The sequence below is a fragment of the Arthrobacter gallicola genome, from assembly GCF_014836775.1.
Taxonomy (GTDB): Bacteria; Actinomycetota; Actinomycetes; order Actinomycetales; family Micrococcaceae; genus Arthrobacter_B; species Arthrobacter_B gallicola.
In genome coordinates, this window is sequence record NZ_JACSQD010000005.1 from 231561 (window position 1) to 289231 (window position 57671).

The 57671-nt window shown below is 63.1% G+C and carries 43 protein-coding genes and 1 pseudogene (1 of these 44 only partly in view); 17 read left to right on the top strand and 27 right to left on the bottom strand.

The features are described 5' to 3' along the window. The first annotated feature begins 90 nt into the window (after positions 1-90). Positions 91-606, top strand: coding sequence for a hypothetical protein (locus H9639_RS12205; protein WP_191808340.1), 516 nt, complete (start codon positions 91-93; stop codon positions 604-606). A 280-nt stretch (positions 607-886) separates the two neighbouring features. After that, positions 887-1222, top strand: coding sequence for an Hpt domain-containing protein (locus H9639_RS12210; protein WP_191808341.1), 336 nt, complete (start codon positions 887-889; stop codon positions 1220-1222). 20 nt (positions 1223-1242) lie between these two features. Here the strand turns inward: H9639_RS12210 and H9639_RS12215 are convergent, their stop codons facing one another. Next, the gene (locus H9639_RS12215) at positions 1243-2043 is read right to left on the bottom strand and encodes a response regulator transcription factor (RefSeq protein WP_191808342.1); all 801 of its coding nucleotides are present in this window, start codon (positions 2041-2043) and stop codon (positions 1243-1245) included. A 124-nt stretch (positions 2044-2167) separates the two neighbouring features. On the opposite strand from H9639_RS12215, the gene H9639_RS12220 reads away from it, so the two are divergent. The 3 genes from H9639_RS12220 (at position 2168) to H9639_RS12230 (ending at position 4949) form a co-directional block, all read left to right on the top strand. After that, positions 2168-3865 (top strand): sensor histidine kinase, encoded by a 1698-nt coding sequence (locus H9639_RS12220; protein WP_191808343.1) that lies wholly within the window; start codon positions 2168-2170, stop codon positions 3863-3865. A 77-nt stretch (positions 3866-3942) separates the two neighbouring features. Beyond that, positions 3943-4518: an arsenate reductase/protein-tyrosine-phosphatase family protein gene (locus H9639_RS12225; protein ID WP_191808344.1), complete on the top strand. Its 576-nt coding sequence runs from the start codon at positions 3943-3945 to the stop codon at positions 4516-4518. A gap of 98 nt (positions 4519-4616) precedes the next feature. Then, positions 4617-4949 (top strand): VanZ family protein, encoded by a 333-nt coding sequence (locus tag H9639_RS12230; RefSeq protein WP_404799756.1) that lies wholly within the window; start codon positions 4617-4619, stop codon positions 4947-4949. A gap of 72 nt (positions 4950-5021) precedes the next feature. Here H9639_RS12230 and H9639_RS12235 read toward each other — a convergent pair whose 3' ends face one another. The 5 genes from H9639_RS12235 to H9639_RS12255 form a co-directional block, all read right to left on the bottom strand. Continuing rightward, a complete protein-coding gene (locus H9639_RS12235) occupies positions 5022-5984 on the bottom strand; it encodes an acyltransferase family protein (RefSeq protein WP_191808345.1) in 963 nt (320 codons plus the stop codon). Positions 5985-6080: 96 nt separating this feature from the next. Beyond that, positions 6081-6677 (bottom strand): hypothetical protein, encoded by a 597-nt coding sequence (locus H9639_RS12240; protein WP_191808346.1) that lies wholly within the window; start codon positions 6675-6677, stop codon positions 6081-6083. A 647-nt stretch (positions 6678-7324) separates the two neighbouring features. After that, the gene (locus tag H9639_RS17055) at positions 7325-8443 is read right to left on the bottom strand and encodes a glycosyltransferase (protein WP_404799757.1); all 1119 of its coding nucleotides are present in this window, start codon (positions 8441-8443) and stop codon (positions 7325-7327) included. Then, positions 8418-9503 (bottom strand): glycosyltransferase, encoded by a 1086-nt coding sequence (locus H9639_RS12250; RefSeq protein ID WP_191808348.1) that lies wholly within the window; start codon positions 9501-9503, stop codon positions 8418-8420. The genes H9639_RS17055 and H9639_RS12250 overlap by 26 nt, the downstream gene beginning before the upstream one ends. Positions 9504-9505: 2 nt before the next feature. Beyond that, positions 9506-10558, bottom strand: a complete 1053-nt coding sequence (locus H9639_RS12255; RefSeq protein WP_191808349.1) for a hypothetical protein — start codon at positions 10556-10558, stop codon at positions 9506-9508. 386 nt (positions 10559-10944) lie between these two features. Here H9639_RS12255 and H9639_RS12260 point away from each other — a divergent pair, with 386 nt between their 5' ends. The 4 genes from H9639_RS12260 to H9639_RS12275 all read left to right on the top strand — a co-directional run bounded on the left by H9639_RS12260 (position 10945) and on the right by H9639_RS12275 (position 16608). After that, positions 10945-12408, top strand: a complete 1464-nt coding sequence (locus tag H9639_RS12260; RefSeq protein WP_191808350.1) for a polysaccharide biosynthesis tyrosine autokinase — start codon at positions 10945-10947, stop codon at positions 12406-12408. A 90-nt stretch (positions 12409-12498) separates the two neighbouring features. Then, positions 12499-13860 (top strand): sugar transferase, encoded by a 1362-nt coding sequence (locus H9639_RS12265; RefSeq protein WP_191808432.1) that lies wholly within the window; start codon positions 12499-12501, stop codon positions 13858-13860. A gap of 334 nt (positions 13861-14194) precedes the next feature. After that, complete coding sequence (locus tag H9639_RS12270; RefSeq protein ID WP_191808351.1) at positions 14195-15802, top strand: DUF4012 domain-containing protein; 1608 nt, start codon at positions 14195-14197, stop codon at positions 15800-15802. A 224-nt stretch (positions 15803-16026) separates the two neighbouring features. After that, positions 16027-16608, top strand: coding sequence for an LPXTG cell wall anchor domain-containing protein (locus H9639_RS12275; RefSeq protein ID WP_191808352.1), 582 nt, complete (start codon positions 16027-16029; stop codon positions 16606-16608). A 731-nt stretch (positions 16609-17339) separates the two neighbouring features. On the opposite strand, the pseudogene H9639_RS12280 reads toward H9639_RS12275, so the two are convergent. Beyond that, a pseudogene (locus H9639_RS12280) lies at positions 17340-17438 on the bottom strand (iron-sulfur cluster assembly scaffold protein); the annotation flags it as partial. Positions 17439-17683: 245 nt separating this feature from the next. On the opposite strand from H9639_RS12280, the gene H9639_RS12285 reads away from it, so the two are divergent. Further along, positions 17684-18271: an LPXTG cell wall anchor domain-containing protein gene (locus H9639_RS12285; protein WP_191808353.1), complete on the top strand. Its 588-nt coding sequence runs from the start codon at positions 17684-17686 to the stop codon at positions 18269-18271. Positions 18272-18325: 54 nt separating this feature from the next. Here H9639_RS12285 and sufU read toward each other — a convergent pair whose 3' ends face one another. Then, positions 18326-18799, bottom strand: coding sequence for a Fe-S cluster assembly sulfur transfer protein SufU (gene sufU / locus H9639_RS12290; RefSeq protein WP_191808354.1), 474 nt, complete (start codon positions 18797-18799; stop codon positions 18326-18328). 2 nt (positions 18800-18801) lie between these two features. Continuing rightward, positions 18802-20118: a cysteine desulfurase gene (locus H9639_RS12295; protein WP_191808355.1), complete on the bottom strand. Its 1317-nt coding sequence runs from the start codon at positions 20116-20118 to the stop codon at positions 18802-18804. 201 nt (positions 20119-20319) lie between these two features. On the opposite strand from H9639_RS12295, the gene H9639_RS17060 reads away from it, so the two are divergent. The 3 genes from H9639_RS17060 (at position 20320) to H9639_RS12305 (ending at position 23412) form a co-directional block, all read left to right on the top strand. Continuing rightward, positions 20320-20448: a hypothetical protein gene (locus H9639_RS17060; protein WP_263598552.1), complete on the top strand. Its 129-nt coding sequence runs from the start codon at positions 20320-20322 to the stop codon at positions 20446-20448. Between the two features lie 169 nt (positions 20449-20617). Then, positions 20618-22864 (top strand): LamG domain-containing protein, encoded by a 2247-nt coding sequence (locus tag H9639_RS17065; RefSeq protein ID WP_191808356.1) that lies wholly within the window; start codon positions 20618-20620, stop codon positions 22862-22864. 122 nt (positions 22865-22986) lie between these two features. Then, entirely contained in the window at positions 22987-23412 is a 426-nt protein-coding gene (locus H9639_RS12305) for a VanZ family protein (RefSeq protein WP_191808357.1), read from the top strand. Here H9639_RS12305 and H9639_RS12310 read toward each other — a convergent pair. Further along, on the bottom strand, positions 23409-23855 hold the full coding sequence (locus H9639_RS12310) for an adenylyltransferase/cytidyltransferase family protein (RefSeq protein ID WP_191808358.1): 447 nt from the start codon (positions 23853-23855) through the stop codon (positions 23409-23411). The two genes, H9639_RS12305 and H9639_RS12310, sit on opposite strands and share 4 nt — an antisense overlap. Before the next feature lie 243 nt (positions 23856-24098). On the opposite strand from H9639_RS12310, the gene H9639_RS17190 reads away from it, so the two are divergent. The 3 genes from H9639_RS17190 to H9639_RS12325 all read left to right on the top strand — a co-directional run bounded on the left by H9639_RS17190 (position 24099) and on the right by H9639_RS12325 (position 29562). Next, complete coding sequence (locus H9639_RS17190; protein ID WP_191808359.1) at positions 24099-27182, top strand: CBM96 family carbohydrate-binding protein; 3084 nt, start codon at positions 24099-24101, stop codon at positions 27180-27182. A 94-nt stretch (positions 27183-27276) separates the two neighbouring features. Then, positions 27277-28029: a hypothetical protein gene (locus H9639_RS12320; protein ID WP_191808360.1), complete on the top strand. Its 753-nt coding sequence runs from the start codon at positions 27277-27279 to the stop codon at positions 28027-28029. Between the two features lie 60 nt (positions 28030-28089). After that, the gene (locus H9639_RS12325) at positions 28090-29562 is read left to right on the top strand and encodes a polysaccharide biosynthesis tyrosine autokinase (RefSeq protein ID WP_191808361.1); all 1473 of its coding nucleotides are present in this window, start codon (positions 28090-28092) and stop codon (positions 29560-29562) included. A gap of 113 nt (positions 29563-29675) precedes the next feature. Here H9639_RS12325 and H9639_RS12330 read toward each other — a convergent pair whose 3' ends face one another. Genes H9639_RS12330 through H9639_RS12350 form a run of 5 tightly spaced genes read right to left on the bottom strand, consistent with a single transcriptional unit; the run spans position 29676 to position 35200 of the window. Further along, positions 29676-30908 (bottom strand): MATE family efflux transporter, encoded by a 1233-nt coding sequence (locus tag H9639_RS12330; protein ID WP_191808362.1) that lies wholly within the window; start codon positions 30906-30908, stop codon positions 29676-29678. Then, positions 30909-31694 (bottom strand): CDP-alcohol phosphatidyltransferase family protein, encoded by a 786-nt coding sequence (locus H9639_RS12335; protein ID WP_191808363.1) that lies wholly within the window; start codon positions 31692-31694, stop codon positions 30909-30911. After that, a complete protein-coding gene (locus tag H9639_RS12340) occupies positions 31691-33142 on the bottom strand; it encodes a hypothetical protein (protein ID WP_191808364.1) in 1452 nt (483 codons plus the stop codon). The genes H9639_RS12335 and H9639_RS12340 overlap by 4 nt, the downstream gene beginning before the upstream one ends. After that, positions 33139-34335, bottom strand: a complete 1197-nt coding sequence (locus H9639_RS12345) for a glycosyltransferase (protein ID WP_191808365.1) — start codon at positions 34333-34335, stop codon at positions 33139-33141. Before H9639_RS12345 ends, H9639_RS12340 begins: the two co-directional genes overlap by 4 nt. Then, positions 34328-35200, bottom strand: a complete 873-nt coding sequence (locus H9639_RS12350) for a glycosyltransferase family 2 protein (RefSeq protein ID WP_191808366.1) — start codon at positions 35198-35200, stop codon at positions 34328-34330. Before H9639_RS12350 ends, H9639_RS12345 begins: the two co-directional genes overlap by 8 nt. An 80-nt stretch (positions 35201-35280) precedes the next feature. On the opposite strand from H9639_RS12350, the gene H9639_RS12355 reads away from it, so the two are divergent. Then, positions 35281-36075 (top strand): SGNH/GDSL hydrolase family protein, encoded by a 795-nt coding sequence (locus H9639_RS12355; RefSeq protein ID WP_191808367.1) that lies wholly within the window; start codon positions 35281-35283, stop codon positions 36073-36075. A gap of 11 nt (positions 36076-36086) precedes the next feature. Here the strand turns inward: H9639_RS12355 and H9639_RS12360 are convergent, their stop codons facing one another. The 12 genes from H9639_RS12360 to H9639_RS12415 all read right to left on the bottom strand — a co-directional run. Then, positions 36087-36755, bottom strand: coding sequence for an LbetaH domain-containing protein (locus H9639_RS12360; protein ID WP_318242076.1), 669 nt, complete (start codon positions 36753-36755; stop codon positions 36087-36089). After that, positions 36742-38040 (bottom strand): glycosyltransferase family 4 protein, encoded by a 1299-nt coding sequence (locus tag H9639_RS12365; RefSeq protein WP_191808368.1) that lies wholly within the window; start codon positions 38038-38040, stop codon positions 36742-36744. Before H9639_RS12365 ends, H9639_RS12360 begins: the two co-directional genes overlap by 14 nt. Beyond that, positions 38021-39013 (bottom strand): NAD-dependent epimerase/dehydratase family protein, encoded by a 993-nt coding sequence (locus H9639_RS12370; protein WP_191808369.1) that lies wholly within the window; start codon positions 39011-39013, stop codon positions 38021-38023. The genes H9639_RS12365 and H9639_RS12370 overlap by 20 nt, the downstream gene beginning before the upstream one ends. 53 nt (positions 39014-39066) lie before the next feature. Beyond that, complete coding sequence (locus H9639_RS12375; protein ID WP_225219518.1) at positions 39067-40674, bottom strand: sugar transferase; 1608 nt, start codon at positions 40672-40674, stop codon at positions 39067-39069. Positions 40675-41235: 561 nt separating this feature from the next. Then, positions 41236-43983 carry a LuxR C-terminal-related transcriptional regulator gene (locus H9639_RS17195; RefSeq protein ID WP_191808370.1) on the bottom strand — a complete coding sequence of 916 codons (2748 nt, stop codon included), beginning with the start codon at positions 43981-43983 and terminating at the stop codon, positions 41236-41238. Next, complete coding sequence (locus H9639_RS12385; protein ID WP_191808371.1) at positions 43980-46805, bottom strand: LuxR C-terminal-related transcriptional regulator; 2826 nt, start codon at positions 46803-46805, stop codon at positions 43980-43982. Before H9639_RS12385 ends, H9639_RS17195 begins: the two co-directional genes overlap by 4 nt. Before the next feature lie 181 nt (positions 46806-46986). Next, complete coding sequence (locus H9639_RS12390) at positions 46987-49689, bottom strand: helix-turn-helix transcriptional regulator (RefSeq protein WP_191808372.1); 2703 nt, start codon at positions 49687-49689, stop codon at positions 46987-46989. A 215-nt stretch (positions 49690-49904) separates the two neighbouring features. After that, the gene (locus H9639_RS12395) at positions 49905-52589 is read right to left on the bottom strand and encodes a helix-turn-helix transcriptional regulator (protein ID WP_191808373.1); all 2685 of its coding nucleotides are present in this window, start codon (positions 52587-52589) and stop codon (positions 49905-49907) included. Between the two features lie 20 nt (positions 52590-52609). Further along, a complete protein-coding gene (locus H9639_RS12400) occupies positions 52610-55261 on the bottom strand; it encodes a helix-turn-helix transcriptional regulator (protein ID WP_191808374.1) in 2652 nt (883 codons plus the stop codon). Positions 55262-55712: 451 nt separating this feature from the next. Beyond that, on the bottom strand, positions 55713-56297 hold the full coding sequence (pth, locus tag H9639_RS12405) for an aminoacyl-tRNA hydrolase (RefSeq protein ID WP_191808375.1): 585 nt from the start codon (positions 56295-56297) through the stop codon (positions 55713-55715). Between the two features lie 89 nt (positions 56298-56386). Next, positions 56387-56986: a 50S ribosomal protein L25/general stress protein Ctc gene (locus H9639_RS12410; RefSeq protein ID WP_191808376.1), complete on the bottom strand. Its 600-nt coding sequence runs from the start codon at positions 56984-56986 to the stop codon at positions 56387-56389. Positions 56987-57215: 229 nt separating this feature from the next. Then, positions 57216-57671: the 3' end of a ribose-phosphate diphosphokinase gene (locus H9639_RS12415; RefSeq protein WP_191746045.1), read on the bottom strand. 528 nt of this gene lie beyond the right edge of the window; the window shows 456 of its 984 coding nt (coding positions 529-984); its start codon lies beyond the right edge, outside the window; the stop codon is at positions 57216-57218.

Sequence of the window (57671 nt, forward strand, 5' to 3'; positions counted from 1 at the left end):
ACCCCCGCGCGTCCCCCCGGGGCCCCCCGGCAACCCACCTGGGGGGCCGGCGTCGCCCCTTTTTTGCCCGCACATGGCAGGATCAAATCCATGCTTGACTACCAAGAGTGCATCAGCACGTACACGGATATTGCCGTTCAACATCTCTCCATGGATCAGGGAAGTATCGCGCAGGACATCGCCGTCGATGTGTGTGGCCAGATTAATAGCGATGAACAGCTCGGCATATTACTCGCGGTATACGGTTTATTTACTGCTCTTCTTGGAACCGTCTTCAATCTTCTGTTCGTAAAATTCGGGGTGAAGATGGCTGGGGACGCTAACGCTGAGCGGCCTATCAGGATCGTAAACAGCGGCCTCGTGGTGATAGGTCTCGTCTTCACGCTCTTCGGTGTCTGGATTTTGGGCTTCTGGTACGTCCGTCTAGCCCTAGTGGGTGTGATAGCTATGGTCATGTTCTCGGCAGCGTGGATACCCATCGTTTACCGGTTGATACCAGCAGTCTGGTCCAAGCTGAAACGGCCCAGGGCTGGACTAGGCAAAGCGAATAAGGACGCTCCTGCTGCCGATTCTGGCGGGGAGTCCGTTGACAACATCCCCAAATGACCCCACGGGGTACACCATCTGCTCACCCAGCTGAGCCGGTGGCAGAATTGCCGTGATCTTGAGCCTGCGCCGGGTCCGTTCCTGAGGTTGCACTGTCAGAGTCTGCTGTAACGCCAGACCGACAATCCCACAAAGGTGGCCCGTTATTCAGGAGGAACCGTTTGTTCCCGCTTCAGAGTTCTGCGCCCGTCAGGAGGGCCAACCGCGCCCTCGGCGCAGCTCCTCTCACAGTGACCATGGCATGATCGCCATGGAGAGCCGCGCAGTGTCCAGGAGTCTTGTGTCCACAAGAGCGCTGCGGGACCTCAGCGACCAGCTGGGGCTTGGAACATGCCAGCAATTCGTCGGGAACTACATCACCATGTGGGAATCCCGGTATTCGAGGCTGGTTGCGGCGCTGCACAGCGAGGACTTCCCCGATGTGATGGACGTGGTGCTGAGCATCAAGATTTCCAGCCAGATGGCCGGGGCGGAGCGGCTGGCCGGACTAGCTGCGGAGGCCCAGCAACTGGCTCACAGCCGCGACCATGCCGGCCTGATGTCCCTGCTGGAGCCGCTGCAGCGGTGCGGGGAGGACACTATCCGTCAGCTCCACGACACACTGCCCCGGCTGTAGGTTCCGGTGTGCGGGGCTGGCTACTCGACCGGAGCCAGCCGGTACCCGACACCGCGGACGGTCTCGAGCCAGCGGGGAGCGCGGGAGTCGTCGCCGAGCTTGCGGCGGAGGTTGCCAACGTGCACCTCGATGGTGCGTTCGTCGGAGTCGCTGATGTAGGAACCGGTGTCGTAGTCCTCGCCGCGCAGCCGCCGCACCAGGTCGGTTTTGCTCCGGACCCGGCGTCCGCTTTCCAACAGCGCCTGCAAAAGATCGAACTCCGTGCGGGTTAGTTCCACGTCCTGTCCGCCCACCACGGTGGTCCGGGTGGCGGCGTCGAGCTGCAGCCCGTTGTGGTGGAACACGCCGGCTTCGTTCCCCGTGGCCTGCGGCGCTGCGGCGGCCGGAGCGGGTGCCGGCGCTTTAACCGCGGCGCCGGGGGCGGTGGCGGGTTCAGCGGCGTCGGTGTCCTTGCGCGGCCGGCGCATCATCGCCGAGATGCGGGCACGGAGCTCACGCGGGCGGAACGGTTTGGTGATGTAATCGTCGGCGCCGGCTTCCAGCCCCATCAGGGTGTCCAGCTCCTCGGCGCGGGCCGTGAGCATCACGATGTAGGCGTCGCTGAACAGGCGCAGCTGCCGGATGACCTCGAACCCGTCGATATCGGGCAGGCCCAGGTCCAGGGTGACGACGGCGGGATTGTGGCTGCGGACCGCTTCCACCCCTTCGGTGCCGGTGGGACTGGCGTGTACCTCAAAACCGGACTGCTGGAGTACCGCGTGCAGGAGGTCGCGAATGTCTTTGTCGTCTTCGATAATGACGGCTACGCGCTGTGTGTCCATACTTTTAGTGGTTTTCCTGTCCTGCGAGACCTTCTGTACCCGCTCCCCTTATTCGGCATCCTACAGGCTGGGCAGATAAACTGCGGACTTCATTGACTCCAAGAATGTGAAGGTTGCCGCGCCAATGTCCAGATTCAAGGACGGAACGTTGTTCTCGCTGGCAAAACGCAGAGACTTCTATTTGTTCCCCTTGCGGCACCGGGTGGCGCTGAGCCAGTCTCCCCTTGTTGTCGCCGTCGCACTCCTGCTGCCGATCGTTTACGTGGTCAAGCCTGCCGCCTACTTAAATCCCGAGTTCCTTGCCGGGCTGGGCATGGTTGCGGTGTTGTCGGTGCTGACCGTGGCGGTGCCGTGGGACCGCTGTTTCAATCTGGCGTTTTTACTGATTCCGATTCTTGATTTTGTTGCCATCGCGGCCCTTTACCGGGGAGTGCAGCCGAGCGTCCCGGGAATGACAGCGCTGGCGGCGTTCCCCGTCCTGTGGCTGGCGTGGTCCGGCGTCGCGCCGCGCCGGGCGGCCCTGATAGCTTTCTCCGGCGCGCTGCTGGTCGCCTGTGCACCCCTGCTGGGAGACACGGACATACTGCCCGAAGACGTCCTCCGGCAGGCGCTGGTGCCACTGGTGCTGCTGCTGGTGTACCTCGCGGCTGCCCTCACGGTGCAGGACGCCGCCGGGCATCAGCTGGCGCTTGAGGAGAAGGACCGGGAGCTGAAGCGCAGCCTGCAGGACAGCCGGCGCCGGGCGCAGCTCCTGGACGGGGTGCTGGATACGATCGACGTCGGCGTGGTGGTGCTGGCGCGGGACGGCCACATCATGCTGATGAACAACCGGCAGCTGGCCACCCACCAGCTCGCTGTGCCGGCGGAAGCGGAAGGGTATCTGGAGCCGGACATGCTAGTTTACGAGCTGGACGGGATCACCCCGGTACCTGCTGAGGACCGTCCGATAGCCCGTTCCATGCGGCGGGAAACCTTCTCCGACTACATCCTCTGGGTGGGCCGCGGACCGGAACAGCGTGCCATGTCCGTCTCGGCCCGGCCGCTGCTGGACGAGCAGGGTGAATTCAACGGTTCCGTGCTGGCGTTCAGCGATGTCACGGACATGCTCCGGGCCCTGCGCGCCAAGGATGACTTTGTGGCCAGTGTCTCCCACGAACTGCGCACTCCCCTGACCTCCATCATCGGCTACCTGGACCTGGCGCTGATGGAGGCGGAGGACCAGCAGCTCCAGGGACCGCTGGTGACCTCCCTGAACGTGGTGCAGCGGAACGCGGAGCGCCTGCTGGTCCTGGTGGCTGACCTGTTAACCACGGCCCTGGATACGGTCCATCTGGAGCGGACTGAGCTCTCCATTCGTGAGCTGGCCCTGGCCGCGGCGGATTCGGCCAAGCGCCGCACTGACGCGGCGGACATCCGGATCCGCGTTGACGCCCCGGAGGAGGTGTGCGCGTGCGTGGACTCGGTCAGGATTCAGCAGGTGCTGGACAATCTGCTCTCCAATGCCGTGAAGTACTCCCCCGGCGGCGGGACCGTCACCATCCGCACCTGGGAGGAAAACGGCTCAGCTGTCCTAGAAGTGGCGGATGAGGGCATCGGTATGTCCGACGCCGAGCAGGCGGACGTATTCAAGCGCTTTTTCCGGGCCGACGCCGTCAAGAAGGCTGCGATTCCCGGCGCCGGCCTGGGCATGGGGATCGCCCGGGACATCGTGGAGGCACACGGCGGCAGGATCAGTCTGAAATCCGCTCCGGGCGCCGGCACCACGTTCCGGGTGGAGCTGCCACGTGCGCCTATACCCGCCGGGGACGTTCCGGCAGGGTAATCTCATTCCCAGTGCGTGCGGCGGTGCCCAGCTTTGCCGCGCCCGAACCGCTTCACCCTGATCCGAAACCAGAGGTTATGACTTCTTCAGCGCCTTTCCGCATTCTGACCGTTTGCACCGGCAACATTTGCCGCTCCCCCATGGCCGAGCGTCTGCTCCAGGCGGGATTCGATGCGCTGGCTCCGGGTGAGTTCGAGGTTGCCAGTGCCGGCACCGGGGCCCTGGTCGGTTCGGCCATTGAACCGCATGTGGCCGGGTTCATTAACGTTTTTGGCGGCAGTTCCGCGGATTTTGTCTCCCGCCAGCTCACCCCGGAGATCCTGCAGGGCCAGGATCTGGTGCTCGCTCTGACCCGTGAGCACCGCAGCAAGATCGTGGAGATGTCTCCGGGTCTGCTGCGCCGGACCTTTACCGTGCGTGAGCTGGCCCGTCTGCTGCCCGAAGTTGATGCTGATCCCGATGCTCCGGCTGCCGAGCGCTGGAAGGATGCCCTGTCCCGGGCCCTGCGCCTGCGCTCGGTCCACCCGGGCGGCCCGGGCGAGGACGACGTCGTGGATCCTTTCCGCCGGTCCGATGAGGTTTACCAGCAAATGGTCCAGGAGCTCTCCCCTGCCCTCAAAAGCATTCTGGCCTGGGAGTATCAGTACCGGTGAGTCCGGTGAGCCGACCCGTCCGCCGACGGCGCTTCCTGGCCTCGCTTTTTCTCGCCTATCTGGTGGCCCTGGCGTTTATAGCGTTTTGGCCGTCCCCTGTGGATGCTGGCTCCAGCGGTGCGACCCTGCGCTCGGTTCTTGCCTGGCTCCATTCCCACGGCATCCCAGGCTGGTTCAACTACAACTTTGTTGAGTTCACGGCCAACATTCTGCTTTTTGTGCCGTTCGGTTTCCTGGGAGCGGCCTATCTTAGACGGCAGAAACCATGCTACGTGCTCATACTCTTAGCATTTATAGCATCGTGTGCCATCGAAACATATCAGTGTTGTTTTCTCGAGGAGCGCTTCGCTTCCGTAGCGGACATACTTGCAAACACTATTGGAGCCACGATCGGTTGCCTCTTCTCATCGGCGACACGGTGGCTCCGTTAACGCCCCAGACTGGAATGGGCTGCCCTCCGTCCAACGGCTCTCGAGCCCGGTCTCACCGAGCGCCCCGAAGGACTACGCCGGCAGCCTCTGCCTGTATGCCCGGGAAAAAGAAATCCCAAAGAATAGACTGAATGGAAGTCCACGTTCATTTAGACGCTCGCAGACATAAGAGGAAGCTAGGGCAGTACCTATGCAGAGTATTGTGATCATAAACGGATGAATATCGGATCCGAACGCGACGCACACATGCGCCAGTACAAGAACAACCGGCCAATGAACTAAGTAATAAACTATAGAATTTCTACCGATGGCCCTCACCGCACTGAGTCGCCCTTCCAAAAAAACCGAAACACGCAGAACAATCGACGCCAGACTGGCCACGGCTGGTAGAAACAAAACATCATAGCGGATGTCACCGAAGACAAGTACCGACGGGACGAGCAACGCAGCGAACACCAAACTGACAAAAGTAACGGCTCTTTTCTCGATAAACATTTTAAGTTCTTCGATCTTTCCGCTATACAACCATCCCAGTGTGAAGAAGAAATAAAGATAAGCAAAACGCTCCAACTGCTCAAATCCGGCCCACTGCCCCGCAAGCAGAACCGCGGAAGCGAGGACAATGTGCAACGTTTTCGTACATCTCCGCAGACAGAACATGACTATATAAAAAACAAAAAGATCTCTAAGAAACCACAAATGATCGATCGGAGATATTGCTAAGAGCCGTGCAATCTCACCGGCGCGAGGGTGTTCCGCCGCCACGACTGAAACCAGGAGCAACATAATGCCTGACCATACAATATACGGCCACAGAATTTTAGATAACTTACCCGCGAAATATCTATTCCAGGGTTTGGCGAGTCCATGACCGAGAAGAAGCCCTGACAAAAATACCATCAAAGGCATACGAGCGGGGGCAACGATATTGTTTATCGCAACTACCGTATCGGGGAGACCAAACTGTTTATCCACCTCGGTCACGGCATGAAAGATGATCACCAACAATATGGCGATTCCCCGTGCTGTATCCATCCATGCGAATCGAGGTATCTGTTCACGTGCTTCTAAGTAACGAATAATCGCTTCCTATCTCACTCTTTCGCACTAATTTAGCAAAAGCAACCGATTCTATAAACTCAGAACGTCTCGCTCATTACGCTTGGCATTGGCCAAACCTGCGATACAAAACCCGATTGTCAACAGATACATACCAGATATTGTAACCATCACGAATGTGATGCCCAAGGACCTTCCGACAAAATAGATTAAAGGTGAGCCAAGCACTAACCCCAGAACCATTCCCCAGACCCCGTACTTCAGTCTGTCCAACGGCGCGAGGACTGCAACCGGCAAGCACTGCGCCGCGAAGGCCAGTCCCACGAGCAAAGCAAGAGCAACTGTTTGTGCGGCGCTGACCTCCACTAGGCCAACAGACATCATTCGAACGGCTAGAGGGCCCAAAGGAAGCATCAGGAGAGTCAGCCCACACGCTGAAATGATCACACTCCGAAACATACCCGTTGCTGTTGCAACCCTGCCAACCCCACGGCTCAGGTCGCCGGCCATCTTTCCGGTGATCAGCTGGGTTAGCGGGAGCGCGACCGTCGTCAGCTGTTTCTGAACTTTATCTATCACCGCAAATGCTACAAAAGTAGGTCCGCCAATTAAAGCGCTCAGTGGAAGGCCCACAGACGACATCGCGACGAAAAGTGTATTGGTTGTCAAGCTCTTAGTCTGACTGCGAATCGACCCTAGCACTGCCATGCCGGATACTTTCCATCCAGAGCCGCGACTTCGGAACCGAACGCTCACAAGAGTAAGCCAAACAGAAATGGTCAAACCAACAACCAAGCCAACCGCAAACCACTCTCCGCTGCCACTCACACCTACTAAGCCAAGGCCGAAGAGAACGCCCCCAGACCTAGCCGCTGCATCCCTCCAAAAAAGTCCCCGCGGATCATCGATCCCAAGAAAGTACCAACTCGAGGCACATCCCAAAAGCGTGCTGGCCAAAACCGTCCACACAAACAACGAGCTTTGGGGAAAAATGACTACGGAAAAAACGATAATTGTCGACATTACGACGGTAGAGACAAGGAGTCTCGCCCAGAGGGACAACATGAATTGTTTCTGTTGCTCTTCGGCTGAAGCGCCAGCGATAGTCGCCGGGCCATCAACCGGCCAACCCAGACTAACCAGGACCGCGCCGCAGAGTCCTATGGCTTGACCCAAAGCTATTTGTGCCCAACCCTCCGCGCCAACGAAATGTATAAGGTATGGTACCGAGGCGATCGAGACCAGTCCATTCAAAATGGTTGGTGCAAGATACCACCCTTTAGCACGAATGGAGTGAGCTATCTTCAACTTAGTCTTCATTTGTTCAGGGGGTTATCGGGGGTTTTTGGAAGTCCGTTTAGTCCCCTGTAAAGAAGGGTATAAGTCGCTGCCACCTTTTCGAGATCGAACTCGGCCAGCGCCCGTTCCCTACTATCCGCAGACAGAACCTCACGCTCCTTGCTCGACAAGGAAGCGAAAGCATTCATCGCGTCGGCCATTTGCATAGCTGATCGTGGTTCGACCACCCATCTGCTGTCCCCAGGAAACTTATGAGCGTCTCCTACATCAGTCGTGATAACAGGAATACCATGCATACACGCTTCTGATCCGACCATAGGAAAGGTTTCAGTCCCAATACTTGATATAACAAGCACAGACGATCGTGAAAAGAGCGCTCTCGTGTCTTTCGTTGGCCCCACCAATTCCACCGACCCTGCGTTCACCATATCACCCAAGTTAGCGCCAACGAACGAAACGAAGTCTGGATTGTCCATGTCTACACCATGGCCCGCACATAGAAGCCTCGACGATGGATAGGTTTTCAGGTGTTCGCTGAATGCGGATATAAGAACATCGTGGCCCTTAACTTCGTGGAATCTAGCCAAAGATAAAAATGTCAACGGCTCCTGCTGATAATTCACCGGCTCAACCCGTGGAGTCCCATTGTTGACTACTACACTGTTGCACCTGTATCCCACTCGCCTCATGAATTCGACTGACCTAGTACTCGTTGCGATCGCAGCCGTAAAACGGAAGGAGAGAAGCGCAACCACCCTTGATAACAACCGGGTCTGAGACGGGTCGTACTTGCCTATATCTGATATGTGAACAGAGGTGTAGCGTCGAAATTTGCGTCCAGGGCAAATCAACGAGACGAAGTCAGACTGTAGCAAGTGTGAATGAACAACGTCTGGCTGGAGTGCGCGAACAACTCTATTGAGACCGATTATCATCCTTGGAACCGACCTTAGGCTCTTCGGAATATTCAAGTGTGTGACGGATACAGCTGACTTAGCAACATCCTCAGAGAATACTCCAGGTTGCTGCAACACAACCACGTGGTGCTCATCGTCTTTCCACTGCTCCAGCAACCCTTTCAGTAAGGTTTCTGCCCCGCCTATATCAAGACTATTTATTACGTGAAGAATACGAATTTGCTGCTCCCAACACTATAGGTTCGTATATTTCCATCAGCCGCGCCCTTTGGACAGCGATAGTGTTATCCCTAAGGAAGTCATCCCAAAGACCGAGAACATCAGCTCTACTGTCCTGGCTCCGTAGTTGTAACACCTTCAACGCCATTTCTTCCGGAGTTTCACTCCGTAGGTTCTTGTGAACACCAGCGAAGGGGTCAATATCACGCACAAGGCTAGGGACGCGCGCTTGATTTGCTTCTAAAAGGACCATAGGGAATCCATCCCAAGCCGACGTATGAATGTGTGTGTCCGAAGATCGCAGTACGGACCATGCTTTAGATCGTGTCAACCAGCCAGTAACCTCAACGCCAGCATCGATAAGCTGACGTTTATATGATTCTTCACCGTCTCCCACCCAGGTAAATACGATACTCGGATCTACGCTCTTCACCGCCGCGACAACCTTCAGGAAAAACATTGGATCCCTTGCTGCTGTTAAACGACCTACGCTGACGACTCGGTGCTCAGCAGGGTCACGTTCGTCTGGAAGAAAATGAGCAGGAATCTCTTCCAGGACGTTCGGCACGTAGCTCACTACGGAGCGGCGGCTCAGCTTTTTTGACAGTTCGGCCTCACGCGGCGAACATGCAGCGTAGTTTGAGGTATTGAATGACAACGCGGCTTCGACGCTACGGTAAAGAGATCTGTTGAAAGCGGAAATGTCCCGGCGTTCGAACGAGTACCCGTGGGGCGTATATACGATCTGAACCTTTTTAGTGGCACGAACCGAAATCCGAGTGAAAAGGCCACCAAAACTAGAATGCGCATGAACTATCTCGGGCTGAACTTGTTTAAAGGTCTGCCGGATCTTCTTCCTCGCAGCGACTGGGGTCCTTGGCAGGTCATCGACACTCGAAAACTCCGCCAACTCGCCTCCATCAGCGAAGTCACCGACCCTAACAGACCGAAGTAGGTGGTGTTCCACTCCGGGTGTGGCTTTCGCATACTGCGCCAGGGCAGTAGCAACTCCGCCCCCAAAACTCTCCACAACGTGAAGAACTTTGATACGTGACTCCATGATTATCGGTTCTCTTTCGATGTTGACTCAGGTGTCATTTCCTTGACTCCTAATTGGATCATAAGAAACAAAGGTATGAACGGCGTCAGGTGCTTAAGCGCCGACCCATAATCGGGCTCAAAGAAGGCTTGCGTCATAACGAATGCCGATAAAAACACTATCGCACGCGTTATTCGTAGACCATGGGTGCGGTTGATAACGTTCTTAAGTCGCTGCACGCCTAGATAGAATCCACCCCATATGCTAGCGAGTAAAGCGAAGATGACAATGTAGTAACCAGAAAAAAGCAGCAATAGCGGTATTGGTACTACTAAGACGATAAACGTCCATATATTATTGAGCGGCCCTGAAAAGATGCTTTCGGATGGAATGAACCTCGGAATTAGCGTGTTTACGTCACCAACGACAGCCCTACGAACATTCACTACTTGGCGAAAGTGATCGGCCGGAACGTCTAGAATAAAGGACAAAAGCAATGATCCAACGGCGATGCCACAAATCGTGACGAGAAGTAGCCTTTTAATCGATATGTTCTTGCGCAGGATAAATGCAAGTAGAACAAAAAATGTCAATACGAAAAACCAGTAACTCCTGAAATATGTTGCATAAAGCGCCATTGGGAGACAAATCAAAAGAAGACTCAATTTACCAGGCTTCAGGACCACTAGAGCCAAAACTATCGGGACGAGAAAAACTTCCTTCGAGTAGCTGCCCATGTACACAGCACTAAGAAGAACACCCGATAGGCTCGTGACCATTATCCCAAAGCTGGTTCCCAATGCACGCGCTTCTTTGATCAAAAGCAGGTAGGGCATACAAGCGAGAACAAAGCCAAACAATCCCGCCAGCGTTGCATTTTCGGCCAAACCCATCCACCGATAAAAATTTGCCACTTGCGTATAGGAACTGTCGCCCTCCGCAGACCATAGACCTCTCGCGAGTTCCTGAATGGTTCCTTCGTCACCCATGAAACGAGCGGGCAATATCTTATCTCTGAATATCACGAGCAGGAGGCCCAGCAATCCCGCAACTAGCATGCCGGAGTCGAGAAGCATAACTTGGCGTCTCACGCTCAGCGGGTGACGCGTCTCGTACCCACTGTGTTCCACCCAAACTCCTATTCACGCAAGACCATAACCAACGTTCGCACTCCAATCGTTTAGTGTATAGGCTTGGTGTCCAGTGCTAAGAATCTGCGTAGGTACCCACATTCACATCCTGGAGTGGTGCGCAGCTGCGACAGCATCTGGTGTTATGTGCTTTGCGTCCATGGTGGACGTCTATTTGATCGCCGGCTGCACAGCAGCCCGTACTATATCCCCCGCCAGCTTCGGATTCAGACCGCCATCATTTGACGTTATAGTTGCTGCCTGACACTAAGTAGTTGCAGCGCTTTCTGGCCTTGCGTGAACGATGCACTGCTTCCACGAAGGGTAGGAACTTGGATCTTAGGGATTATAGAAGGATACTCCGGCGATACTGGGTCGGAGTACTTGCCTGCACATTAGCGGGGCTAGTTGTCGCTGGCGCCGGATCATTACTGCTGCGGCCGACGTATACGGCGTATACACAACTCTTTGTTGCGATTCAGAGCACCGGGAGCGTAGCGGAGTTGCAACAGGGTAACAGTTTCACTCAAGCTCGGGTCCAGTCGTACGTCCAGGCAGCGAAGACCCCTGCAGTTCTTCAGCCTGTCATAGACAGCCTCGCTTTGGACCTCACGCCGGCTCAGTTGGCTACCCAGGTAGCCGCACGGGCCGATATGAGCACCGTACTCATTACCATTTCTGTAGCGGACTCATCTCCCGTCCAAGCTGCCTCGGTTGCAGAAGCTGTTTCTGCTAGCCTCATTGCGTTGGTGGGTGAGCTAGAAAGTCCGGCTTCCGGCGGAAGTAGTCCAGTCAAGCTCTCCGTAGTCACGCCAGCGGTCGCCCCAGCCACTCCATCATCCCCGAATATCCGACTGAACCTCGCCATTGGGCTATTGGGAGGATTGGTTGCGGGAGTTTGTCTGGCGCTCTTGCGTTCTGCCATGGACACATATGTCCGAGGCGAGCAAGATTTGAGACTCGTTACTGAAGCTCCACTGTTGGGGGGAATCTCCTTCGACGCAGACGCAGCCAAAAAGCCTCTCCTGACGCAAGCAAGCCCCCAAAGCCCCCGTGCGGAGTCATTTCGTCAGATACGTACCAATCTTCAGTTCGCAAGCGTGAACAATAAATCCAAGACTGTCCTGGTGACTTCGTCTCTTCCGAGCGAAGGGAAGAGCACGACAGCTACAAACCTAGCCATTGCGTTGTCCCAGGCAGGACAACGTGTCGTCCTTGTGGACGCTGATTTACGACGCCCAATGGTGGCAAACTATCTGGGTCTCGAGTCTTCAGCCGGTCTAACGACTGCGCTAGTGGGCACCTCCCATGTCCAAGACCTTCTGCAACCGTGGGGCGAGGGTGAGCTTTACGTCTTGACTTCCGGACAGATACCGCCCAATCCCAGCGAGTTGCTGGGTTCTCCCGCCATGTCCGGTGTCATCTCACGCTTAGAAGAACTCTTTGATGCGGTCATCATTGATGCGCCGCCTCTGTTACCAGTTACGGATGCCACGGTGCTTGCCCAAAAAGCAGGTGGAGTGATCCTGGTAGCAGGCATGAACAAATTGAGGTCACAGGATCTTGAAAAAGCGCTTTCATCCCTTAGCCTTGTCGAGGCAAAACTGCTAGGCGTTGTTCTAAATCTATTGCCTACTAAAGGTCCAGACGCCTACTCATATACATATTACTCGCATGAAACTGCCCCTGCTGGACGAAAGCAACGAGCCCAATCGAGTCGGACCATGAATGCAAGCCATGTGAAGGGCGTTAGGCGGAGTCGGTCTTCATCGAATATTCAGGACTATGTTGGCTAGGACCGAAATGCGGTGGACGATTTGAACGAATGGCGTGTAAAGTATGCTCGCTGGTTGGCCGTTACAGATGCTTTAGGCGTTCTTTGGGCTATGACTGGCGCCCTGATTTTACGGTTCGGGACCAGCCGTGGACGCGAGATAATTTCAACTGACGGAGAACCTTATCTTGCGCTGACGTTCATTCTTGCTGCCGCTTGGTGGGTATCCTTGGGGGTGGTAGGTAGCCGGGATACCACCGTTCTTGGCACCGGCACCGAAGAATTCAAACGCGTTCTGAGTGCTTCTTTTTGGTTGTTCGGAGCTGTCGCGGTGGTTTCGTATGTCTATCAACTCGATATCGCTCGCGGATATATTGGCCTAGCTCTGCCTGCGGGAATAGTTTCTCTGTTCATCGCCCGCTGGTTGATCCGCTTATGGCTTCGAACCGAACGCCGTCATGGAAAGAGTAATTCCACTGTCCTCCTAGTCGGAGGAGTTCACGGGGTGGAACACTTGGCGAGGGCCTTAGTCGGGCATCCGATGGCTGGATACCGGCCTATCGCCACATACCTGCCCGGCGCGAAACCTGGCAGTTCGGTTGACCCGAATTTAGCACTCCCTAATGTAGGTGTGAGTATGGCATCTGAGTCGATCGTGGCAGCAGCTCAGCATCTACGCCCCGATGCTGTCGCGCTGTCAAGCGGAGTTCCCTTACCACCGAAAACCATCCGGGAACTGGGCTGGGCTTTAGCGGAGATGCAGATCAAGATGATATTAGCTCCCGCTCTGACTGACATCGCAGGACCACGGATACATACTCAGCCATTAGCCGGTCTGCCTCTAATTCATGTTTCAACTCCAAACCTTCGGACGAGTCAAAACGTCCTTAAGCGTATCTTTGATCTAGTCGGAGCTGGCGCCCTACTCCTCATGCTATCCCCCGTCCTATGTGTGGTCGCAGTCCTGGTTAGGCTAGACACGGTTGGACCTGTTCTGTTTCGTCAGGAGCGCGTTGGTTCGGGAGGTAAATACTTCAAAATGTACAAGTTCCGGACCATGGTGGTTGATGCGGAAGAACGTCTAGAGGACCTAAAATCCCAAAGTGAGGGTAATGGGGTTCTTTTCAAGTTGAAAGCAGATCCCCGAATAACACGGTCGGGACGATTCCTCCGTCGTTATAGCATTGATGAGCTGCCACAGCTTTTCAATGTACTCAACGGCAGCATGAGCTTGGTCGGTCCGCGCCCTCCACTCCGAACTGAGGTGGAGATGTATCAAAGTCATGTTCATCGTCGCCTCATGGTTCGACCCGGCTTGACCGGACTTTGGCAAGTAAGTGGACGTTCCCTCCTGTCGTGGGATGAAACGGTCCGGTTGGACCTCTACTATGTTGAGAATTGGTCCTTGCTTGGAGACGTTACGATACTCCTTAGAACATTTAAGGCAGTTCTGGCACGTCATGGTGCCTACTAAATGCGAAAGCATTTCTCATCCTGTGAAAGTGACCTAGGTGATGTATCAACGCATGGTTTGGCGCCGATTCAAAAAGATCCAGAAATGTGACGACTCTAACGAACGCCGAGTCGAAGTCCGTACGCGAAAAGAGTCCAGGACACGTAATCAGCGAGTCCGAACAACCCTGATTTTCGCTGCGGCCCTATTTACCGCCGGCATTTTTACTGCAGCTTTGATGCAGCAAGTCGCATCAGTCCGAGCTAACATGAATCACGCGGTGGAGCTACTACCCGTTCTTGTAACAGAATTGAAGACGCACGATTCCCCCGCGGCGGGAAGAACTTTTGCTGAGATGAGTCACTCGATTAGCTCAGCTAAAAAGACCGCCACCGGTCCGCTCTGGAAGATGGGAACATTCGTTCCCTTCTTCGGGCCTAATTTACACGCCGTCACTGAGGTGACGGTTTCTATGGACGATGTGGCTGTCCACGCAGGATCTCCGCTCCTGAACAAATTCGACGCGTTCAATTGGGATTCTTTGTCACCCACTGATGGGCGGATCGATACTTCGGCGCTCAAGGACGCTGAACCAGTAATTACAGCTGCGGCGAATGCAGTCCTCTTGTCCGCAGACAGGATGGCGGCTATCAATCTCCAAGGTTTACTCCCAGCGGTCTCCGACCCCGTAGCCTCGGCGACCACACAGCTGCGTGAACTCTCTACGGGGCTTGACATGGCTTCGGCGGCCGCACGTTTATTGCCAGAGATGCTCGGCGATGAATCCCCCCGAAAGTACTTGATACTCGTACAAAACAATGCCGAGTCCCGTGCCACGGGCGGCATACCGGGTGCACTGGCGGTATTAAACGTCACCAAGGGTACAATCGAGCTTGGAGAGCAGACTAGTGCCAGTGCGCTTGGAGAGTTTATTCCGCGCATCGCAGTGGATCAGGAACAAGAGGACCTGTTCACTACCCGCATTGGAAGGCAGATGCAGAATGTGAATCTGACACCGCACTTTCCCACTGCAGCCTTCTCAGCGAAACAAATGTGGGAAACAAGATACCCAGATGACTTGATTGACGGAGTCGTCGCCCTCGATCCCATGGTTTTATCATATATGCTCACGGCCATCGGCGCTGTTGAATTGAGTGACTCGCACTTGGATGACGTGCTATACCGAACTAATCTTCCAGTCTCTCTCAACAGTGACAACGTTGTTTCTACACTGCTTTCTGATGTTTACCGCGAGTTGGAAGATAATAACGCTCAGGACGCGTATTTTGCGGCAGTGGCTTCCGAGGTGTTTCGGTCATTCACTCAGGGGCACGGCGACGCTACCCATTTAGTCAACGCCCTTGTACACAGCACCAGTGAACAACGACTCTTTCTCTGGTCTAGCAGAGTGCAGGAGCAGGAAATTATAAGTCGCACTGCCTTGGCTGGCTCAGTGACAGGGGCACGGGCAGGAGGCGCCGCATTCGGCGTCTATTTCAATGACGGCACAGGCGCGAAAATGGACTACTACACGAGACGAACCGTACAGCTTCTGAAGTCTTGCCGGGCTGATGGGCTGGGACGTTACACAGTCCAGGTATCCATTGACAACGGCGCACCAAAGGATGCCGCAGACTCTCTCCCGGAGTACGTTACCGGCGGCGGTATTTTCGGTGTAAAGCCTGGGAATATCCGCACGAACTATGTCCTATACGGTCCTGAACAGTCGCTCGTTGAAGGGCTGACTGTGAATGGTCGTCCGGTTTCTTTCGGGTCAGGCCTACATGGGCAACGTCCGGTGGCTACTGTCACGATCGAATTGCAGCCCGGAGAGTCGACCGATCTAAACGTTACATTTTTCAAAGTTTCGCAGGATTCCGTCGCCCAAATTACTGTCACGCCAACGGCTGTTCCGCTCTCCGAGGTACTTTTGCAGTCCGTTGATGAGGCGCCGTGCAGTTAGGTTCCGCCGGTGTCAAAAAGCCAAACGCACTTGGAACTACTACCGTCGACTGTTATTGTTAGGTAGTTTCCGCATCTTAGGAGGCAGCCATCTTCGTGGTTCGATGCCTCCCACCGCCAGTTGTAAGCGAAAGATCGCAGATATAGGTTGGTTTAGACGTTCAAGGTGGGAACGGGATCAATCACTAGCTAGATGACGTTTATCAATCGCACGGGGAGTCTCACATGAAAAAAGCCGCATCCGCACTGGTCCTCACTGGTGCCCTTACTTTCCTCGGCGCCGGCGCCGCAACGGCTGTTGACGCCAACTACCCGGCTCCGCCCGCTGCAGTCACAGGAACCGTCAGCGCAGCTGTCGTCGCCCCGGGCGGAACGGTGACGTTCAGCGGCACCGGGTTCAACTCCGGAGAAATCATTGACGTCACGGTCGATTACGACAATGACCCCAACGTTGTTGCCGGCACCGGCGTCAACGGCCTCATCATCCTGAACCAGCGCGTGGCGGCCTACACTGACACGGCCGGTACGGACGGCACCTTCAGCACCCAGGTCACTCTAGGCGAAGAAGGCACCTACACGCTCACCGCTGTAGGGCGTGACAATGGCCGCACCGTGACGGCCACCGTCGTCGTCGACAAGAGTGCAGCAGCAGGTGCCGGAAACAATTCCGGCACTAATAATGCTGGCAAGAGCGAGCTCGCCGACACCGGTGCGGACAATGGCATGCTGCTCTGGGGCGCCGCAGGCGTCTTGGCCCTTGGGGCAGGAGCAGTCACGCTGGGCGTGGCACGCCGCAAGAAGGCCTAACGACCTCATCAAAGAGGGATGCGGTCGAGGTCCTGCCTCCACCGCATCCCTTTTGTGTTACCACTAGAACCAAGATCAGCGGTTCGGCGGCCACACAAGGAAAGCGCCACGTCATCAATCGCGGGGAACCTTACGTATTCAGGCATCGACTCCGACTCGGGCATGTATTTTGGGGCCCGGTATCTCAAAATTCCCCTTTGGGCTTGTGTACCCCTCGGCACCCGCCCTAGATTTTTCTGCTAGCGGGCCTGAAGAAGTATCGTGAAATATCGATTGTAAATAGGCCCGTCTGTACTGCTACGATGATCGCCTCACCCGCCTGAAGAGGGTTGATGAGGATAACAGTCTCAGCTTGATCACGGTTCCGGGGGAACAGTTTTGCTCGAAAGCACGTCATCATCTTTGGGATCCATCACGGATCTCACCGGTAATACCGCAATGCTCATTTGGGCGGCGCTTGGGGTTGCAGGCATGCTCGCGGGGTTTATTTCCGTAGCCGTTGCCCGGCGGCGCAGCATGCCGCACCATAACGGGAAGCACGTCAGTGAAGAACCGCTAACTGAAGCAAGTCCGCAACCGGAGCCTGCCCACATTGGATCAGCGCATCGGCCCGACGACGCTCAGCCCCAGCACTCCGCACGGCACGGGATCGGGGCGCACGTCTAGCCAATGGTCCAAGGCGGGATCACACACCCGCCCTCCCGCCCATGCCCGGCGGCGTCGTCGGAGTCCTATTCCGCAGCCTTCACCGCTTCTTCCAGCGCGACCCACGCCAGCATGGCGCACTTTACCCGCGCCGGATAGCGCGAAACACCGGAGAACGCAGCGGCGCAGCGAGCGGATCGTTTCATCGAATTTCTCCACCAGGCACAGCGCCGGCTACCGAGTCCTTCAAACGAGTATTTCCTTTTTGCGACTGAGTAATTTCGATGGCGCACCACGTGGACAGCCACTTTCTTCAGCGCCGCTTTACCGACGATTACTTATAGCGCTGAGCAGTTCCCCCTTGTAGCTTGCAGGCACGTAATGGCTATTGAGCCAGACCGACGTCTAGCAATCGCATGGGGAGTCTGACATGAAAAAAGCGGCATCCACCCTGGCCCTCGCCGGGGCTCTGACCCTTACCGGCGCAACCGCAGCAGTCGCGAACGAATACCCCGCTCCGCCGGCATCAGTCTCCGGTATGGTTTGCGCTGCAGTCGCAGACCCCGGAGGACTCGTTGATTTCAGCGGAAGCGGTGCCACCCCCGGTGAAATTATCGACATCACGGTGGATTTCTCCAACAACCCCAACACCGTTTCCGGTACAGGCGTCAACGGCCTCATTATCCTCAACCAGCGCGTGGCAGCGCTGACCGCAACGGCAGCAGCTGACGGCGTTTTTAAGACCGACATCAGGCTGGGCGAAGCCGGCACCTATGCCCTTACCGGTGTTGCCCGGGATTCCGGCCGTACTTACACCGCAACTGTCGCCGCTGTTCCCGGAGCGGGCCCGACCCCGTGCGATAAGAGAGCCGCCGCGGCAACTGGACCGGCCGCAGGCGCGGTCCTGGCATCCACGGGCGCAGACAGCAACGTATTTCTCTGGGGCGCTGCCGGCGCACTTGCACTCGGCGCGGGTGTCGTCTCAGTCGCTGTGGTCCGCCGCAAGAAGGATGTCTAGCGTTCTGTAGGGAGCAGGGCTGCAGCTCGATCACTTCGGGCTGCAGCCGGAGCCCTACTTCGCAGCCTTCACCGCTTCCTCCAGCGCCACCCACGCCAGCATGGCGCACTTGACCCGCGCCGGATAGCGCGAAACACCAGAGAACGCAGCGGCGTCGCCCAGCACCTCTTCATCTGCCTCCACGGTCCCGCGGGAACGCATCACATCGCGGAAATTCTCCACCAGGTCCAGGGCTTCCCCGCGGGGCATCCCGGCCATCAGGTCCGTGAGCACCGAGGCCGACGCCATGGAGATAGAGCAGCCCTGCCCCTCCCAACTGATCCCCTCCACCCGAGCACCGTCCGCCGCGCCGCCATCGAGCCCGTTGAGCACGGCGCGCAGCGTGATCTCATCCCCGCAGGTCGGGTTCAGCTGATGGGACTCCCCCGCCGCAGCGCCCGCCGGAGCGTCCGTCAAACCTTCGCCGTGCCGGGTCTTGGCGTGCTGCAGGATGATCTGCTGGTACAGCTGTTCCAGGTCCGAACTCATGGTTACTTCACTCCAAAAAAGGGACGGACGCCGGCCACTGCGGTGAGGAAGGCATCGACGTCGTTCGTGGTGTTGTACAGGTACGTGCTCGCCCGGGTGCTGGACACCAGGCCCAGCCGGCGGTGCAGCGGCTGCGCGCAGTGGTGCCCCACCCGCACGGCGATGCCCTTGTCATCGAGGAACTGGCCGACGTCGTGCGAGTGGACGCCGTCAACGTCGAACGCCGCCAAACCGATCCGCTCAATCCCGGCAGCCGGGCCCAGCACCTTGATGCCCTCAATCTGCTCCAGGCCCGCCACCAGCCGCTGGCCCAGCTCCGCCTCCCAGGCATGGATCCGGTCCATCCCGGTTTCCTTCAGGTAGTTCACCGCAGTGGCCAGGGCCATGGCCTGGGAAATCCGCTGCGTTCCCGCCTCAAAGCGCTGCGGAGCGGGCAGATAATCTGCCTTGTCCATGGTGACCGTGGTGATCATGGACCCGCCGGTCAGAAACGGGGGCATCGCGTTGAGCAGCTCGGCCTTGCCGTACAGCACGCCAATCCCGGTGGGCCCCAGCATCTTGTGTCCGGAGAAGGCCGCGAAGTCCACGTCCAGGGCGCGGACGTCCACGGGCAGGTGCGGCACGGACTGGCAGGCGTCCAGCACCACCAGGGCGCCGTGCCGGTGCGCCATCGCCACCAGGGTCTCCACCGGGTTGATGGTTCCCAGCACGTTGGAGGCATGGGTGAACGCCAGCACCTTCGTCCGTCCGTTGATCAGCTGCTCCGCCTCTTCAAGCCGGAGCGCACCGGAATCATCCACTGGAATCCAGCGCAGCGTGGCGCCGGTCCGGGACGCGAGCTCCTGCCACGGAATGAGATTCGCGTGGTGCTCCATCTCCGTCACCACAATCTCGTCCCCGGGGCCCAGAACGAACCGTCGGGCAGCCTCTCCCCCACGGCCGGCCGACGCATTCGAAAACGCATAGGTGACCAGGTTCAGCGCTTCGGTGGCGTTGGAGGTCCAGACGATTTCCTCCGGAGCGGCGTTTACGAACTCCGCGACGGTCCGGCGGGCGTCCTCGAAGACGTCTGTGGCAGACACGGCCAGGGAGTGGGCGCCGCGGTGGACCGCGGAGTTGCGCTGTTCGTAGAACTCCTGCTCCGCCTCAATGACGCTCAGCGGGTTCTGCGACGTGGCCCCGGAATCCAGGTAGACCAGGGGATGTCCGTTGACCTCCTGATGCAGGATCGGGAAGTCGTTGCGGATACGCAGCACTTCGGCATTTTCGAGGGGCCCGGCGGCCGGGCGCAGAGTTGCGGGGGTACTCACCACGGGCACGTTCGATACTCCTTCGGCTGGTGGCATCCTGCGCGGCGATTACGCAAGACAAATCTTCCCTAATCATCCCACGCCGCCGGTGCCACGGCATCTGAGTCTGGCCTAAGTTCTTCCGTCTCCCCGCACGAGGCACACAGTGCGCGCCCGTCATGTTCCGACGCAAACGGTTTTCCGGGCAACCTGCGCCCTAGCATTCCTCGCATGAGCATCCGGAGACGCGTGCGCCGCTGGCGCCGGCACACCACACAGGCAGAACGGCTGCAGGTCCTTGGCGTGTTCCTCCTGGGCTTGGGCACGGCAATCTTCCTGGGTATGTTCGTGCTCGACTAGAACAGCCCCTGACACCCGACGGCGGTGCTCCGGGTGTGTGCCGCGGCAGGACTAAGTAGAGCCAGGCAAAACCCGGGTATCCACCTGCATTACCGTTCCCCCGCCCAGCCGCTAGGTTGCCAGCTAGGTCCGTTCGGACCGCTGGTCATCACAAACTGTGGGTGGGAACATGCGCAAGAAAATTACGGCTTTGCTTACGGGCGCCCTCCTCGGCGCCGCCTCCCTGATCGGCGTGGCGCCGCCGGCCGCAGCCATCAGCCCGGGGGTGACCTTCGCCGCGAGCAACCTGCCCACCTGGCAGACCAACGGCATTGTCTGGGCCATGGCCGAGGCCAACGGAGTGGTGTACGCCGGCGGGACCTTCACCGCCATCCGCCCGCCCGGCACCGCTGCCGGCGGCACCGGAACCCGCAGCGCCGTGAACTTCGCCGCCTTTGACGCCCGCACCGGCAATCCCACCAGCTGCGCCCTCTCCGTCACCGGAGGCAGCGCCACCGTCCGCGCCCTCGACGTTTCCCCCGACGGGCGGACCCTGTACATCGGAGGCAGCTTCGGTGCCGTTAACGGCGTCTCCACCACCCGCATAGCCGCGATTAACCTCCCCGCCTGCACGGTGAACACCAGCTTCAAACCGGGTGCAGTCTCCGCAACGGTGCGGGCGATTGAGGCGACGAACACGGCCGTTTATTTTGGCGGCGACTTTAAAACAGTCGGCACCGCAAACCGGGCCCGCGCAGCCGCGGTCTCGACCACCGGCGCGCTTCAGGCCTGGGCCCCCGCAGCAGACCAGCCGGTCCGGGCCCTGCACATCCCGGCGGGGAAGAACGTGGTTATTGCCGGCGGCGATTTCCTCACCATGAACTCGGCCGATTCGAAAGCACTTGCAGTCGTCAACAACACCACCGGCGCCAACGTGCGCACCTATCCGAACTTCTTTATCCCCAAAACCTCCGTGGTGAAGTCCATCGACTCCGACACCACCAGCTTCTACATCGGCAACGAAGGAACCGGCGGCGGAGTCTTCGACGGACGCGCACGGTTTGACCTGGGGACCTATGCACAGGTCTGGCGGGACACCTGCCTCGGAGCGACCCAGGCCGTATCCGTTTACGGCAAAACCCTGTACTCCGGGCATCACGCCCACAACTGCGCCAGTATGGACTCCTTCACCGAAGGGACACGGGTGCACCTCAGTGCGCAGAGTGTGGACACGCCCTCCCCCATGCTGCAGTGGAACCCCATCACCAACGACGGTCAAGGCGAATCCCTCGGTCCCCGGACCATGGCCCATACCACCGCCGGAACCAACGACGTCCTCTGGGTCGGCGGTGAGTTCACCACCGTCAACGGTAAAGGCCAGCAGAGCCTGACCCGCTTCGGCCCAGGTCCCGGCACCGCCGGCCCGGGAGCACCCCAGCTGGTCAGCGGTGAATCCCGCGCTTCCGGACAGAACACCGTCCGCTGGCAGACATCCTCCGATCCCGACGATTCGGACCTCACCTACAGCGTCTACCGCAACGGCTCCGCGACTGCGCTGGGCACGGTCAAGATGTCCTCGCTTTGGTGGAATCTTCCCCAGGCCTCCTTCACCGACAAGACCGCTGTGCCGGGCACAACGTACACCTACCGGGTCCGGGCCAGCGACCCGAATGGCCACGTGGGTGCACTGTCAGCTCAGGTCTCGATCGCCACGGCTGGAACCGTGCCCGCCTATCCGGCCAAGGTCCGGGCCGACGGCGCCACCACCTACTGGCGGCTGGGGGACGGGTTTGCCGCTGCAGCGGACTCATCCGCCGGGGACCGGATGGGCCTGCCATTCGGCACACCCACCATCGGCGGAGTGGCCGGCGCACTCGCCGGAGACAGCAACAAGGCCACCTACTTCGACGGCGTTGATGATTATGTCTATGGTCCGCAGCGGATGACCCCTCCAGCCGTGTACAGCGTCGAAGCCTGGTTCAAAACCAACACCACAACGGGCGGAAAGATCATCGGATTCGGCAACGGCCAGCCGTGGCGTAACGGCAAAAATGCCGGTCTCAGCAGCAAGTACGGCCGGCATGTGTACATGACCAACGCCGGGAAACTGATGTTCGGTGAATGGGCCAGCGGCGCCGCAAAAACGGTGGTCTCCTCCGCCAGCTACAACGACAACGCCTGGCACCACGTGGTTGCCACGCAGGGCCCGGGCGGCATGACCCTGTACGTCGACGGCGTAAAGGTTGGTTCCAACACCGTTTCAGGCACCCAGAGCACCACCGGCTCCTGGCGGATCGGCGGAGACACCCTCACCACGGGCTGGCCCAGCGCTCCGACCAGCCGGTACTTCAAGGGCTCCATCGACGAGTTTGCCGTTTACCCCACCGTGCTGACCGCTGCCCAGGCCGCGGCCCATAACCAGCTGGGGCGGAAGTAGGTCCATGCCGGCAGCCGTCCTTGTCTAGTTCCAGACTGCGCCGGACTCCCCCGCCCCGGAACCGGGCGGGGGCCCGGGTCGGGAACCGGACGGGGCCCCCAGGCCGGGCACGGAGAGCGGCGGTGGTCTTGTGGCTCTGCGCGCTCAGCACCGCCGGAGCGTTGACCGCCGTCCTGCTGAACCCCACACCGGTGGACCGTCCGGTGTACGGCGATGTACTCAAGGCCCTTGCCTGGCTGCAGACCCGCGGTCTGCCCGGCTGGGTGACCTACGCCGACGTCGAACGGCTGGCCAACGTGGCACTGTTCATTCTGCCCGGCCTGCTGGCGGCGCTGCTCCTGCCCGGGAGGCGATGGTGGCTGGCGCTGGCCCTCTGCCTCGGGCTCTCCGCCGCCATGGAACTGGCACAGTACCTGTTCCTTCCGGAACGCTCCGCCAGCAGCGTCGACGTGCTGCTCAACGGGGCCGGGGCGCTGATCGGCGTGGTGCTGGGCTCGGCGCTGCGGAACCTGGGACGGAACCGGCGGCGCCGGCCGCGCCGGTACTAGGCCTGCCCAGCTGCTATCTGCCTGCCGTCCAGCAGCGTCAGCGCCTTCCTGAGCATGGTCGAAGAAGTGGTGGCGGTGTAGGGAAGGTAAACCACCTCCACCTGGATGCGGGCCATATCGCGTTCCAGCCTGTCGCCCTTCTCCGAACCCCGCCAGTCATCACCCTTGAAGAACACGTTGAAACCCACTTCAGCCCAGGTGTCGGCCTTATTGATGTGCTCATCCACCACCACGTCATCCACATAACGGATGCTGCGCACAATCTCCAGCCGCTCCGCGAGCGGAACCACCGGCGTCGTGCCTTTGAGCCGTTCGGTCATTTCCGGGGAGGCAACGCCGGCAATCAGGTAATCGCACCGGCTGCGGGCATGCCTGAGCAGATTCAGGTGCCCGATGTGAAAAAGGTCGTAGACGCCGGAGGCGTAGCCAATCCGAACCGCCATGTCTTTACCCCCAGATGTGGTGTGCTCCAGGATCATCTTGGGGCGCATACCGGAGGTGGTAAAGCGGTTTCCGGGTATTCAAGTAGAGCGCCAGTAAACACGAGTATTGACCGTATTTACGAAGGGTAGCTAGGCATCGGATTCGGGTAGGGCCCACCGTAGGGCGCATCCGCGACCGCCGCTACGCTTCGAGTCAGTTTCGGGCGGCGGGCCCGTGCCCCAGTACAACAAGGCGGTTGAGCCGTGCGGAAAAAACTTGCGGCGATGGTCTCCATCGCAGCCCTGTCTGCGACAGCAGTCATCGGCATAACGGCGCCGGCATCAGCGCTGTCCCCCGGGATCGGGTTCAACGCAGTGGCGCTGCCCACCTGGCAGACCAACGGCATCGCCTGGACCGTCGCTGAGGCCGGCGGCGTGATGTACGTCGGCGGCACGTTCACCCAGATCCGCCCGCCGGGAACCACCGCCGGCACCAGCCAGGCCCGGGCGGCCGTGAACTTTGCCGCGTTTGACGCCTATACCGGCAACCCGACGTCGTGCGCCCTGTCCTTCACCGGCGGCACCGGAACCACGGTCCGCGCCATGGACGTCTCCCCCGACGGGAAGAAGCTCTACGTGGGCGGCAACTTCACCACGGTTAACGGTGTCCCCGCCAACCGCCTGGCGGCCATCAACCTGCCCAGCTGCTCGGTGGACACCGGCTTCCGCCCCGGCACGATATCCAGTACCGTCCGCGCCGTTGCCGCCACGGCGGACACCGTTTACTTCGGCGGCGACTTTGTGAGCGTCAACGGCACCGCCCGCCGCAGCTTCGCCGCCGTCAGCACCACCGGCGCCCTGCGCCCCTGGGCCCCGCAGGTGGACGCCGTGGGACGGACCATCGATGTCCCCGAAGGCCGCGGCGTCGTCCTAATCGGCGGCGACTTCGCCACAGTCAACGGCGCGGATTCCATGGCCCTGGCCGTAGTGGACAACAGCAGCGGAGCCAGCGTACGCAGCTACCCCACCCGCAGTTACGTTCCCCGCACAGCCGTGATCAAGGACATCACCAGCGACGGGGACGACTTCTACATCGCCGGTGAAGGCACCGGCCCAACATCCTTCGACGGCCGTGCCCGGCTCTCCCTGGACAACAACTATGAACAGGTCTGGAAGGACACCTGCCAGGGTGCAACCCAGGCGGTGCTGCCATACAACGGTGTGCTGTACTCCGGGCACCACGTCCACGACTGCTCCACCATGGGCGGCTTCGCCGACGGCAACCGCAGGCACCTCTCCGCCCAGGACGTGGACAACCCGTACCCCTTCCTGGGCTGGAGCCCGGATACCAACGGCGGCACCGGTGAAGGAATCGGTCCGAGGGCCATGGCCATGACAAAGGCGGCCACTAACAACGTGATGTGGGTGGCCGGTGAGTTCACCAGCACCAACGGCTCTCCGCAGCAGGGGATTACCCGGTTCGGTCCGGGCCCGGCCTCCGCTCCGCCCGGCACTCCTGCCGCCGTCAGCGTCTCCAGCCTGGCCACCGGGGAAAACACCATCCGGTGGCGCCAGAGCATCGACAACGATGACTCCGGGCTGACCTACAGTGTTTTCCGCAACGGTTCCTCCACGCCGCTGGGAACCGTTTCCGGCAGCTCCACCTGGTTCGATGCACCGCAGCTGTCCTTCACCGACACCACCGCACGTCCGGGAACGGCCTACTCCTACCGGGTCCGTGCCAGTGACGGCACCAACACCAGTGCCCTCTCGGCCCAGGTCTCGGTCACCACGGCCACGCAGACCCACCCCTACCCGGCGGCGGTCCTGCGCGACGGCGCCACCACCTACTGGCGGCTCGACGACGCCGCCGCCAACGCTCCGGCGGACAGCTCACCGGGCAACAACCGCGGCCTTCCCTACAGTGCGCCGGTGACCGCAGGGACACCGGGCGCCGTGCCGGGCAGTACAGCGGCGGTGTTTGACGGCGTCGATGATCAGATCTCCGGGCAGCAGCGTTACCCCGCCCCCGCCTCGTATTCCGCGGAAGCCTGGTTCAAAACCAGCACCACCCGCGGCGGGGAGATCTTCGGCTTCGCCTCCGGCCAGCCCAACCGCCGCGCCGACCGCAACTCCAGCGGCACGGTCGACCGCAACCTGTACATGACCAACGCCGGCACCCTGGCCTTCACCGTCCGCAACTCGGCCAACAGCCTGGTTGCGGGCGCCACAACCGCCGCGTACAACGACGACGAGTGGCATCATGCCCTGGTCAGCCAGACGGAGACCGGCTGGATCCTGTACGTCGACGGCGAGGTTGCCGCCAGCAGCGAGACACCTGCAGCCCAGACCTACAAGGGCTCCTGGCGGATTGGCGGAGACACGCTGAACTTCCGCTGGCCCAGCAACCCCTCCAGCGGCTACTTCGCCGGATCCATCGACGAGTTCGCCGCCTATCCCACCGCGCTGAGCGCGGCACAGGCCGCACAGCACTTCGCTGCCGGAACCGGCGGGGCCGGCCCGGAACCGGAGCCTGACAGCACCGCGCCGTCGGCAGTCACCGGGGCAACGGCAGCCGTGGAGGGCACCACCGCCACCCTCACCTGGGCGGCTGCCACGGACAACGTGGGAGTCACCGGATACCAGGTGCACCGTTCCACCACTGACGGGTTCGAGCCGGCAGAGCCAACCTTGCTCACCACCACCGGGGGCTCTGTGCTTTCCTACACCGACGATGAGCTGTCGCCCGGAACCTATTACTACCGGGTGCTGGCAGTGGACGAGGCCGGCAACACCGGCCCCGCTTCGGCACAGGCAGCAGCCACCGTTGCGGGTGCACCGCCGGCCGAGCCGGTGACCCTGACCCTGACACCCACGGCTGACACATACGTCAACCAGGGAGCACCCGGCACCGTCCACGGCTCCGCCACGTCCATGGCCTCCCGCGGCAGCCTCGCCTACACCTCCTACCTCCGGTTCGCCGCCGGGACCGAGGTGCCGCCGGGCATGCGGCTGGTCTCGGCCACCCTCCGCCTGTACACCACCTCGGACAGCTTCGCCGGTTCCTTGAACACGCACACGATCCACCCGGTGGAAGGGACGTGGGCGGAAGCTTCCACCACCTACAACAACCGGCCATCCTTGGCCGCTGCGCTTCTGGGCAGCACCGTACCGGCGGCAGCCAACACGCCATACCAGGTGCAGCTGGACGCCGCGGCTGTCTCGGCCATGCTTTCCGGCTCCATCGACCTGGGAATCACCAGCGTCGGCACCGATAACGCCTGGTTCTACACCAAGGAAGCCTCCTCCACGAGACGCCCGGTGCTGACCCTGGTCTTCGACCAATAACCGCCGCCGGTACATCCGCCCGACCCGCTATCCCGGCTTCACAGGAGGGACCATCCCGCCGACCGGTTCCACCAACAAACAGAAAGCACACGCTATGAAACCTGGTCTCAACCCTCCACCGCACTCCAAGTGGGTGTCCGGCCTGCTCCTGCTGCCCCTGCTGGGCCTCGGCCTGACGGCCGGATGCAGCGCCACTGAGCCGGCCAACGACGCCGCACCGGCGCCGTCGTCTTCGGCTTCCGCCTCTTCCAGCTCCTCCAGCTCCTCCAGCTCAGCGAAAGCCACGCCCTCTGCGCCGGCATCTTCGTCCCCCGCCGGGGCGGAAGAAGCGACCGAGGAGGAAGCCGAGGCCGTGGTCCAGTCCCCGCAACCGGCACCGGAACCCGTGTTTGATGAAGCACAGAAGCAGTTCCTCCAGGACAAGGTCCCGGAGGGCAACGATCCCAACGCCATTCTTCAGGTGGGCGAGGAGCGCTGCGACCAGCTCACCAGCGCCAACGCCGTTGACACTGACGCCGTGCTCAGCGAGCTGATCATGAATCCCACCCAAGACACTTCCGACGCGATCGTCTCCCTCTGCCCGGGCCTGCGTCCCGTACTGGAAGCTGCCACACTCGGGTTCCCGGACGGCGTATTTACCGTCGGGGAAGCGGCGCCGTGGGCGGAGGAACCGTCGATTGCGCCCGGCACCTACCGTGCCTACGGCATGTCGGAGGAATGCAGCATCTCCGTCTATTCCGGGAGCGGGGACCTCATCGGATCCTTCGACGGAACCCAGCCTCTGTCGGTCGGCGCTGATGCCGCCCGCGTGGAATCAACGCAGTGCTATTCATGGTCCCGCGCATGATATTTCGATTCTAAACCTGTCTTGCTTTTCTAAATGCCTATCCTAGGGAAGGGGTAACCAATGGATATGCGAGAACAAATACTAATTCTTCGCCGAAACTGGATGCTCATAGTCTCATTCGCGCTCATCGGCATCATTGCCGCCGCAGCTGCATCACTCCTGATGCCAAAAACCTATACCGCCACCAGCAGTCTTTTTGTTTCCACCCAGAATGTGGATACTTCCGCTGAACTCCAGCAGGGCAGCGCGTTCGCGCTTGCGCGTGTCCAGTCCTACGTGGGACTGGCCCGCAAACCGCAGGTCCTGGATCCCGTGATTGAAGACCTGGGCCTGAACATGTCCGCCCAGGAGCTGGCGAAGAACGTCCAGGCGTCCACCTCCCGTAACACCGTCCTCATCGACATCACCGCCACAGACTCCTCGCCCGAGATGGCGGCGGACATCGCCAACGGGGTAGTCGCCAGTCTGATCGCCTCGGTCGCGGATCTTGAACGGCCCACCAACGGGCTGCCGTCACCGGTGCGCCTGACCTCGGTAGACGCAGCACAGCCGCCCTCCAGTGCCGCCAGCCCCAATACCGCGCTCAACCTGATGCTCGGTTTTCTGTACGGGCTGGCCGCCGGGCTGATCGTGGCCGTGCTGCGGCACGTCCTGGACCGGCATGTCCGCACCGAAGCGGACCTGCGCCGGTCCACCAACCTGCCGCTGCTTGGCGGAATCACGGAGACTCAGGTTCCCCGCAACTCTCCCAGCCCGGCAGTGCTGTCCGGTTCAGGAACGGATTCCTTCCGCCGGCTGCGGACCAACCTGGAGTTCGCTGCCCTCGGCCGGCAAATGCGCTCACTGGTCATCACGTCCTCACAGTCAGGCGAAGGCAAAAGCACGGTGGCGCTGAACCTGGCGCTGAGCATCGCCCACAGCGGGCAGAAGGTCCTGCTGGTCGACGCCGATCTGCGGCTGCCTTCGGTGGCCAATGCCACCGGGCTGGAGGGCAGTGTGGGGCTGACCACCGTCCTGATCGGACGCATCACGCTGACGGAAGCCACCCAGCCCTGGGGATCCGCCGGGCTCTCGGTCCTGACGTCCGGGCCGCTGCCGCCAAATCCCACCGAACTGCTGGGGTCCCAGGCCATGGAGGAACTGGTCCAGAAACTGGAAACCGACTACGACGTCATTATTTTCGATGCTCCGCCGGTCCTCCCCGTTGCTGACGCTGCCATCCTGACCCGCCATACGGATGGTGTGCTGCTGGTGGTTGGTGCCACCCGGGTCAGCCAGCACAACCTGTCCAATTCTGTGGAGCAGCTGACCCTCGCGAAGGCCAACGTGGTGGGCGTGGTGCTCAACCGGATCCCGCGCAGCGGCCCGGATGCCAACACCGCGTACCGCTCCGAATACGGTGCCGCTTCGCTGCAGCCCATGGACAACGACGGCGCCCCGGCCTCCCCGGTGGCCGAAGCCGAAGCCGCGATCCTCCGGGAGAGCCGGCGCGGACCCTCACCGGAGCACGCAGCCCGGCGAGGAACCTCTTAAACCGGCCAGGACAGGTCAGCCACCCCACTGACCACGCCGGCAGGAACGCCCACCCCCGGAGCAGTTTTCCGGGGGCGTTCCTGGGTGGCACGTCCACCGGCATCGGCTCCCGGTCAGTCGGCGTGTTCCAGGGCTTTGTGCCGGGTGCTGCGGCTGCGCCGGTTCAGCATCACGGCCACGGCGCCGCACAGTGCCGCCACGGCTACCGCAGCGGTAAAGCCCCAGGCCGAAGCCTCCACGGAGCCCGTAACTGCAAGAGCCAGGGGCAGGATCAGGGTGAGTACGGCGAGCGCGCCGCGCATCAGAGTGGAGAGCTGGTTGGACTCGGATGCCCGGAAATACGCAAGCAGGATGGTGTACGGCACCATCGCCAGGTACTGGACGGCGTACGGCCAGCGCAGGTCCTCAGCGTTCTGCCAGGTCTCCCCCAGCACAAATTCACCGGCCGCGGCCGGGAGGAGCAGCACGGCAGCCCCCCAGCCCAGGCCCAGAGCCAGGACAACCGCCGAGGCCTCGAGCAGCCGTGCCCGGAAGGCCGGCGTGCCGCGGCTGCGGACCAGCTCCGGAATGACCGCCGTCTTGAGAGCACCGAAAACCGTGTTCAGCGGCGAAAAGAGCAGCTGCGCGGCCCGGAGCGCCCCAACCCCCGCTGCCCCCAGCGGAAAGACCAGGAGATACAGCACGGCGAAAGACGACGCGTTCAGCGCGGCGAACTCCCCGGCGTACCGGAAGGCGAACCTGCGGTTGAACCACAGCCACCTGACGCCGGCGGGTACCGCCGGAACGCAGCGGGCCAGCAGCAGCCCCATCAGCAGAGCGGTCCCAGCACCGGCTCCCCACCACGCCAGGACCGCAGCGAGTCCGGCGCCGGCCTGGGCCGCCGTCAGCATCGCCGTGATGGAGATGACCGCCCATGCGCCGTCGATCGCCAGTGCCCGTCCGGGTACGCCCTCGCAGATGAACAGGTATCGAAGGCTGTCCTGCAGCAGCACCACGGGAGCAGCTGCCGCCATCACCAGCCACAGTGCTGCGTTCGCCGGCCCCGCTGCAGCCGCCCCCACCAGAAGAAGCAGGACCGCAGGCACCGCGGTCAGCGCGCTTGCACCCAGGCTCGCAGCGGCGATCTCACGGGTCAGCTGGCCGGTCCGTGAGTACCGGACCAGCAGCGTCTCTCCGACCAGGGCACGCTGCCCGCCGAGGAAGAGCAGAAGACCGGCGTAAGCGAGGGAGAACTGGCCAAACTGGTGGACACTGGCAACGTTCGCCGCGATGGCCACAGCCACAAAATTGGACAGGCTGGAGACGCCCTGGTCCGTGAAGGTGACTACGCGCCGCAGTCTGCCCACTCAGCTCAGCCTCAGCAGCTCTGAGCGCCACTTGGGGAGGAACGCTGCGCACATCAGCACGTGGGCTCCAGCCAGCACTGCGTAGACAACCAGGAAAACATCCGGCCAGGGCAGCAGCAGGAACGCCAGGCAGGTCATCCCGTAGTCCACCGGGAGCGTGATCACCGACCGGCGCATCTGGCGGCGGCCGTCCTGCGGCCCGGCAGGCCTGTCCGGCCCGGTGGATCCCGCGGGTCCGTCCGATCCGCGCGCAGCGTTCCGCCGAAGCTGGTCCAGGAGCGCACCGCCAAAAAAGATGGTGGAACTGGCTACCAGGAAAGCTCCCGTGCAGCCTGCCAGCAGCAGCACCGGGTAGTCGGTGTTCCGGGCGAGGAAGCAGAACGCCGCCACGTGCATCACGGCTATCCGGCCGTTGTCCAGGATGTGGTCCAGCCATTCCCCATAGGCTGAGCTGCGCCCCTGCAGCCGGGCCAGCTGACCGTCCGCGGAATCCAGCACGTAGCCCAGTGCCAGCAGCACCCCGGCCAGGGCGGAGACCGGAGCTGCGGTGGCACCGAAGGCCAGCCACAGCAGGGAACCGTAGGTCAGGACGGCGCCGGCGAAGGTCACGTGGTTGGGCCGTATCCGCGTGTTCCGCAGCGCGGCGGCCACCACCCGCCCGGCTGGACGGTTGACCCAGAGCAGGTACAGCGGCACTCCCTTGCGGCTCTTCTGCGCCTGCTTCAGCTGGTTGAACGACTCGCGGAAGCCCGGCTTGGCGGCGGGGTGCGGAAGGGTCCGGCTCATGGTTGTGCTCCTTCTTTGCGGCTGGCCACAGCCGTGAGAATCCAGATGGACAGTGCCAGGACCATCAGCCGCCCCATGGACTGCAGCAGCGATCCACGCAGCAGGATGAACAGGTACCCGGCGAAGATGGAGATGCCCAGGTAGCCCACGGAACCGCGGCTGAGGATGTCCGTCCGGAAGCCCGCGTCCAGCCGCCGGGCCAGGAATCCCAGCCCGGTAAACGCCGCAATCAGCCCGATGAGGCCAAAGTTGATCCAGGATTCCGCCCACAGCGGCGCTGAGAGGTTGAGGTTGGCACTGTTCATCCACATCCCAACCTCCACCCCGGTGTCGAAGGGCTTGTCTTCCCAGACCACACGCGGCACCCAGAAGAACAGCGCCCCCAGCGCCTGGTGCCCCCAGGACAGCCCCTGTTCCTGGGTGTAACCGAGGGTGTTGGCCAGCATGGTGAACTGGTCATAGTCCTTGGTGGCGATGGTGGTCCACACGGAGTCGAAATGCACGGCTGTGCCGGTTCCGGCGGCCCGCCGCGTCACGTCGGAGAGCGGGAAGACCAGGATGGACGCCAGCACCCCGCCCGCGAGCATCACGTTGAAGATGCCCTTGCGGCCCCGGAACAGCGGCAGCAGCAGGCCGAACAGCACTGCCAGGGTCCAGTACCGCGAATTGGAGATCGGATTGTTGACGACGACGTTGGCCACCGCCAGCGCCCCGATCAGTGCCGTATCCACCAGCGCAAGCGGCCGCTGCCGGTTCCGCCATACGTGGATGTAGAAGATGAGTGCAGTCAGGCAGGCCACGGAAGCGGTGGCGGAAATGATGGCCCGCATCGCCTGGCCGCTGTCCGGGTTAATCGCATCCAGGGCGTCGCTGGTTTCCTCCCGGCTGAGGAAAAAGACGGCCACCCCGCCCAGTTGAACGATGTATACCAGGGCTGCCGCAACGGCCCCCGCAGAAAAGAAGCGCAGTGTGCGCAGGCTTCGCAGTATCCGGAACCGGGGCCGAGCTGCCTGCCCGCCGCGGATTCGCACATGATAGGCGGCGTCAAAGCAAAGGCATCCCAGCAGGATGAGGAAACTGGCGAGTGTCAGCAGGTCTTCATCCACCTGGATGGCCAAGGCAGTGGAGCTTCCCGTGGTCAGCTGGGCCAACGGTGCCAGCCCCATTCCGGTGTACACGAAGATCCAGAACACGCCCGCCACCGGGCGGATATCAGCGTTCCACATCAGTGCTGCGATCTTGACCGCCGCGTACAGGGCCACCGCATACCGGATCAGGAAATCCGTGTCGGTGTACGCCACGGCTGCTGCCCCGCGTGCCAGGAGCGGCAGCACAACGGCGAAGACCAAAAAGGCCGCCAGCGCTCCCGCCGAACGCAGGCCTCGTCTCGGCTCCGGCTCCAGCACCACCGGGCGAAGGGGGGTGTGTGTTCCCAGCGTGTTTTTCATCGGATTCCTGCTTTCCTCCGCCTGGGCCGCTGGCCGTGCCTGGAACTGCCGGCGAGCGCGTAACGGGAGAGGAGGTCCTGGGCCAGCTTCTCCGCCGACCACACGGTGCGGTGCAGGTCCACGGCCCGGGCACTGAGGTCACTCCGGGCCTGGAAGTCCGCCCCCAGTTTGCGCATGGCCTCCGCCAGGGCACCGGCGGAGGGTTCGCTGAGAACCGCGGCGCCGGCCAGTTCCAGTTCCGGTGCCAGGCCGCATTCCGTGCTCACAATCAGCGGAACGCCCAGGGCAGCGGCCTCGATCACGGCCATGGGATAGGGCTCGTTCAGCGACGGCAGCACAAAGGCCGTGCACCGTGCCATCGCTGCCTGCACCTCATCCGGAGTGAGCTCACCGGTCAGTTCAAAGCGCTCCGCGTGCCCAGAACGGGCAATCAGCGCCCGCACCTTCGCTGCCTCGCCCTGGTCCGGGCCGGCGAGGACAAAGCGGGCGTCCAATCCGGCGTCGAGCGCTTCAACGGCTGCCTGCACAAACACCGCCGGTTGTTTGCGGGCAGCGAGCCGGGCGGCGAACAGGAACACCTGCTGTTCCGGATCCGACCACCGCAGAACGGGCTCGGGCACCGCGTTCACCACCCGGCGCATCCGGCTGCGCCGGACCCCCAGCTGCTGCAGGTCCCGCTCCTCCTGCGCTGTCAGCGTTAGCCACAGGGCCGGCACCCGCAGCACGTGCCGCAGAATGAACCGGTCAAACACCCGGACCGGCGCGGCACCGGAAGGCACCAGCATCCCGTGAGACTGGGCCACCACGGGAACACCCGTGCGTCGCAGCAGCAGTGTGGCCGCCGTGGTGATGAAGTCGCGGCAGAGGTGCACATGCACGACGTCGGCGCTGCGTCCGAGCACCGCCGCGTGCCACGGCAGGGCCAGGCCCGCCAGACCGCGCAGCTTCGCTCCCGGGAAGGGCCGGCGGACCCGGCAGTACCGCACGGTATACGGGGCGCTTCCCCGCTCCACCGGGGGAGGTTCACCGAGCCAGCCGCCCAGCAGTTCGACGGCGGCGCCCGCCGCGGCCAGGGCGGCGCTCTGCATCCGGGCTACCGCCCACACTCCCCCGGCGGCTGCACCGGGGCCGGCCAGACCGCCGATCTGCAGCACCCGCAGCTGGCGCGTTTGCGCGGTCTGGTCATCAGCCATGGTTGTGTTCCGTCACCGGTTGTGTGCCGGGTGCACTGCGTTCCAGACGGGCCAGCTCCCGGCTTTTGAGGCCGATCTGCCAGTAGTACATGGACAGCGCCAGCGCGTAGTCAAACCCGGCGCGGCCGTCCAGGAATCCTCTGCGGAGAACATAGCTGTACAGGAAAAACACCATCGGTTTGAACGGCACGGCGTCGAAGCGCCGGCCCTGCGTGCTCTTGGAGGCGCGGACGCTGTCCCGGGTGTCCGGGTGATGGCGCAGGTACGCTTCCCAGTCGGAGTAGCGGTTGTGGCGGTCGAACCAGGTCCGCACCGGATCGGCGTCGTTATGCACCAGCAAGGCGGTGGCGCGGCCCACCGGACCGCTGGGCCGGGGCTGGTAGTGCGCCTCCACCTCCCCCATCCCGGGCAGGTGCAGCAGATCGATGTTGCGGAACTCATTTTTGCCCCGGCGCAGGAACGATCTCTTGACCACACGGTGGCCGTGTTCAAGCCGCCTGCCGGCGAAGTAGTACGCGATCGGGAGGTCGAATGCGACCCGCTCCTCGGCAGGGTCATCAGCAACCGCGGCCAGTTCCGTGATCAGGTCCGGCGTGGGGTACTCGTCCGCGTCCAGCATCAGGAGCCAGTCATGGCGGGTTTCCACGTTCTCCAGCTGCCACTGCTTCTTCTGCGGGAACGCTCCGTTCCAGGTGAAATTGATAACCCTGGCACCGTTCTCCCGGGCCAGCTCAGCTGTCCGGTCAGTGCTGTTGGAATCAACAACAATAACCTCATCGAAATCCACCAGGGCCGCGAGGGCCTGGCTGATTCCTTTTTCCTCGTTTCGGGTCTGAATTAAAACCGAGATAGGTATTTTATTCACGTACTTCCCCCCTTGAAGCAGGTAATTATTTTTGTCGTGGAAATCTAGTCCGGGCGTTGACCCTGGCTTAGTGTTGGGGAATGCCTACCAGACACACCACCCGCCGGTCTTCCCGCGTTCGCAGCCGGGGACCGCGCATTCTTGGTCTGATGGTGCTGGCCCTGGCGGCGGTGTTGCTCTCGCTTTACGCCTTGTCCACGTCCCAGTCCGGGCCCGCCACCGGAGTGGCGCCGCGGGACACCGGACGGGCGGCGCCGCCGTCCGCCGTCCCGGAGCCGGTGTCCGTTCCGCGCATCGAGATCCTTGGGGATTCCTATGTGGGCAGCTCCGCCGAAGGCGGGAAGGGCCTGTCCAACTGGACCAGCCTGGTAGGCACCCGGTTCCATGGCGGAAGCACCCCCGTGGAAATCAACCCGGTGGCACAGCCCGGTTCCGGCTACATTGCCCGGGGCGCCACCGGATTGGTATTCCGTGAAGCTGCAACCCAGCGGCTGAGCCCGGAAGCGGACGTGGTGCTGGTCTTCGGCAGCCGCAACGACGGCAGGCAAAGCGACCCGGTCATGTACGAGGCCGCGCGGGCACTGTACTCGGACCTCCGCACCCTCACTCCGAAAGCACAGATCGTGGTGGTTGGCCCGGTGTGGGTGGACGGGAACGTACCGGACTTCATTGCCGCGAACAACGAGGCCATGGCCAGGGCGGCGGCAGATGAGGGGGTCCGTTACGTGGACGCGCTGGCCGAAGGCTGGTTCGCCGGGACAGACGGATCCCTGATCGGTTTGGACGGCGTCCACCCCACCGATGCCGGCCACGCCTACCTGGCGGAGAAGATTTACCCGCTCCTGGCCGAGACGGTGTCGGGTCTGCGCCGGTAAGGCCGCCGGTTTCACGGCTGGCCCGGGGCGGCAGGGTCCCGGCCGTCCGCCTCATCCGTGAACCGGTCGCCCAGCTCTGCAGGCTGGTTCGAGGCACCGTAGATCCGGTTGGCGCCTATGGTTCCTTTGACCACGGTCATTGGCTGGATGACGGCGGACCTGCCGATCCGGGTTCCCCCCAGCACCATGCAGCGCGAGGTGACCCAGGCGCCGTCGTCAATCCGGATGGGACTGGTTACCAGTCCCATATCCGAGCGGACCCGGTGGCTTCCCGTGGTCAGGAAACTCTCCTGGGATATAACGACGTCGGCTCCGATCCAGATGTGGTCCTGGTTGTGGAACCAGACCCCCTCACCAATCCAGGATCTGGCACCGATGTGGAGTTTCCAGGGCGCTTTGACCCGGGTGCGCGGACGGAAGATCACGCCGTCGGCAATCTCTGCCCCGAACGCGCGCAGCACGGCGACGCGCAGCCGGGAGCTGATCTGCCACGGGTTGGTGACAAAGACCAGTTCGCACGCGGACCACAGGTACACCACGGGACGGGGCCGCCCCCAGGATTCTCTGGAGCCGGGTGCCTTGGACAGATCGATGACGGCACCGGCGCGGCGGCGCTGCCCAGCTGCACCGCCGGCAGCACCGCCGTTGTCCAGCATGGAGCGGGGTTTAGGCTTCAGCATTTTGCGCTCTCCGGCGCAGCCCGCCCGGATGCCGGGCATGCGCCGCCCGGGAACGGAAGGCAGAACCCGGGTCAGCGCCCGGCATAGCCCGCCGGAGCACTTCCTCGAACCGGTCCGCGATCGGAACAATCCCAAACCTGCTTTCCGCCAGTGCCCGGCCCCGGGCCCCGAGCTCATCCGCGGCAGAGGGATCTCGGATCAGGTTCTGCAGCCACCCCACGGCTCCGGAAACACCTGCTGCGGTGGGCGGGCCCACATAGCCCTGTGCTTCCAGGATGTCTGCGGCTGCGGGATTATCCTCCGGCATCAGGCCCAGCAGCGGACGGCCTGCCGCCAGCGAACTGAGCACCTTGCTGGGAATTGAGAAGCGGGATGCCCCGGGTTCCAGGATGGTAACCAGCACGTCGGCAGAACCGAGCATGTCCGGCAGGTCCGCCGCCGGCTGGAACGGCAAAAGGGTCACCGGCAGCCCCGGATCCTTCATCACGTCTGCGCGCAGCATCTCGATGCCTTCGCCTTCGGACGCGACGATCAGCCGCGCGGGCAGGCCGGCTGCCAGGGCCGAACGCAGCAGGTCTGCAAGCAGAAGCGGGTTGTGCTTCCGTCCCAGGGTCCCGGCGTAGAGCAGCCGCAGCTCCGGTCTCTCCGGCAGGTGCGCGGCAGCCCACGCATTGCTGCGCGGACGCGGAACAATCTCCGCCAGGGGTGCCCAGTTGGGGATGACGGAGACGTGTCCGGTATCCAATCCCCACTTCCGGTATGCATTCCTGAATTCCTCTCCGATGGCCACTACCTGCGACGCGCTGCGGACTATCCCGGCCTCCGTCCTGCGGACCAGTGCGCTGCCGCCTCCGGCCACCGGCGCGGGGAACTTGCGTGCCAGCTCCTCGCTGATGGCGTTGCTGAACAGGTCCTGGTGCCACAGCAGCCAGGGCTGCTTCCGGCGGGCTGCGGCCCGGCGGAAGCCCTCCAGCGCGAACAGCGGCACGTTGCAGGCCACAATGCACTCCGGCGACGTGCGCCGGTTGTGTTCGAGCCAGGCGCGCGCATACGCCTGCTCAAAACGCAGCCGGCCCACCGCACTGTACTTCTGGAAGGGCCTCCCGGAGTCCAGGGGCGAGAAGCGCAGCAGCGCCGGATCTTCCGGGGTCCGTTCCAAGGCCCCCTTGCCGCTGCTGTACTGCGCGGAGTAGACGTGGTCCACCGCGTGGCCCCGCGCAGCCAGTTCGCGGGACAGCTCAGCCTGGAACGGATGGCCGGAGAAGTCATGCACCTGTAGCCGCATGGACCAGCCCTCCCTGTGCCATGATCTGCCCGCGGATCCATTCGTAGGTCTGCTCCAGCCCGTCCTTCAGGGTGATGGAAGGCTCCCAGCCGTAGACGGAGCGGAAGAGCGTGTTGTCGCTGTTGCGGCCGCGGACGCCCTGCGGCGCGTCCAGCTTGTACCTGCGGTTCACGGTGGTGCCGGAGATCTGCTCCAGCAGGTCGGCCATCTGGTTGATCGAGACCAGTTCCGCTGAGCCAAGATTCACCGGTTCCGCGAAGTCCCCGTTCATGATCTCGAGGATTCCCCTGATGCAGTCATCGATGTACATAAAGCTCCGGGTCTGTTCGCCGTCGCCCCAGATCTCCACGTCCAGGTCCCCGGTGAGGGCGGCGGCGGCGAACTTCCGGCACAGCGCTGCCGGAGCCTTCTCACGGCCGCCTTCCCAGGTTCCCTCCGGTCCGTAGACATTGTGGAAACGTGCCACCCGGGTCTGCAGCCCGTAATCTTCCTGGAAATGCCGGCACATGCGTTCGGCAAAGAGCTTCTCCCAGCCGTAGCCGTCTTCTGGCTGGGCCGGGTAGGCGTCTTCTTCCTTCAGAGCAACGACGTCGGCACTGGTTTGATGCTCCGCTGCGTAGACGCAGGCCGAGCTGCTGTAGAAGTACCGTTCAACGCCCTCGTCCCGGGCGGCCACGAGCATGTGCGTGCTGGTCAGGACCGTGAGCATGCACAGTGCCTTGTTGTTTTCGATGAAGCCCATGCCGCCCATGTCCGCTGCGAGGTTGTAGACGTACTGCATTCCGCGCGTGACTTCCCGGGCGGTCTCCAGCAGGGAGCAGTCGCCCTGGACGTTTTCGGCTCCTTCGTGGAGCTGATACCACTCGTCAAACGGCTTGCAGTCGACAGCCCTCACCTGGTGGCCGTCCCTGACCAGCCGGGCCACCAGGTGGCCGCCGATAAACCCGCCCGCACCGGTAACTAGTGTTTTCATGGTTCCTGCTTCCCTTGTTGACGTGAGGCCAGCCGAAGCCGGATGTGATCTGCCTAGTACGCACCTACTGGCCGGTGGAGCATCTTCACCGTGCGCCAGAGGATGATGAGGTCGCCCGCGAGCGACCAGTTTTCGACGTAGTAGAGGTCCAGCCGCACTCCGTCTTTCCAGTTCAGTTCTGACCGGCCGTTGATTTGCCACATACCCGTCAGCCCCGGCTTGATGTAGAGCCTGCGATGCACCCGGTCGCCGTACTGCGCCACTTCCCGCGGCAACGGCGGCCTGGGGCCAACGAGTGACATATGCCCCAGGAAGACGTTCCAGAGCTGGGGCAGCTCGTCCAGCGAGTACTTCCGCATCCACCGGCCCACCCTGGTGACGCGGGGGTCCTGCTGCATCTTGAAGAGGACGCCGGCGCCTTCATTGCGGTCCAGCAGGCCGGCGAGGTCGTCCTCAGCGGATTCCACCATGGAGCGGAATTTCAGCATTTCGAAGGTTCCGCCGCCCCGGCCGACACGCTCCTGCCGAAAAATTGCCGGCCCCGGACTGTCCCGCCGGACAAGGATGGCCAGCAGGGCAAGGACCGGGATGAGAACCAGCAAAGCGGTGCCGGAGAGCAGGATGTCCAGTCCGCGCTTGATCACGTGTTTGCCGCCTGTGTACTGGGGAAGTTCCACATACATCAGCGGCAGGCCTTCGACCGGGCGCGCGTGGATCCGCGGGCCGGCTACGTTCGTGAGCCCGGTGGTCAGAATCAGTTGGGTGGCTGATTCCTCCAGCTTCCAGCCAAGCTCCTGGACGTACCGGCTTCCGCCCTTGGTGGGGCCAGCCACGATGACCGCGTCGGCACGTACCCGGGCCACGGCATCAACAACCGAGTGTTCGTCGGATACAACAGGCAGCTGCGCGCCGCCCACGTCCAGCCAGGACCGGGGCTTGCCCGTCAGCGCCACCCCAACCACGTTGTAGGCTGCCCGCGACTTCGATCCGATCTGCTGCACCACGTACCGAACGTCGCGTGGCCGGCCCAGCACAAGAACCCGGGCCAGGTATTTCCCCCGCTGCCGCTGACGCTGGAGCCACTGCCTCAGCAGCCACCGGGAACACAGCAGCCCGGCCGTTCCGATGGGCAGAATAAACGCGATGTATCCCCGTGCGATCTCGAGCTGGAAAACCACCACTGCGAACGCCAGACCCGCCGTTACTGCGAAGGCAGCGTTGATCGTGCGCTTGTATTCATCCGGGCCCATGCCCACAATCCGTTCGTCCCTGCTCCGGTAGATGTGCAGGGCCAGCATCCAGGCCAGGCAGATCACGGCGGAGAGCAACAGATACGGGGCATCGAAGGGACCCACCCGCAGTTCCGCGGGCTCCAGTCCGAATCTCGCCACATTTCCGGCCAGCACTGCTCCGCATACCACCAGTGCGTCCGTAACGGTCAGGATCCGGACATAGCGGCGGTTCCAGACCACCGCAGCAGTCCTGGCCGAGCTTCCTCTGGCGAAGGGGTGGGTCACGAAGTTCGGAAAAACATGCTGCTGGGTGGGAGCCGTGCCCTGACCAGCTGCTGATCCGTTGGACGTTGACGGTGCAGTTGCCGTAGTTGCCGCCGGCGGCGTATCGATCAGGGCCGTCATGGCGGGATGAGTTCCAAAGTCCATGTGTATGTCGGCCTCCTGAAGCCGTTTCTGGACGCGGACGCGGTTCACGGCTCCAGCCTCGGTGTGCTGGGCCGGAGGACGGGACGGGCGGACTATATCGCCTGCCATGGGTCCTGGCTCCTGCCGGTGTTGGTCCTCATGCCGGTGTTGGTCCTCATGCCGGAGCCTGCGGGTTTCTGCACTCATAGCGAGACCGTCGCCCTCTGGTTGGTTCCTGCCGGGATCGAGCCGGTAGAAGGAGCCGGCGGCGGCTGGGGGGAAGTCTGGGTCTCAGCAGACTTCGACGCCGCCGGCTCCGCTTGTGGAGGCCCCCACCAGGCTGAATGCCGGGCGGGACCAGTTGTTGGCGAACCGGATATGGAACGGGCAGAAAGGACGGGAGAGCACCCCGGTAGTTCGGTTGAGCCGCGCATGTGAGACCTTCTTTGCACTTCTTCCTGCTGACCGGTCTTAGTCAACGGCAGTCTCAGGGCGCGGGCACCAGTAGCAGGCACCCCAAAAAGCGGCTCAGTCACTTGCGGTATTTAGGGCGGTACCCGTCCGGAGACAGCGGTTACTTGGCTACCGGCCGGTGTGGACCTCAGGTTCGGCTTCCAGCGCCCGGTAGACGGTTTCCAGTTCCGTGCGCCGGCTGATGCCGAGCTTCACGTAGATCCGGTACACATGGCCTTCAACCGTCCGCTGCGACAGCGTGAAGCGGGTCGCAATATCCCTGGTGCTGGCCCCCTCGAGCAACAGGTGCACAATTTCATGCTCCCGCCTGGTGAGCCGGACCTGGTGCACGCTGGGACTCAGATAGGACACAGTGACACCGGCCAGCTCCTCCCGCCGGCGCCGGAGTTGCTGAATCAGGGCCCGCTGCCGCCGCAGGTTGTTGTGGGCACCGTAGTAACGGATAGCGTGGCCGATGCATTCAACCGCCACCAGGTACTTCCGGCATCGGACCGCCTCATCCGCGGCAGCTACCATCCGCTCAGGGTTGTCAGCCGCAACTGCAGCCGCGTAAGCGTGGAGGGCCAGCGCCTCGGCGCCTTCAAAGGAGTCCGTCAGGTCAACCAGCCGGCGGGCCTGTTTGAGATCGCCAACTGCAAGCGCCAGTTCAAGGATGTCCTTTTCGGCGGCAAGCTGACCGGCGTCCCGGGCTTCCGCCGCCAGTTCCCGTATCTGGGGCGGCGGAGGCTCTTCAGTTCCCTGCGGTGCCAGGGCAGCGGCAGCGAAGGCCTGGGCACTCAGCCAGCAGCCTTTCGGACCGGTGTAGCCAAGTGCGTCAACTTCCGCGGCGTACTTGATGGCAGGACTTGCGTCGTCGGTGACGGATGCTGCGTACCCCGCCATCCCCAGCGCGTAGGGCAGCAGCCGCTCCGGATCCCGTGAGCGGAGGGCTTCGACGGCGGGCCGCAGCCGAAGCAGGCCCTCCCGGAATCGGCCCTGACGGATTTCCAGCGCACCCTCAAGCAAGCCAATGGTTCCGCCGTAGGCGAGCAGGTAGTGGGGGTTCGCCGACCGTTCGGCCATGAGCAGCTGGCGGAGTTTCTCGAACCTGCCTCCGTGCAGCAGAGCCATGGCCCGCCGGACGAAGACCTGTCCGCGGGCCATGCTGCTGGCCTGCGGATCCTGCAGAATTTCAGTCCGGGCCCCGTGTGCCGCGCGGACAGCCTCCCCGATGGTGCCCGCCGCCGTCCGCAGCTCAGCTGCGAGCGCGAAGCCCAGCGCCCTGGCCTCGTGGAACACCGGCGTTGCGGAGTATGCCGGTTGTCCCGCTTCCGGGTCCAGCGAACCAAGAGCGCCGGCAGCCGGCGGCCCAGCCTGCAGCAGGTTTCCATCGAGAATGCGCGCCCACACGGCCAGGACTGCTGTTCCTGTCTCGAGCCAGGCGGCCCGTCCGGTCCCGTCTGCTCCGGTCCCGTCTCCCCTTCCCGCCGCCAGTTCCGCGTCGCGGGAAGCCCAGGCACCGGTCAGAGTCTGCATCTCATTCCCGGGACGCGCGGAGGCAGCCACGAGCTGCGCGGACGCAAGGACCGCGGCGTCCAGCGTGTCCGTGTCCGGTGCGGCAGCAACGGCGTCGTCCAGTTCCCTCTTGGCCTGGGAGATGTTCCCCAGCGCCAGATGGGCGACGGCGGACTGGACCTGCGCTGCCATACGCAGCGATTCGTCCTGGATCGCAGCGGCAAGGCGGTGCGCCAGTTCGGAGTCTCCGGCCGCATTGGCCCGGCGCGCACCCTCCAGCAGGTCCTGTCCGGAGATCTGCTCGCCGCAGTCCAGCGCCCAGGAAAGATGCGCCAGCGACGCAGACTTCCCGGTACCGGGGGCATGCCCGCGGACCTGGCTTCGGATGGTGATGCTGCGCATCGGCGGAACCAGGCTGCGGACGGCGTCTGCGTGGAGCGGCTGAGCGTAACCGATCAGGTCAGGGACATCCGGTGCGGCCTCGAGGTATCCGTCATCCAGCAGGGACTGCACTGCCTCCTGCGTACCCAGGGACGCCAGCGCGGAGCGGGGAAGCAGGCCGGCAAGTGCCACAGCTTCGAGGATGCTGCGTTCGGCAGGTGTCCGTCCGGACAGGAGTTCTTTGGCCAGATCCTGCACCGTGGGCTCCAAGGCGGTGGGCAGCGCACGGAGGAACCACGCCTGATTGCGCTGCACCAGCTCGCCGTTCCGGCTGGCTGCTGAAATCAGCGCTTTGACATAGAGCGGATTCCCGCCGGACATCTGGGCCAGAATGGAGCTGGACGCGCTGAGCACGGGGCCGTCCAGCAGGTGCGTGCACAGCTTATGGACGGCGTCCGGGGTGAGCGGGGCGAGGTCCACCCGGGCCATCAGCCCATCCCTGGCCAGGGACAGCAGTTCCTGGATCTGTACCCCGCGGCTGCGCGAAAGAACAAACAGGCGCAGTTCCCCGGACAGCGCGAGCTGGACCAGGACATGGCTGCTGGCTTCGTCGAGGTGATGGGCGTCGTCGACAACCAGCAGCGCCTGTGGGTGCCCTGCCTCCGCCCGGGCCCGGAAGTAGCGGCGGATATTGCGCAGGACCACCAGCGGAGACTCGAGATCCCTGGCGTCGCTGCTGTCCATAAACGGTGTCAGCACGGCATAGGGAATCCGGGACAGCACCGGACTGCCGTGGACGCGGTAGGGCTCCACGATCCCCTCGAGGCGGGTGAGCACTTCGGCTGCGACAGCGGTCTTGCCCATTCCGTCCTGACCCAGGACCACCGCTCCCCGCAGTGCCGGGTCCAGCAGCCGGTTGGCGATGTCCTCGGCCTCTGCGCTGCGGAGGAAAGACGTTGCCTGATTCTCCTGTGCCTTCACAGCTGTCCGCCTTCCCGCGCGGTCTTGTCAGCTGCCACAAGGTTCGCGAGCTCCCGCCGGCTCCCCACATGCAGTTTTGAGTAGATCTGGTAGAGATGGCCTTCCACGGTACGCACCGAGATGGAAAGCTCCTGGGCAATCATCTTGTTGCTGGTGCCGGCAGCCGCCTGACGTGCAATCGCCCTCTCCCTGGAGGTAAGTCCGCGCAGCCAGTCCTCTACTTCGCTGTCCGCTTCCCCCTCCTGCGAGTTCATCCGGCGGTTGCGGTGGATGAACCGCACCGTTGCCCGGTCCCCCGCACCCGATGCGACTTCCAAGGCACGCTCGCCCGTTTCATGCGCCAGCAGTTCGTGGCCATCCTCGCCTGCGGCCGCCGCGGCCTGCAGCAGGAGCTGCGCGTCGAGGGTCCCCAAGCCTTTGGCATAGTCCTCGCAGAGCACGCCAAAGCCGCCCTGTACGGTGCAGCTCCTGTCGAGCAGCCGCTCCACGGATCCGGTGCTGCCCAGCCGGACGGCGGCCAGCAGCGCCTGCAGGCTGAACGAGTACGCCTGCCGGCGATCATCCTCATCAGCCAGCAGCAGGAGCTCCGGCACCGCCCGCGGTGAGCCGAGCGCCGCTTCAGCCAGAACAGCGAAGTGTCTGCCCGTCCGCTGCAGCGCCCAGGATGGCGTTCCGCCGGAAACCGCGGCGGCAGTCTTGAGGAGCTGTTCGGCCCGTTCATGCCGGCCCTGCACGGCTGCCGCGTAGGCAGCGGCGGAGGCAGCCGCTGGTTTCAGCCCCATCGGATCAGCGGCCGAAAGCTGGCAGAGGGCCGGGATCAGCTCGGCAGCCGCGGCCGCAGGACGCCCTGCGTAGGCGTGCAGCAGGCCGTCGCACAATTGCCGCAGCGTCCCGCCCAGCTCCGCCTCTTCGGTTCCGCCCGGACCGTGCGCCAGGAGTTCCGCGGCGCTCCGCAGCGCACCCGAGACGAGCAGTGCGTGGACTATCCGTGCCTTCGCGGCGGTACCGCCCGCGTCCTCGAAAGTCCCGCGCGGAGCGTCTGCCATCAGCTGCCAGAGGGAAGCCGCGAGCTCGAGGGCGTCGTCCGCCCTCCCTGTGATCGCCCATGCCTCACACAGCCAGGCGCCGGCGAGCACCCTGAGCCGGCGGCCCAGTTCATCGCCCCGGGCATGAATACGGGTCAGGAACTCCATGTTCGCCTGGTAGTCCCCGTGCCGTGAGTGGCACTCGGCCCGGGCCAGGATCAGTTCCGCCGCCAGTTCCGCAGTTTCAGCACGCGGGACAGTGCTCTCATCCAGGGAGGCCAGCAGACGCTCCGCCTCTTCCAGGACACCGGTGTGCCCCCGCGGGCCAGGCGGCTGCGGCAGCGCCGGGCGGCCTTCCCATCCGGCACCGGCCCGCGGCGCCTCAGCCGGCGCCGCCACGGAGTCCCTGCACAGAACCTGGTTCTCGATGATCAGCAGACCGCAGGCGGCCGGGTCCACCGGAGAGGACCTGATCAGTGTGCGGTGCTCCGACAGGACATCGGCAGCGGCTTCAAACGCACCGGCACCCACATGTGCGCGGACGAGTTCCAGGAGGGCGGCGGGCGAAGAAAGCGCTGCCGGATCGCCAGCGAGGATTGCCGCCGCGGCCTGATGGTTCCCCCGCTCATTTGCTTCCCTGGCCCCGGCGGTGGCCAAACCCGGCGGGAGTTGCCCCTTGACGGACAAAAACCATTCAGCGCTGAGCCAGGGCGATGAGGTGCTGGAGTCCGGTCCCAGCCAGGACATCAGTTCCCGCCGCCGGTCGGTATCCAGCTGGGACCGCAGCACGGCACCCAGTGACGGGTTGGCCAGGGACAGGACCGGTTCATGAGCCTGGGCGAGCTCGAGCAGCCCGGACTCCTGCAGGGCATCCACTTCCGCGCTTTCCGCCCGCTCGAGGACTTTCTTCAGCGGCAGGGTGCCGCAGAGGGCGAGGGCTTCCAGAAGATTGTGCTGGCCCTGGCCCAGTCCCGAAACCGCGTGCAGCATTGCTGCGGCCAGCCGGGGATACGCAGGACGCCGCTCCGGGTCCAGCACCCACACCTCCCCTTCCCTGCGGATCCGGCCGCAGTCGCGGTAGTCGGCGACGGCGGCGATCAGTTGGCTGGGATTACCTCCGCTGATTCCGGCCAGGTCTTCCGCCGCGGCACGCGAGATGGGTCCCTCAAGTTCTGCTTCGGCCAGCTGGGAGCATTCCGCGGCAGATAATGGACCGAGGTCCATCCGGGTCAGCATCCCGTCGCGCCAGAGTCCCATGAACTCCGCCGGTGCAGCACTGAAATCCCGGAATGCTGCGATCATCCGTGCTGCACGGTTCAGGACCATCTGGCTGAGGACCATTGCCGAGAACTCATCGAGCTCCTCGGCGTTGTCCACCACCAGGATGATGCTGCGCCCGGCCGCGCGTCCGCGGATCAACTCAGTGAGGCCGCGCAGGATCAGCACCGGATGGGTTGCTGTGTCCGGTTCCAGGTCGGAGAGCAGGAAGGTCAGAGCGCCGAACGGGGTTCGCCCGGCAAAGGCCGACCCGCGGATGTGAACGACATAAGCGTCCTCACAGTGGACGTGCAGAACGTGGCGCATGAGTGCGCTCTTCCCGCTGCCGGCCGGGCCAATCAGCAGGCAGCCCGAGGACCCGGCGTGCGCAGTCAACCGCTCCGCCACACTGCGGACAGCCGATGCCCGGCCCAGGAACAGGGTGGGATTCCCCTGCTGGTTGTGGGCCGATCCGGGGTCAGGAATGTCGGCGGTATGCACCTTGAGCGCGTTGGCACCTTCGGAGTGATGATTTTTCACAGCGAGACCTCTTCTATCCAGCGACCTGTCTTGCGCCATGCAGGCAGGCGTTCAACAGACTAGGTAGCCCCCGTAGGCAGCAGCACGAGTACCCGTCACCAGTAATCGCCAGCCTCTACTTGAATCACAACCACAAAACTGAGGTCCGGTACTTGGAAAGGGTGCAGCGGGTACGCGCCAGTTACTTGGCTGAGGGGTTCGAGCCTCTTCTTTCCTCCTCAACTACTTGCCGGCTGAGGAGCCGCCGCAGTTCGGACCTTCCGGAAACGTGCAGTTTTTGGAAGATCCGGCCGAGATGCCAATCAATGGTTCGCGAGGACAGGTGAAGTGCTGCGCCCAGCCGGATGCTGCTTTCGCCGTCCGCCGCGCGCACTGCCAGGTCCCGCTCGAACTCGGAGAGCTGACTAAGCCGGTGACCGATGCTGTGGGCCTCGGCGAGGTAGCGGTAGCACTCGTTGGCGGTGGCCCGCGAGCGCCGGATCAGCTCCCGGTCCATGGATACGGCAGCCGCATCGTGGGCTGCCTGCGCCGCCTTGTAGCCCAGACCGTAGTTTCCCAGCTGCATCGCCCGCTCAGCTGCCTCCAGCAGCGCCGGGCCATCCTGCCGCTGCAGTCCTGCGGCGAGCTGCTGATACATCCGCGCGGCTGCTCCTGTGCCGGCAGCGGAAACCGCTGCCAGATGTCCCGCCGCGCTCTCACTGCCGGCCGCGGCGGCAGCGCCGTAACACAGAACAGCTTCCGCGAAGGATCCCCTCTGCTGCGCCTCCAGGGCCTGGACCAGCAGCGGCTGGGCCGTCTGAGCATCCGGGTTTCTCTCCAGCGCCGCCGCGGCCCGGAAATACCTGGTCAGCCCCAGAACGACAGCTGCTGGACGGCACCTGAACGCCGGGGCGGCCACCAGTATCTCCCGCATCCGGTCCCAGTCCTGTTTCACCGCATAGCAGTAGGCAGCCGCAGCGTAGGCCAAGGGCAGCAGGTCTGCCGGGTCGTTCGTTTCCAGCTGCCTGCAGGCGGGAGTCAGATACTCCAAAGCGGCGTCGGCCCGTCCGCTCAGGGCATGGATGGTACCGGCCGGGAGCTCTGCCCACGCTCCCAGGTGCGCGTCGAGGTAGCGAAGGCTCGACGCTTTGGTAATTACTTCCAGCGCGGTGGTGAAGTCCCCGCACAACATGTACGCCGAAATGGTGCCGGTGAGGATTTCAGCTCCGTGCAGCTTGGGCAGGCATTGCGCGTCCTGCAGGTTGTTCCAGAGTATGCCGGCTGCTGCCGCTGCGGCATCGCTCTGCCCGGTCATGGCGAGCGCCTGGGCGTCTGCCACGCCGGCCATCAGCCGAATGGCCTCGGGAACGTCGGTATCCTGCGAGATTTGGTCAAGTCCCTGCGGCAACTGACGCCGGTCCCCCTCACGGACCGCCAGGACTGCCCTGACCACTAGGGCACACTGCCCGGCCCGCTTCCGGCCATCAGCAGGCAGCGCTGCGGCGGCCTCTTCCGCGGATGCGATGCTGGCGGCCGGCGAAGCTGCGGCAGGGTCAAGGGCACACCTGGCCAGGGCCAGTTCCAGGTGGGCTGCCACCATGGTGGCAGGATCCCCCAGCCGCACCACAGCCTGAAGCTCGGCTTCTGCTTCCTGTGTCCGTCCCAGGGCAGACAGCGCCCGCCCCCGTTCCAGCATCACTTCCGGAGAACTGCGGTAATCCGGAACTGCTGCGGTGATCTTCAGCGCCGCTTCCGGATCTCCGGCAGCAAGAGCCGCTGCCCCCGCGCGCCGGGCAATGCCGGGCGCAAGCCGGGCGCCGGAGACAGCCGACCAGGAAGCGTAGGCCTTGGCTGCCGAGTCCGGGAAACGGTCCAGATCCGGCTCAGTGGCCAGGAGCTCATGCCAAAGATCAAACGAACGGCCCACCGGCACCAGCCGGGCCACCAGCCTGGCGTAAAGGCGTTCCCGTACGTACACGGATCCGTTCCGCACGTTTACCCGGAGCACACCGCGTTCCTCCAATGCATCCACCGCATGCGGGTCTGCAACTGCCAGCAGGGAACTGATCGGGATGCCCGGGCACAGGGAGGCCAGTTCAATGACCCGGCGTTCCGGGGCCGGCAGGGAGCGGTACCAGTTCTCCATCCAGTCGGAGATTTCTCCCGCGTAGGTGAGCGGTCCGGTCAGCGTCCATGTGTCCCCACGGTGCTGGATGCGTCCGGCGGCGATCTGGTCACGGCACAGCAGAGACGTAAAGAGCGGATTTCCCTGGGTGTCTGCCCAAACCGTCCGTGCCGCGAGGGCAGACAATCTTCCGCCCGCTACCGTTTCCATCAGGGTGCGGGCGTCAGGGTTCTCCAGCGGGCCCAGATCTGTCCGCCGCAGAACGCCGTCGGACCAGAGGCGCAGCAGGCCGTCTCCGCACCGGAGGAGATCCGGTGTGGTCGCCAGCAATTTCACGGCCTGCTGCCGGGCCAGCTGAGCTGTCACCATTTGGCTCTGCGGATCAAGTTCATGGGCGTTGTCCAGGATCAACAGGACGGGCTTTCCTGCCGCACGGTGCCGCAGATAGGTTTTCAGCTCTGCCAGGACCCGGACCGGATCGTTCAGGATGCCTTCCGGGAGATCGCTGAGCAGCCAGCCCAGCGCCCCGTAGCTGCTGCGGGCAGAAACCGCACTGCCCCGGACGTAGACAACGTGGAACCGGTCGGCGACGGCTGCGGCAACATGATTGGCAAGAGCAGTCTTACCGATGCCCTCCTGCCCAACAATGACCGCTCCGCTGCCTGACTCAACCGCCCCGAGGACGGAGCGGACCGCTTCTGTACGCCCCGCCAGCAAAGACGGCCGGCTGACCCGCGTTTGGGCAGGGATATCCGGTGGGCTGTGGGGAACAACGGGCATTAATTCACTCCGGTTTCTCGCGCCGGCATTTGCCGGTCGAGGACCGATGGTATGGTCCCGGAGGAGTCGCGCCTACACGTAGTACATACGGGCTTTTAGGCCGTGGCGCGTGCGTAATTTGGGAGTTTTCGGTGCACCGCTACTTGGATGGAGGCTGAGCTGAAAGAGGATTCCGGGTGGGAAACCGGGTCAGTTCCCGGCCGCCGGCGCCGGCTCTACTCTCCCAGCAGCTCAGCGCTCAGTTCGTCGCGTTTGCTGATCCCGAGTTTTTCGAAGGTCCGGTAAATATGGCCTTCCACGGTCCGGACGGAAAGGAACAACCGTTCAGCGATCTCGGCGTTGCGGTAACCCTTGAGGACGAGAGCTGCCACATCTTTCTCGCGGCGGGTCAGCGACGGAGCAGCCGGCTGCTTCCGCTGTCCGGCAGTTTTCTCCGAAGTTTTGCCGACCGCCCGCTGCACCCGCTGGATCTGGGCGCGGTCGCCGCTGGCCCGCGCCAGCCGCAGAGCTTCCTGCAGGGCCAGCGGTCCCAGCGCCTCTGTGTCATAATCGGCGGGGTCGGAGGCGAGCCGCAGCAGCGCAGGCACATCCTGGTCCAGCACGCCACGCGCGAAGGCGTTCACCGCCCGCGCATACGGCCCCTGGAAGTCATCGCTGAGTTTCAGCAGCCGGCTCAATCCGGCCGGATCCCCCATACGCATGCCGATGGTGCGCAGATCGAACTCCGCTGCCAGCAGGCCCCGTTCCTCAGCCTGGTCCGCCAGATCGCGGAGATCTTTCAGTGCCCGTGGATCATTGGTGCGCCGGTAGGTACAAGCTATCCGGTTGCCGGCTGCCATGGTCTGCTCATGGACGGAACCGCGCGGTTCGAGCTGGTCGTAGTCCTGTAACAGTTGGTCCGCCAGAGCCAGGTCTCCCTGATGGGCCGCGATGTGCGAACTGAGCGCCAAGGCCAGCGGGAGCAGCCCTTCGGGGTCATAGCCGCGCAGTCCTTCGACAGCGGCGGCGAGTTTGGGCCGTGCCTCTCCCAGCTGCCCCCGCCGCAGGTGCATGACCGCGAAACAAAAGTCCACTGCACCCCCCGTATGGACCAGGGCACGGGCGGTGATTCCGCCTTTCTGGTGGACGCAGCTGCGCACTTCCTCCCAGTACCCCGCCCAGAGCAGGGCGGAGAGATGCCGGTGGAGGACAAAGTGGTGGTAGGAAAGGAAACGGTGGTCGTTTCCCGTCACGATCATCAGGGCTTCCCTGGTCAGGTTGACGGCGGTCTCGGCCCGTCCCGTAGCCGTATAAACATCGCCCAGCAGCGCGAGCGCCACCGCTGTGGCTTCCAGGTCCTCGGCCTGCCGGCTCTCTTCGAGCAGGCCTGGCAGATGGGTGAGGGCCGTGCGGTAGTGCCCTTCAGCGACGTCGATCAGCAGCCCGAGCAGCTTCACGCCACGGCGGGATGAGACTGCCTCTGCCTCCAGTTTCTGATCAAACGTGCCGGCGGCGCGGGCCGCAGCCTCGATCCGTTCGACGGCTTCCTGCCAACTCCGCAGGGGTGCCCGCAGCTTGGTTCCCCCACCGTCCAGACGCTGGCAGATCTGGACCGTGAGCAGGGTTCCCATCTTGGCCGTAGTCAGATCGATGGCAGCCTCCACTGTCCCGGAGACCAGATCCCGGGCGGCCTCATAATTCCCGCACTGGTAGTGGGCCCGTGCGGCCTGCACGCCTGCGGCAGGCAGAAGCTCTTTCCGGCGTACCTCCCCGGCAGCGCGGAGGGCAAAGGTGGTGTCGAAAAAGTTGTTGGCCATATACGCAGCCCGCAGCAGCTGCTCATCGGGAACGGGCGCTCCGCAGTCCAGGGACCAGGCCACGCTGCGCAGCAGCCCGTCCATGGATTCGTGGCGTTCGGGCAGCACGGCATGCACCCGCTGCCGCAGCCGGGCAGAGCGGGCCGCGGGGACCATATGACGCACCACCTCGCCGTAGAGCGGGTGCCGCGGCCGCAGCAGCCGTTGTCCGGCATCCTCCACGCTGACCAGTTTGGCCGCAGTCAAAGCGTCCACAGACCGGTGCAGGCCCAGCCGGAAGGCCACACCAACCGGGAGCGGCTCGGCGAGGGCAATAATTTCCATGGTTTCCCGCTCCTCAACGGAGAGGCCGGAAAGCTGTGCCTTCAGCAGGTCCCCGAGCCGTCCCTGGGGCGGGTGCACAAAGTCCTCCAGCAGCCAGACACCGTTATGCTGCACCAAATTGCCTGTGCGGCGGGTCTCCGCGACGAGCGCCTGCACAAACATCGGGTTGCCGCCGCTCACTCGGGCCAGCTCACCCGACGTCGTGCTCAAAAGCGGACCGTCGAGAATCTGGCGGCACAGCTCGTGTACCTGCTCCTCCGTCAGCGGCGCGAGGTGGTGCCGGGAGATGATGCCGCTCCACACCTGGTCCGGGATTCCGGCCGGGATCGCGGTGATGCTGCGGGTCAGGATCAGGACGCGGATAGTTCCGGAAGCCAGCAGCTGGGACAGGAGGTCGGCGCTCGCCTCGTCCAGAGCATGCGCATCGTCCACGACCACCAGCGGGATCTCACCGGTGGCGGGCTCGGATTCCGGCCGCAGTCTTTGCAGCAGGGCACGCATAACTGCCAGCGGCGAGCCAGTATCACGGGCGGAGAGGTCGGGCAGCAGCGGGGCGAGAGCACCGTAGGGAATGCCGGTCAAAGCAGAACTCGCGTGGACGCGGTGGACCGGCATGGACGTTTCCAGCACCCCGACCACCACCTGTGCCAGGGCACTCTTACCCAGCCCTGCCTCCGCCACCACAAGGGCGCCGTGGAGCTGCTGGGAACGCAGGCTGGCCAGAACCGCCTGTACGTCATCATCACGGCCCACCATTGGCTGCGACGCGAAACTCTGCATGTCTTCCCCCCGCCCGGGGACTAACCCAGGGCTTCCTTCAGCTCGGATCGGTCCGAAACGTGGAGCTTGTCGAAGATCTTACCCAGATGCCAGTCGATCGTCCGCGGAGACAAATTGAGCTCTGCCGCGATGTCGGCCCTGGTCCTCTCTCCACCGGCCAGCCGCACCAGTTCGGTCTCGAAGCTGTTGAGCTCCTTCATCCGGCGTTCCAGGGTGTTGTCCCGGCGCAGTTTTCGGAAGCTTTTGTTCTCCACGGCAAGGGCTGACCGCGCGGCAGTTCTTCCGGTGGCAGCGACGCCCTCTGACCGGATCAGCACGGCTGCACGGTAGGCGAACAGGTGATGCCCAAGTTCGGCGGCTCCTTCCGCAGCCCGAAGCAGCAGCGGCGCATCGTGTGAAAGACGCCCGGCACTGTAATCGGTCAGCACGGCAGCCCAGCGGCCGCTGGCGGCCGTTGCCACACGCTGAAGCTCGACGGCGGCAGCCTCATCCCCCAGCGAGGCAGCCATAGCCAGGCAGGACAGCGCGGCGGAAACATTCGAGCGGGACAGCGACTCCTCCGCCAGCCGGCGGAGCTGACCGGCGAGCAGGACGGGGTCCTCCGCATGAGCGGCCAGCGCGCGGAAATAGGCGGTGCTGTGTTCCGGGTACCAGTCCGGACGGTGCCGGAACCGCGGGGCCATCGCCACATAGGACAGGGCGTTCTGGGTCTCGCCCCGCAGCCGGTAGGCATAGGCGGTGAGTGCGGCAGCGAGCGGCATCAGGTTCTCCGGGTCCGAATACCGCAGCTGGCTGATGCCGGGCAGCAGCAGATCCAGCGCCTCATCCGCCTGCCCCGCTGCCGCCCGGATCAGACCGGGAGCCAGTTCTCCCCCGCTGCCGCGGAAAGACCATTTCGGCCCGGCGCTGTCCACCACCGTGAGCAGCTCCAGCGCGCGCTGGAGCTCGCCTGCCGCAAAACAGGCGTAAAAGACCCGGGTCGCCAGCGCTGCCTGTTCGCGGGCGCTCATCGGTGTCTGCAGTGCCGCACTGGTCTCCTCCAGCAATTCCATGCCCTGGGCGGCTTCTCCCGTGACGGCCAGCGCCTCAGCCGCCATGGCCCGGGCCCGGGCGCGGACACCCGGCGCCACATCTGGAGCAGAAACGAGGCCAAGTAACGGCTCAACGGCATCCTTGTAGTGCCCCTCGGCAATGCACAGTTCCGCCTGTGTGAGAGTCAGCGCAGCCTCCGCTTCGGCCTTGCAGCTGCCGGTATACCCGTTCACGCGGGCGCGGACCTCCGTGCATACGGCTCCCCCGGAGCCCGTAGACACGGCAGCCCCGGAGCCGGCGGGCATGGTGCGCAGCAGCGCTGCCTTCAGGAGCATCAGAGCTATCCAGCTGCCATCCTCCGCGGCGTCCCCAGTCTGCTTCCACTCATGGTCCTGCAGGATTGAAAGTGCTTCGTGGTTCTCCCCCAGGGCCATCAGGGCGCGGACTTCCTCGGTCACCAGGTCCCGGCTGCGGTCCGCTGGGGCTACACACCTGGCATAGGCCAGGGCACGCCGGTGCTCACCGTTGCTGTTCGCCAGCCTGGCTGCCTGCTCCACTAGGGAAACGGGCGGCAGCGCTTCACAGGCCAGGGACCAGGCCACGTAGCCGGGAACGGCGGAGGGGTCCAGCCCATCCGGCACGTCAAGCACAGCTGATACTTCTTCCCAGAGTTCCCGGCTTCGGCCCAGCGGAACACTTCCGGTGACCACCGCCGAAAGCGTGGTGCTGCTGACGCGAACCATCGGCATGGCAGCGCCGCTGATCGACAGCGTGCCTTTTTCCTGGAGGTTGTCCAGTGCCTGCGCGTCGGCGAGTTTCAGCAGCTGGGGGAGGCTGAGCGTCCCAACGAAGGAGAGGATCTCCACGATCCGGCGTTCGGCCGCGCTCATCCGCGCCAAATCTGCTCCGACTAATTCGGCAATCGCCCCGGACCGGACATAGGGGCCGGCGGCAACCCACGCCCCGCTGACCTCCACGAGGGTTCCCGCCTCCTTTTGCTCAGCTGCCATCAGCAGGATGAACTGGGGATTTCCCTCTGTCGCGTTCCACATGGCAGCCGCTGCCCGCAGTGAGACCGGACCTCCCAGCGTCTGTTCCATGAGTGTTTTGGTCTGCCGCAAAGTCAGGGGTTCCAGATCAACGCGCTGCAGCAGACCATCGGACCAGAGCGCGAAGAGTTCTGCCGGAGAGCTCGGCAGGTCGGTCGCGGTGACAACCACGGTGACCTCGCTGCTGCGTGCCAGCTGCGCAATCACCAGTGCCGTGGCGTCGTCAAGGTGCTGGGCGTTGAAGACACACACGAGAATAGGCCGCTGCCCGGCATGTCCGCGGAGCAGGGCGGCCAGTCTTTGAAACATGAGCAGGGGCTGCGCGGCTGTGTCGGCGGGGATGTCTTCGCCGAGCTGAGTCAAGAGCCAGGCCAGGGCACCGTAGGATGTCCGCTGGGACACCTTGGTTCCGTGGATGCTGACGACGTAGTACTCGGAGGATCCTCCCGCAACGGCCTGCGCCAGCGACGATTTCCCGATCCCCTGGGGTCCCAGGATCAGGGATCCGCGGCCCGCATCCCGTGCTGCTTCCAGGACCCGCAGACTTTCAGCGCGTCCGACCAGCCGGGCCGGTTCGGTATCCAGACTCACTCAGAGCCGGCCTGTAACTGCGCCGGCCGGTCCTGGCCATCGGCTCTTTCTTACCACATTTAATGACCGAGCCATGACTGTCCCCCAATATGCACCCGTTAAGTGTCTAGTCCACTGGGTAGAAGGGTACGCCCCAAATACGTCCATAGGAAGGCATGCACTTTGGGCATGCCTTTACGGCGAGTTTGGGTGGGGAATCAATTGTGGTTCCTTGTTGTGGAGTAGTCACCTGGAGCGTGAATAAGGGACCGACGCCGGGATGGGGGTGGCCCAGTCTCGGAGGCCTCCCGACGCCGGCCCCGCTTCAGGAGCCCGAAGGCTACGGCCAGTCTAGGCCTGGGTTAGGGGTCAAACAATGCCCTGCAGGGGGCTCAGCGGCACGGGTTAACTACCCGAAAAATGCCCTGCACTACTTGCATGCTTTGACATGGGGCTTTACCGCCCGAGGGCCTCAGGAGGCGGTGTGGAACTTCTGCTGGGCCGCGGTCAGCCCTTCGGAAATGAGGATTTCCAGTGCATCGGCTGCATCGGATATCAGGAAGGGGAGCTCTTTTGCCTCGGCTGATCCGAAATCCTTCAAGACATAATCGGCGGTGTCCATCCGGCCGGGCGGACGTCCCACCCCAACCCGGAGCCGGAGGTAATCCTTGGTCCCCAGCGCCTTGCTGATATCCCGCAGGCCGTTGTGCCCGCCTTCACCGCCGCCGAGCTTGAGCTTGACGGTATTAAAGGGGATATCGATCTCGTCGTGCACGGCGATGACCTGGGCTGGATCGATTCCGTAGAAGCGGGCCAGCGCGGACACAGGCCCGCCGGAGAGATTCATGTACGTCATGGGCTTGGCCAGCACGACCCGCGGGCCGCCAAGCGAGATCCGCCCTTCGGCTACCTGGGCGCGTGCCTTGTGCGTCTTGAAGCGGGCGCCCATGCGGGCGGCGGCCTCATCCAGGACCATCTGGCCGATGTTGTGCCGGTTACGGCTGTAGCCGGGCCCGGGGTTTCCGAGCCCGGCTACAAGCCAGGTGTTGCTGTTCACAGGTGGGACTGCTCCTTGAACTGGTTCCGAATGATGCCGGCCGGCTCAGTCCAGGAGTTCAGGCCCCGGCAAACCGTAGTGGAAGAGGCTTAGGCCTCTGCAGCTGCGGGAGCTTCTGCAGCGGCTTCCTCGGAGGTCTCGCCCAGGTCCTGGACAGTCGGCTCGGAGACGTTGACAACCATGGTTTCCGGGTCCAGCAGCAGTTCAACGCCAGCCGGCAGGTCGATGTCGCCTGCGGTGATGTGCTCGCCGGCCGTGCGGCCTTCGACGCTGACCTTGATGGTCTCGGGGAGGTTGGTGGCGTCAGCGGAAACCAGGACGGTGTTGGCTTCCTGGTTGAAGACGGCGCCCGGAGCAACTTCGCCCTCAACGTGGACGTTGACCTCAACCTCAACCTTTTCGCCCTTGCGGACGGTCAGCAGGTCGATGTGCTCGATGATCTGCTTGATCGGGTCGCGCTGGATGTCCTTGGCCAGGGCCAGGTGGGATTCGCCGTCGACGTCGATGGTCAGCAGTGCGTTCGGGGTGCGGACGGCCAGGGTGGTTGCCTTGGCGGGCAGCAGGATGTGCATCACGTCGGCGCCGTGGCCGTAGATGACTGCGGGGATCTTGCCGGCAACGCGGGCCTTGCGGGCTGCGCCCTTGCCGAAGTCGGTGCGGGTGGTGGCTGCAAGCTTCTGGTCAGACATAACAAACTCCTGTTGTGGTTCTTCCGTAATGGCTTTTAGTTGCCTATCCGGCGCCGGTATCGGAACGAACCAGCTGCGAAACCGCGTCCGTGGGACTGCGGTGCAGTTGAGAAGTTGCCAGCCACCGTCGATAACGGAGTACCTCCGGATTTTTCCGGGGCCTCCCTCGCCTAGGCATCGCTGACAATCCTACCGCATCCGGCGGGCCTTTCGGCCCGCCGTCGTACGGCTAGGCCTTGCCGTCGAAGAGGCTCGTGACCGATCCGTCTTCGAAGACTTCGCGGACGGCCCGGGCGATCAGCGGAGCGATGGAGAGCACGGTGAGCTGTTCGAACCGCTTATTCACCGGGATGGGCAGGGTGTTGGTGACTACCACTTCGCGGGCACCGGACTCGGCCAGTGTGCGCGCCGCCGGATCGGAGAACACGGCATGCGTGGCGGCGATGATGACGTCCTTGGCACCGGCTTCCTTCAGCACGCGCACGGCGCCGGCGATTGTTCCGCCGGTGTCGATCATGTCGTCAATCAGGACACAGGTGCGGCCGTCGACCTGACCCACGACCTGCTTGGAGACGGCCTGGTTGGGGACGGTGAGGTCCCGGCTCTTGTGCACGAAGGCCAGCGGAGCCCCGCCCAGGCGCTCGGCCCACTGCTCGGCCACGCGGACGCGCCCGGTATCCGGGGA

Excerpts from the sequence above, each read along its gene's own strand:
- H9639_RS12235 (WP_191808345.1), bottom strand. The coding sequence starts at position 5,984 with ATGGATACAGCACGGGGAATCGCCATATTGTTGGTGATCATCTTTCAT.
- sufU (WP_191808354.1), bottom strand. The coding sequence starts at position 18,799 with ATGAGTTCGGACCTGGAACAGCTGTACCAGCAGATCATCCTGCAGCAC.
- H9639_RS12365 (WP_191808368.1), bottom strand. The coding sequence starts at position 38,040 with ATGCGGCTACAGGTGCATGACTTCTCCGGCCATCCGTTCCAGGCTGAG.
- H9639_RS12390 (WP_191808372.1), bottom strand. The coding sequence starts at position 49,689 with ATGCCCGTTGTTCCCCACAGCCCACCGGATATCCCTGCCCAAACGCGG.
- H9639_RS12335 (WP_191808363.1), bottom strand. The coding sequence starts at position 31,694 with ATGAGCCGGACCCTTCCGCACCCCGCCGCCAAGCCGGGCTTCCGCGAG.
- H9639_RS12270 (WP_191808351.1), top strand. The coding sequence starts at position 14,195 with ATGAGTCACTCGATTAGCTCAGCTAAAAAGACCGCCACCGGTCCGCTC.
- H9639_RS12340 (WP_191808364.1), bottom strand. The coding sequence starts at position 33,142 with ATGAAAAACACGCTGGGAACACACACCCCCCTTCGCCCGGTGGTGCTG.
- H9639_RS12225 (WP_191808344.1), top strand. The coding sequence starts at position 3,943 with ATGACTTCTTCAGCGCCTTTCCGCATTCTGACCGTTTGCACCGGCAAC.
- H9639_RS12215 (WP_191808342.1), bottom strand. The coding sequence starts at position 2,043 with ATGGACACACAGCGCGTAGCCGTCATTATCGAAGACGACAAAGACATT.
- H9639_RS12325 (WP_191808361.1), top strand. The coding sequence starts at position 28,090 with ATGGATATGCGAGAACAAATACTAATTCTTCGCCGAAACTGGATGCTC.
- H9639_RS17065 (WP_191808356.1), top strand. The coding sequence starts at position 20,618 with ATGCGCAAGAAAATTACGGCTTTGCTTACGGGCGCCCTCCTCGGCGCC.
- H9639_RS12285 (WP_191808353.1), top strand. The coding sequence starts at position 17,684 with ATGAAAAAAGCGGCATCCACCCTGGCCCTCGCCGGGGCTCTGACCCTT.
- H9639_RS12255 (WP_191808349.1), bottom strand. The coding sequence starts at position 10,558 with ATGCTTCTCGACTCCGGCATGCTAGTTGCGGGATTGCTGGGCCTCCTG.
- H9639_RS12410 (WP_191808376.1), bottom strand. The coding sequence starts at position 56,986 with ATGTCTGACCAGAAGCTTGCAGCCACCACCCGCACCGACTTCGGCAAG.
- H9639_RS12265 (WP_191808432.1), top strand. The coding sequence starts at position 12,499 with ATGACTGGCGCCCTGATTTTACGGTTCGGGACCAGCCGTGGACGCGAG.
- H9639_RS12370 (WP_191808369.1), bottom strand. The coding sequence starts at position 39,013 with ATGAAAACACTAGTTACCGGTGCGGGCGGGTTTATCGGCGGCCACCTG.
- H9639_RS12320 (WP_191808360.1), top strand. The coding sequence starts at position 27,277 with ATGAAACCTGGTCTCAACCCTCCACCGCACTCCAAGTGGGTGTCCGGC.
- H9639_RS12360 (WP_318242076.1), bottom strand. The coding sequence starts at position 36,755 with ATGCTGAAGCCTAAACCCCGCTCCATGCTGGACAACGGCGGTGCTGCC.
- H9639_RS12310 (WP_191808358.1), bottom strand. The coding sequence starts at position 23,855 with ATGGCGGTTCGGATTGGCTACGCCTCCGGCGTCTACGACCTTTTTCAC.
- H9639_RS12275 (WP_191808352.1), top strand. The coding sequence starts at position 16,027 with ATGAAAAAAGCCGCATCCGCACTGGTCCTCACTGGTGCCCTTACTTTC.
- H9639_RS12205 (WP_191808340.1), top strand. The coding sequence starts at position 91 with ATGCTTGACTACCAAGAGTGCATCAGCACGTACACGGATATTGCCGTT.
- H9639_RS12220 (WP_191808343.1), top strand. The coding sequence starts at position 2,168 with ATGTCCAGATTCAAGGACGGAACGTTGTTCTCGCTGGCAAAACGCAGA.
- H9639_RS17060 (WP_263598552.1), top strand. The coding sequence starts at position 20,320 with ATGAGCATCCGGAGACGCGTGCGCCGCTGGCGCCGGCACACCACACAG.
- H9639_RS12375 (WP_225219518.1), bottom strand. The coding sequence starts at position 40,674 with ATGGACTTTGGAACTCATCCCGCCATGACGGCCCTGATCGATACGCCG.
- H9639_RS12250 (WP_191808348.1), bottom strand. The coding sequence starts at position 9,503 with ATGGAGTCACGTATCAAAGTTCTTCACGTTGTGGAGAGTTTTGGGGGC.
- H9639_RS12395 (WP_191808373.1), bottom strand. The coding sequence starts at position 52,589 with ATGCAGAGTTTCGCGTCGCAGCCAATGGTGGGCCGTGATGATGACGTA.
- H9639_RS12345 (WP_191808365.1), bottom strand. The coding sequence starts at position 34,335 with ATGGCTGATGACCAGACCGCGCAAACGCGCCAGCTGCGGGTGCTGCAG.
- H9639_RS12355 (WP_191808367.1), top strand. The coding sequence starts at position 35,281 with ATGCCTACCAGACACACCACCCGCCGGTCTTCCCGCGTTCGCAGCCGG.